This is a genomic window from Rhodanobacter sp. OR92, assembly GCF_000427545.1.
Classification (GTDB): Bacteria; Pseudomonadota; Gammaproteobacteria; order Xanthomonadales; family Rhodanobacteraceae; genus Rhodanobacter; species Rhodanobacter denitrificans.
Genome location: NZ_ATYF01000020.1, coordinates 1 through 42,615, shown reverse-complemented (window position 1 = coordinate 42,615; position 42,615 = coordinate 1). Strand labels below are relative to the sequence as shown.

At 69.7% G+C, this 42,615-nt stretch carries 31 protein-coding genes; 17 read left to right on the top strand and 14 right to left on the bottom strand.

Translation table 11 applies throughout. From position 1 onward, the window contains the following. Positions 1 to 481 precede the first annotated feature (481 nt). Positions 482 to 1,693, bottom strand: a complete 1,212-nt coding sequence (tyrS, locus tag RHOOR92_RS0111425; protein ID WP_015449127.1) for a tyrosine--tRNA ligase — start codon at positions 1,691 to 1,693, stop codon at positions 482 to 484. Between the two features lie 186 nt (positions 1,694 to 1,879). Here tyrS and RHOOR92_RS0111420 point away from each other — a divergent pair, with 186 nt between their 5' ends. Both RHOOR92_RS0111420 and RHOOR92_RS0111415 read left to right on the top strand, forming a co-directional pair. Further along, positions 1,880 to 3,325, top strand: coding sequence for a peptidoglycan DD-metalloendopeptidase family protein (locus RHOOR92_RS0111420; RefSeq protein ID WP_007514378.1), 1,446 nt, complete (start codon positions 1,880 to 1,882; stop codon positions 3,323 to 3,325). 13 nt (positions 3,326 to 3,338) lie between these two features. Continuing rightward, positions 3,339 to 4,469, top strand: coding sequence for an anhydro-N-acetylmuramic acid kinase (locus tag RHOOR92_RS0111415; RefSeq protein ID WP_007514380.1), 1,131 nt, complete (start codon positions 3,339 to 3,341; stop codon positions 4,467 to 4,469). On the opposite strand, the gene RHOOR92_RS0111410 is transcribed toward RHOOR92_RS0111415, so the two are convergent. The 3 genes from RHOOR92_RS0111410 to RHOOR92_RS0111400 all read right to left on the bottom strand — a co-directional run bounded on the left by RHOOR92_RS0111410 (position 4,439) and on the right by RHOOR92_RS0111400 (position 6,960). Next, the gene (locus RHOOR92_RS0111410) at positions 4,439 to 4,750 is read right to left on the bottom strand and encodes a hypothetical protein (RefSeq protein ID WP_007514382.1); all 312 of its coding nucleotides are present in this window, start codon (positions 4,748 to 4,750) and stop codon (positions 4,439 to 4,441) included. The genes RHOOR92_RS0111415 and RHOOR92_RS0111410 overlap by 31 nt on opposite strands. A gap of 136 nt (positions 4,751 to 4,886) precedes the next feature. After that, positions 4,887 to 6,125 carry an MFS transporter gene (locus RHOOR92_RS0111405; protein WP_007514384.1) on the bottom strand — a complete coding sequence of 413 codons (1,239 nt, stop codon included), beginning with the start codon at positions 6,123 to 6,125 and terminating at the stop codon, positions 4,887 to 4,889. A gap of 64 nt (positions 6,126 to 6,189) precedes the next feature. Continuing rightward, a complete protein-coding gene (locus tag RHOOR92_RS0111400) occupies positions 6,190 to 6,960 on the bottom strand; it encodes an exodeoxyribonuclease III (RefSeq protein WP_007514386.1) in 771 nt (256 codons plus the stop codon). Positions 6,961 to 7,116: 156 nt separating this feature from the next. On the opposite strand from RHOOR92_RS0111400, the gene pyrE reads away from it, so the two are divergent. Next, positions 7,117 to 7,764, top strand: a complete 648-nt coding sequence (pyrE, locus tag RHOOR92_RS0111395; RefSeq protein WP_007514389.1) for an orotate phosphoribosyltransferase — start codon at positions 7,117 to 7,119, stop codon at positions 7,762 to 7,764. Between the two features lie 117 nt (positions 7,765 to 7,881). After that, positions 7,882 to 8,523 carry a DUF4124 domain-containing protein gene (locus RHOOR92_RS0111390; RefSeq protein WP_015449134.1) on the top strand — a complete coding sequence of 214 codons (642 nt, stop codon included), beginning with the start codon at positions 7,882 to 7,884 and terminating at the stop codon, positions 8,521 to 8,523. Between the two features lie 71 nt (positions 8,524 to 8,594). On the opposite strand, the gene RHOOR92_RS19995 is transcribed toward RHOOR92_RS0111390, so the two are convergent. Genes RHOOR92_RS19995 through coaBC form a run of 3 tightly spaced genes read right to left on the bottom strand, consistent with a single transcriptional unit; the run spans position 8,595 to position 12,623 of the window. Further along, positions 8,595 to 10,907, bottom strand: coding sequence for a phosphomannomutase/phosphoglucomutase (locus RHOOR92_RS19995; protein ID WP_027490272.1), 2,313 nt, complete (start codon positions 10,905 to 10,907; stop codon positions 8,595 to 8,597). 58 nt (positions 10,908 to 10,965) lie between these two features. Then, positions 10,966 to 11,421 (bottom strand): dUTP diphosphatase, encoded by a 456-nt coding sequence (dut, locus tag RHOOR92_RS0111380; protein ID WP_015449136.1) that lies wholly within the window; start codon positions 11,419 to 11,421, stop codon positions 10,966 to 10,968. Next, positions 11,418 to 12,623: a bifunctional phosphopantothenoylcysteine decarboxylase/phosphopantothenate--cysteine ligase CoaBC gene (gene coaBC, locus RHOOR92_RS0111375; protein ID WP_015449137.1), complete on the bottom strand. Its 1,206-nt coding sequence runs from the start codon at positions 12,621 to 12,623 to the stop codon at positions 11,418 to 11,420. The genes dut and coaBC overlap by 4 nt, the downstream gene beginning before the upstream one ends. 96 nt (positions 12,624 to 12,719) lie before the next feature. Here coaBC and radC point away from each other — a divergent pair, with 96 nt between their 5' ends. The 4 genes from radC to RHOOR92_RS0111355 all read left to right on the top strand — a co-directional run bounded on the left by radC (position 12,720) and on the right by RHOOR92_RS0111355 (position 17,091). Continuing rightward, positions 12,720 to 13,391 carry a DNA repair protein RadC gene (gene radC / locus RHOOR92_RS0111370; protein WP_007514399.1) on the top strand — a complete coding sequence of 224 codons (672 nt, stop codon included), beginning with the start codon at positions 12,720 to 12,722 and terminating at the stop codon, positions 13,389 to 13,391. Between the two features lie 509 nt (positions 13,392 to 13,900). Beyond that, positions 13,901 to 15,589, top strand: coding sequence for an arginine--tRNA ligase (gene argS / locus RHOOR92_RS0111365; protein ID WP_027490271.1), 1,689 nt, complete (start codon positions 13,901 to 13,903; stop codon positions 15,587 to 15,589). Further along, positions 15,589 to 16,293: an SPOR domain-containing protein gene (locus tag RHOOR92_RS0111360; protein ID WP_027490270.1), complete on the top strand. Its 705-nt coding sequence runs from the start codon at positions 15,589 to 15,591 to the stop codon at positions 16,291 to 16,293. The genes argS and RHOOR92_RS0111360 overlap by 1 nt, the downstream gene beginning before the upstream one ends. A gap of 45 nt (positions 16,294 to 16,338) precedes the next feature. Continuing rightward, positions 16,339 to 17,091: an SDR family NAD(P)-dependent oxidoreductase gene (locus RHOOR92_RS0111355; protein ID WP_007514406.1), complete on the top strand. Its 753-nt coding sequence runs from the start codon at positions 16,339 to 16,341 to the stop codon at positions 17,089 to 17,091. Between the two features lie 13 nt (positions 17,092 to 17,104). Here RHOOR92_RS0111355 and RHOOR92_RS0111350 read toward each other — a convergent pair whose 3' ends face one another. Beyond that, positions 17,105 to 17,905, bottom strand: coding sequence for a 3-hydroxybutyrate dehydrogenase (locus RHOOR92_RS0111350; RefSeq protein ID WP_027490269.1), 801 nt, complete (start codon positions 17,903 to 17,905; stop codon positions 17,105 to 17,107). A 106-nt stretch (positions 17,906 to 18,011) separates the two neighbouring features. Continuing rightward, positions 18,012 to 19,901 (bottom strand): arginine decarboxylase, encoded by a 1,890-nt coding sequence (gene speA, locus RHOOR92_RS0111345; RefSeq protein WP_027490268.1) that lies wholly within the window; start codon positions 19,899 to 19,901, stop codon positions 18,012 to 18,014. 286 nt (positions 19,902 to 20,187) lie between these two features. Between speA and speE the strand changes: the two genes are divergently transcribed. Further along, positions 20,188 to 21,057, top strand: a complete 870-nt coding sequence (speE, locus tag RHOOR92_RS0111340; RefSeq protein ID WP_007514412.1) for a polyamine aminopropyltransferase — start codon at positions 20,188 to 20,190, stop codon at positions 21,055 to 21,057. Between the two features lie 83 nt (positions 21,058 to 21,140). On the opposite strand, the gene RHOOR92_RS0111335 is transcribed toward speE, so the two are convergent. Beyond that, positions 21,141 to 21,335, bottom strand: coding sequence for a hypothetical protein (locus RHOOR92_RS0111335; RefSeq protein WP_007514414.1), 195 nt, complete (start codon positions 21,333 to 21,335; stop codon positions 21,141 to 21,143). Positions 21,336 to 21,495: 160 nt separating this feature from the next. Between RHOOR92_RS0111335 and RHOOR92_RS0111330 the strand changes: the two genes are divergently transcribed. The 4 genes from RHOOR92_RS0111330 (at position 21,496) to RHOOR92_RS0111315 (ending at position 25,789) form a co-directional block, all read left to right on the top strand. Further along, positions 21,496 to 22,533, top strand: a complete 1,038-nt coding sequence (locus tag RHOOR92_RS0111330; RefSeq protein WP_007514416.1) for a hypothetical protein — start codon at positions 21,496 to 21,498, stop codon at positions 22,531 to 22,533. A 127-nt stretch (positions 22,534 to 22,660) separates the two neighbouring features. Continuing rightward, positions 22,661 to 23,293 carry a ParA family protein gene (locus RHOOR92_RS0111325; protein ID WP_027485362.1) on the top strand — a complete coding sequence of 211 codons (633 nt, stop codon included), beginning with the start codon at positions 22,661 to 22,663 and terminating at the stop codon, positions 23,291 to 23,293. Positions 23,294 to 23,350: 57 nt separating this feature from the next. Beyond that, positions 23,351 to 23,824 carry a histidine phosphatase family protein gene (locus RHOOR92_RS0111320; protein ID WP_007514420.1) on the top strand — a complete coding sequence of 158 codons (474 nt, stop codon included), beginning with the start codon at positions 23,351 to 23,353 and terminating at the stop codon, positions 23,822 to 23,824. An 87-nt stretch (positions 23,825 to 23,911) separates the two neighbouring features. Then, entirely contained in the window at positions 23,912 to 25,789 is a 1,878-nt protein-coding gene (locus RHOOR92_RS0111315) for a phospholipase D family protein (protein WP_027485363.1), read from the top strand. Between the two features lie 210 nt (positions 25,790 to 25,999). On the opposite strand, the gene RHOOR92_RS0111310 is transcribed toward RHOOR92_RS0111315, so the two are convergent. Together RHOOR92_RS0111310 and RHOOR92_RS0111305 are read right to left on the bottom strand one after the other, a co-directional pair. Beyond that, positions 26,000 to 26,551, bottom strand: coding sequence for an energy transducer TonB (locus RHOOR92_RS0111310; protein WP_027485364.1), 552 nt, complete (start codon positions 26,549 to 26,551; stop codon positions 26,000 to 26,002). A gap of 52 nt (positions 26,552 to 26,603) precedes the next feature. After that, the gene (locus RHOOR92_RS0111305; protein WP_027485365.1) at positions 26,604 to 27,887 is read right to left on the bottom strand and encodes an acetyl-CoA C-acetyltransferase; all 1,284 of its coding nucleotides are present in this window, start codon (positions 27,885 to 27,887) and stop codon (positions 26,604 to 26,606) included. Between the two features lie 116 nt (positions 27,888 to 28,003). Here RHOOR92_RS0111305 and RHOOR92_RS0111300 point away from each other — a divergent pair, with 116 nt between their 5' ends. Together RHOOR92_RS0111300 and RHOOR92_RS0111295 are read left to right on the top strand one after the other, a co-directional pair. Next, positions 28,004 to 29,146: a hypothetical protein gene (locus RHOOR92_RS0111300; RefSeq protein ID WP_027485366.1), complete on the top strand. Its 1,143-nt coding sequence runs from the start codon at positions 28,004 to 28,006 to the stop codon at positions 29,144 to 29,146. 98 nt (positions 29,147 to 29,244) lie between these two features. Continuing rightward, a complete protein-coding gene (locus RHOOR92_RS0111295; protein WP_015449148.1) occupies positions 29,245 to 31,719 on the top strand; it encodes a GGDEF and EAL domain-containing protein in 2,475 nt (824 codons plus the stop codon). Here the strand turns inward: RHOOR92_RS0111295 and RHOOR92_RS18720 are convergent. Then, positions 31,712 to 32,194: a GNAT family N-acetyltransferase gene (locus RHOOR92_RS18720; RefSeq protein ID WP_037115351.1), complete on the bottom strand. Its 483-nt coding sequence runs from the start codon at positions 32,192 to 32,194 to the stop codon at positions 31,712 to 31,714. The two genes, RHOOR92_RS0111295 and RHOOR92_RS18720, sit on opposite strands and share 8 nt — an antisense overlap. Positions 32,195 to 32,362: 168 nt before the next feature. On the opposite strand from RHOOR92_RS18720, the gene RHOOR92_RS0111285 reads away from it, so the two are divergent. After that, the gene (locus RHOOR92_RS0111285; protein WP_027490267.1) at positions 32,363 to 41,005 is read left to right on the top strand and encodes a glucoamylase family protein; all 8,643 of its coding nucleotides are present in this window, start codon (positions 32,363 to 32,365) and stop codon (positions 41,003 to 41,005) included. A 173-nt stretch (positions 41,006 to 41,178) separates the two neighbouring features. On the opposite strand, the gene RHOOR92_RS0111280 is transcribed toward RHOOR92_RS0111285, so the two are convergent. Next, the gene (locus RHOOR92_RS0111280) at positions 41,179 to 42,174 is read right to left on the bottom strand and encodes an integron integrase (protein WP_051281188.1); all 996 of its coding nucleotides are present in this window, start codon (positions 42,172 to 42,174) and stop codon (positions 41,179 to 41,181) included. Between the two features lie 182 nt (positions 42,175 to 42,356). On the opposite strand from RHOOR92_RS0111280, the gene RHOOR92_RS18715 reads away from it, so the two are divergent. Further along, a complete protein-coding gene (locus RHOOR92_RS18715) occupies positions 42,357 to 42,566 on the top strand; it encodes a hypothetical protein (RefSeq protein ID WP_155950227.1) in 210 nt (69 codons plus the stop codon). Positions 42,567 to 42,615 lie beyond the last annotated feature (49 nt).

Below are 42,615 nucleotides of genomic sequence, written 5' to 3'. Positions count from 1 at the left end.
AAACTCTTCACTTAAGTTTTCGATCAACCGAAGTCGATCTATCTTTCTGAAGCGTATGTTCCCAACCAATCAAAACTCATTACTGACTTTTTACTTGGTGGGACGCTTGCATTGCTTGGACAGGTCGCAACCCTCCAGCACAAGACGTCCACACAATTCACCTGCGCACACTGTCAAAGATCTTCACCTTGCCGACCACCGTTTCGGTGATCGCCCCGTGACCTTTCGTCCCGGGTGAGCCGCCCATTCTACATCGCTTTTTACGACCGTCAACACCTACGAGAAAGCTACTTCGAGGTCTCCGGCAGTCCGTCTTGCGACGTTGGGCGACTGCGGGCCGCGAATAATACGGGCTGTGTTTTATTTGGCAAGTGTTTCTTGAGAAAAATTTCATGGAATCTTCGCAAGCCACCGCAGCAGCGCGAAATTTTCTTTCCCGGACACACTCGCTGCACGCCCCCGCTGGCGGGAACGCAGCGGATCAGGCGGGCACGAGCCTCACGCGGACAAAGTTGCGTTTGCCGACCTGCAGTACGCCCTCGAAACCGGCGTGGAAGACGCGCTGCGCGTCCTCCGCCACGTCGGCATCGATGCGCACGGCACGCTCCTTCAACTTGCGATTCGCCTCGGAGTTGCTCGCAGTGAGCCCGGCAGCGGTCAGCAGGGCGGCCAGGCGCATCCCCTCGGCCGGCACCGCGACATCGGACTGCGGCAGCAGCGAAGTATCGCCCTCGCCGCGCACGACCGCATGCCAGCCGGCGATGGCTTGCTCGGCAGCGGCTGCGTCGTGAAAGCGCGTGGCCAGCTCGCGCGCGAGACGCAGCTTGGCGTCGCGCGGGTTGAGGGCGCCGCTGGCGATGTCTTGCCTCATGCGTGCCAGCTCGTCCAGCGACACGTCGAAGCTGAGCAGTTCGAACCAGCGCCACATCAGCTCGTCGCCGATCTTCATGGTCTTGGTGACGATGTCGATCGCCGGCTCGCTGATGCCGATGTAGTTGCCCAGCGACTTGGACATCTTGTTGACGCCGTCCAGGCCTTCGAGCAAGGGCATGGTCAGCACGATCTGCGGCGGCTGGCCATGGTGCTCCTGCAGCGCGCGCCCCATCAGCAGGTTGAACTTCTGGTCGGTGCCGCCCAGCTCCACGTCCGCCTTCAACGCCACCGAATCGTAGCCCTGCACCAGCGGATAGAGGAATTCGTGGATCGCGATCGGCTGCTGCGCCGCGTAACGCTTGGTGAAGTCATCACGCTCGAGCATGCGCGCCACGGTGTGCTGTGCGGCCAGCCTGATCATGTCGGCCGCGCTCATCTTGCCAAACCACTCCGAATTGAAGCGCAGTTCGGTCTTCTCGCGATCGAGCACCTTGTAGACCTGCTCGGCATAGGTCTCGGCGTTGGCCAGCACGTCGTCGCGGCTGAGCGGCTTGCGGGTGACGTTCTTGCCGGTGGGGTCCCCGATCATGCCGGTGAAGTCGCCGATCAGGAAAATCACCTGGTGACCTAGGTCCTGGAATTGGCGCATCTTGTTCAGCAGCACCGTATGGCCCAGGTGCAGATCCGGTGCGGTCGGATCGAAGCCGGCCTTGATCCGCAACGGGCGACCCTGCTTCAGGCGCTCGGCCAGGTCTTCCCGCTTGATGATTTCGTCAGCGCCACGCGCCATCGTGGCCAACGCCCGTTCAAGCTCGCTCATTCAAGGTTTCTCAGTCGATGTCAGTGGAAGTAGGCCGTGGTCCGCTGTGTGACCGTGCCGTCAACGTTAATTGTGTGTTAACAACAAATGCGTTGCAAACCCTTGATGCGAAAGGCGTTGACGCCCTTTGCACATGACAGTTATGGTACGCGCAGTTTGTTACTTTGTAGCGCGGGCGTGCACAGCATGGCAGAAGAAAAGCAGGGGGCGCGGCAAACCCGCAAGCAGGCGATCTGTCGCAAGGCACAGCGTCGGCACTCCCATTTCTACGCGCGCTGCGCTCACTGGTCATTCAATCGCTCCGGCGAAGTCGAGCCGATCCGCTGGCACCGCGAGCGCCTGGTGCTCGCCGGCACGGCGCTGCTGATCACCCTGCTGTCCGGTTTCATCATGCCCGCCTGGGCCAGCGCGATGCGGCCGGCACCCACGCCGGAAGTGCATTCACTGCTGCCGCTGGCACTGCCGAAGATCGCGCCGGTCAGCGCCACCGCCGCGACCGTGGACGACTGGCAGGTGGTGCGAGTGCAGCCTGGCCAGACGCTGTCGGACATCTTCACCGCCCGCGGTCTCGGCATGGCCGACCTGCAGAAGGTGATGGACGCCGCCGGGGGCGCCAAGACCGCCCTGCACAGCATTCGCCCGGGCCAGGAGTTCGACTTCCTGCTCGGCAGCGACGGCAGCCTCAAGGGCTTCCGCTTCGACCAGGACCAGGCCAGCCGCGCCACTGTCCGCCTCGACGGCGCGCAGCCCACCGTCGCCATCCAGCAGCGCGATATGGACCTGCGCGAACAGGTGGCGCATGGCGTGATCCGCAGCAGCCTGTACGCCGCCGGCGACCAGGCCGGCATGGATGCGGCAATGGTCGGCAAGCTGGCCGACCTGTTCAAGTACGACATCGACTTCGTGCAGGATCTGCGTGTCGGCGACAGCTTCACGGTGATCTACGACGACATCTACCGCGACGGCGTGCGTTACGGCCAGGGCAACATCATCGCGGCCGAGTTCATCAACCAGGGCCAGCGCTACACCGCCTACCGCTTCAAGAAAGCCGATGGCAGCTACGGCTGGTACAGCGAGGACGGACGGCCGATCCAGAAGTCGTTCCTGCGCATCCCGGTCGACTTCACCCGCATTTCCTCGCAATTCACTGCGGCGCGCATGCACCCGATCCTCGGCCGCATGCGCGCGCACAAGGGCGTCGACTACGCCGCCCCCAGCGGCACCCCGATCCACGCCGCGGGCGACGGCGTGATCAAGTACCACGGCTGGGAGCGCGGCTACGGCAACTTCGTGGTGATCCAGCACGACAGGAGCATCAGCACCGCCTACGGTCACATGTCGCGTTTCGTGAAGGGCCAGCATGTGGGCGAGCGCGTGCGCCAAGGCGAAGTGATCGGCTACGTCGGCATGACCGGCCTGGCTACCGGCCCGCATCTGCATTACGAGTTCCGCGTCAACGGCGTGCAGCGCAATCCGCAGACGGTGACGCTGCCGAAGCCCGAACCGCTGCCGGCCGTGCAGATGGCACGTTTCAAGGCCGAGGTGGTGAAGCCGCAGCTGGCGCGGCTGACCGAGCTGGACGCGCGCATCAAGCTGGCGCGCGCCAACGCCCCCGCCAATCACGACAGTTGAGCACCCGCCGCGCGTGGACGACGCCTCGGCGCTCTATATCGGGCTGATCTCCGGCACCAGCGCCGACGGCATCGACGCCGTACTGGCCGGCTTCAAGCGTGGCGTACCGCAGCTGCACGCCAGTCACTCGCATCCCTGGCCGGAGGATCTGCGCAAGCGGATGCTCGCCCTGGCCCAAGGCGAAGCCACGCTCGACCTGGATGCATTTGGACGGCTGGACGTCCAGATTGGCCACTGCTTCGCCGACGCCGCGCTGCAACTGCTCGAACGCAGCAGCACGCCCGCGACGCGCGTCCGCGCGATCGGCTCGCACGGCCAGACGCTGCGCCACCGGCCCGCCGGCGCCTACCCGTTCACCCTGCAGCTGGGCGACCCCAGCGTGATCGCCGAACGCTGCGGCATCGACGTGGTGGCGGACTTCCGCCGCACCGACGTCGCCGCCGGCGGGCAGGGTGCGCCGCTGCTGCCGGCGCTGCACGCGATGCTGCTGGCGCGGCCGGGACACACCCGGGTGGTGCTCAACCTGGGCGGCATCGCCAACATCACCGTGCTCGGCGTCGACGGCCGCGTGCTCGGTTTCGATACCGGTCCGGCCAACGGCCTGCTCGACGCCTGGTGCTTGCGCCAGCGCGGCGAGCCGTTCGACCGCGATGGTGCCTATGCCGCCGCCGGCCGCCTCGACCCCAACCTGCTCGACACCCTGCTGGCCGATCCCTATTTCGCGCTGCCGCCGCCGAAGAGTACCGGCCGCGAATATTTCCACCTGGACTGGCTGAGCGCACATGCACCACTCGCCGCGCTGGACCCCGCCGACGTACAGGCGACCCTGCTGGAACTCACCGCACGCAGTGTTGCCCTGGCGATCGCGCAGCACGCGCCGGATGCGAACGAAGTGCTGGCCTGCGGCGGCGGCGTGCACAACACCGCGCTGATGCGGAGGCTGAGCGTGCTGCTGGCGCCACGCGTGCTGCAGGGCACCTCGCGTTACGGCATCGACCCGGACTTCCTCGAAGCCACCGCGTTCGCTTGGCTGGCACGGCAGCGTCTGCTCGGCCTGCCCGGCAACCTGCCGGCGGTCACCGGCGCGCGTGGCCCGCGGGTGCTGGGCGCGATCTATTCCGCGCCGACCGTGCGCCCGGCATAGCCGATGCTTTCCGGAGCCAGCTGGGTCGGCCGGGTCTGCGCCAGCGCACGCAGCGCCTCCTGGAACACCCCCTGTTCCGCGGCTTCCCACTGACCTTCGAGCACGGTCAGCGCCTCCGGGTCGCGCAAACTTTCGCTGAATTGCTGCGCGGCCGAAATGCCCAAGCCGCTGCGCAGGGCGTACAGCATGATTTCATTGATCGAGCACTGGCGATCCCTGGCCAGCGACCGGATGCGTTCGACGAGCAGGCTGTCGACATGTTGCAGGACCATGTCCGGCATAAGCGTCACTCCATGTTACACGTGCCCTGTGCCGTGGATGCTTGCATAACCGCCGCCACCGTACACGTCGCGATGACGATTTCGTGGCCGACTTGGCAGTTCCGCTGTGAACGCAACCACGCCTGCCGATAACAGCCTAGGTGGCGCCTTCTGCCGCCGCGCGTGCACGCTCCTCGCCGCGGAAGCAGCGCCACAGGCCGGCGAACAACAGCATCGACGGCAACACCGCCAGCACCGTGATGACGAAGTAGCCGCCGTAGCCGGTGGCGCTGGCGATGCCGCCGGCAAAAAAACCGAGCAGCTTGCCTGGCAGGTTGACCAGCGAGCTCAGCAGCGCGTACTGGGTCGCGGTGTGCTGGCGGTTGACCAGCGAGGACAGGAACGCCACGGTCGGCGGCCCCAGCATGCCGAGCGTGAGGTTCTCGCCGGAGATCACCAGGGTCAGCACCAGCAGGTTGCCGGGATGGGCGATCAGCAGCAGGTACAGCAGGTTGCTGCAGCCGCACAGCACGATGGTGACGCCGAGCGGGCGCCATGCGCCCCAGCGCGCCACCGCCGCGCCACCGAGGAACACGCCGACGATGCCGATCCAGATCCCGTAGATCTTGGTGATCGTGCCGATCTCGGTCTTGGAGAAGCCCATGTCGCGGTAGAACGGGCTCATGATGCCGCCGATCGTGGCCTGCTCCGGCATCTTGAACAGCAGCAGGAACAGCAGCGTCACCCCGGCCAGTGCCCAGCCGTAGCGGCGGAAGAAATCGGCGAACGGATCGAGCACGCTCTCGCGCATCGCATCGCGCCAGCCCGCGGCACGTATCCGCAGCACCTCCGGCTCGCGCGCGACCAGCGTGGTCGCCAGCGGCACCGCCATCGCCAGCGCCATCAGTGCGTAGACCAGCCGCCACGGCAGGTGGTCGGCCAGGATCAGCGCCACCGCGCCGGCCAGCAGCAGGCCGATGCGGTAGCCGAGCGAGTAGGTGGCGACCAGCGCGCCCTGCGCCTCGATCGGCGCGATCTCGATGCGGTAGGCGTCCACCGCGATGTCCTGGGTGGCGCCGAAGAACGCCACCGCCAGCGTGGCGGCGACGAACGGCACCAGCTGTACCGGGGTCAGCGCGGCCATCGCCAGCAGCCCGAGCACCACGCCCAGCTGCGCGAACAGCAGCCAGCCGCGGCGCTGGCCAAGGCGGGCGAAGCCGGGGAGCCGCCAATGGTCGAGCAGCGGCGCCCACACGAACTTGAACGCGTAGGTCATGCCGGCGCTGGCGATCATGGTGATGTCCGCCAGCTTGATGCCGTTTTCCTTCAGCCAGTACGCCAGCGTGCCGGCCACCAGCAGGAACGGCAGGCCGGAGGAGAAGCCGAACAGGAACATCGTCCACGCCGCCGGCTGGGCGAATGCCCGCCATACCGACGGCTTGGCCGGCCGGCCCGCCGGCTCAGTCGGCATAGTCGACGGTGTACGGCGCGTGGTCGGAGAAGCGTTCGTCGCGATAGATCGAGCAGGCCTTCAGGCGTTCGCGCAGGGCCGGCGAGACCACCTGGTAGTCGATCCGCCACCCGACATTGTTTTCGCGGGCGCGGCCGCGGTTGGACCACCAAGTGTACTCGACCGTGTCCGGCTTGATCGCGCGAAAGCTGTCCACCCAGCCGCGCTCGTGGAACAGCAGGTCCAGCCAGGCGCGCTCGTCCGGCAGACAGCCGGAATTCTTCTGGTTCGAGCTCCAGTTCTTGATGTCGTTCTTCGTGTGCACGATGTTCCAGTCGCCGCAGATCACGTAGTCGCGGCCGCTCTTCAGCCACTTGTCGAAGATCGGCGTGATCCACTCCATCGCCTTGAACTTGAACTGCTGGCGCTCGTCACCGGAGGAACCGGACGGGAAGTACAGCGAGACCACGCTGAGCTTGCCGAAACGGGCCTCGATGTAGCGGCCCTCGTCGTCGAACTCGTCCCAGCCCAGTTCGGTCAGCACCTGGTCGGGCTCGCGCCTGGCATAGATCGCCACGCCGCTGTAGCCCTTCTTGCTGCTGGCGTCGCGGTAGAAGCAGTGATGGCCGTCGGGACGGAACATCGGGTCGGCGAGCTGGTCTTCCTGCGCCTTGGTTTCCTGCAGGCAGACCACGTCGGCTCGCTGCCGGCGCAACCAGTCGAACACGCCCTTGGTCGCGGCCGAACGGATGCCGTTGGCATTGAGACTGATGATGCGCATGCGAACTCCTCGGGCGGCGGGTCATCATAGCAACCCTGCCGGCCCGCTCCGTCGTCCACGCCCCGGCCAGGCCCATGGCAGGGCTGTACCATGGGTGCGTGCCGACCCGCGGCGCCCGCTCCGCGGCCCCGACTTCCACCGTTTGCGAGACGATCCGTGCACGACTACCAGCGCGACTTCATCGAACTGACCCTGCAGCGCGAGGTGCTGCGCTTCGGCGAGTTCACCCTGAAATCCGGCCGTCAGAGCCCGTACTTCTTCAACATGGGGCGGATCGACTCCGGCGCCGCACTGGCCCGGCTCGGCCGGGCCTACGCCGCCGCCATGGTGAACGCCGGCATCGCCGTCGACATGCTGTTCGGCCCTGCCTACAAGGGCATCGCGCTGGCCGCCGCCACCGCCATCGCGCTGGCCGACGGCCACGGCCGCGACCTGCCGTGGGCATACAACCGCAAGGAGACGAAGGATCATGGCGAGGGCGGCGTGCTGGTCGGCGCCCCGCTCCGGGGTCGGGTGCTGATCGTCGATGACGTGATGACCGCCGGCACCGCGGTACGCGAATCGCTGGAGCTGATCCGTGCCCACGGCGCCACGCCGGCCGGGGTGCTGATCGCGCTGGACCGGCAGGAGCGCGGCCAGGGCGAACGCTCCGCCGCACAGGAAGTGACCGCCGACTACGGCATCCCGGTGATCGCGATCACCGGCCTCGACGACGTGCTGGCGTATGCCGGCGAGCAGCCGCGTCTGGCCGCCGAACACGCCCGCCTGCTGACCTACCGCGAGCGCTACGGGGTCCGGCGCTGAGTTCAGCGTCCGGTCGATAGACTCAGGCGAACCCGGTCACACTGGCGACGACTGCCGCCGCCACCGAGCTAGGCAGCGCGGCGGCGCTGGCTATACTGGGCAACGAGAGAGGTATCCATGCGCAAATCATTGCTCGTCATCGCTGCTGTCGTGCTGGCCGCGAGCCTGTCGGCGTACGCCCAGAACACCGGCAACATCCGCTACAAATGGTACGACGCTCAAGGCTTGGTGCACTTCAGCGACAGCCTGACCGCCGAAGCGATGAAGTACGGTTACGACCTGGTCAACGACCGCGGCCTGGTGGTGCAGCGCGTGCCGCGCCAGCTGACCGCTGCCGAACGCGTCGCCGCCAACAAGCTGGCGGCCGAACAGGCGGCCCAGAAGCGCGCCGCCCAGGAGCGTGCAAACGCCGATGCGCAGATGCTGGCAGCCTACCCGGACGAGGAGTCCTACCGGATTTCGCTGCAGCAGACGCTGGACACCATCGACCAGCAGATCCATACCTCCCAGATCAACCTGCGCAGCCAGGAGAAGGCGCTGACCGACCTGCTCGGCCGGGCGGCCGACCTCGAGAACGCCAAGAACCCGGTGCCGAAGTTTCTGGCCGACAGCATCGCGCAGCAGCGCAACGTGGTGGCCACGCTGCGCGACACGCTGAGCCGCCAGCAGACCCTGCGCAGCGATACCGAGCGGCAGCAGGTCGGCCAACTGGCGCACTACCGCGAGGTCAGGACGGCGCAGGGGCAGGCGGCGGAGTAGGGCGGCGCCGGTGGCGCCCACCCTGCGCGCGGCTTGCCGCGTGGGGTGCCACCGTCAGCCGATCACCGCGGCTAGAAGGGCAGCTTCAAGCCCGGATTGACGGCCAGCAACTGCCGGCGGAACAGCTGCTGGATCCGCTTCAACGCCACCGGGTCGTCCGCCTCGAAGCGCAACACCAGCACTGGCGTGGTGTTCGACGCGCGCACCAGCCCCCAGCCGTCCGGCCAATCCGCGCGTACGCCGTCGATGGTGATCAGGCTGGCGTCCTCGAAGCTGGCTTGCTGACGCAGCTGGTCCATGAAGCGATAGTGCTCGCCCTCGGCCAGTTCCACTTTCAGCTCCGGCGTGGAGACGCTCTTCGGCAGGGTGGCGAAGATCTGCTCGGCGCTGCGCCCCTGCAGGTCGCCGGCGAGGATCTCCAGCAGCCGCGCGGCGGCGTAGATGCCGTCGTCGAAGCCGTACCAGCGCTCCTTGAAGAAGAAGTGCCCGCTCATCTCGCCGGCCAGCTCGGCCTGGGTCTCGCGCATCTTCGCCTTGATCAGCGAGTGCCCGGTGCGCCACATCAGCGGGCTGCCGCCGGCGTCCAGGATCTGCCCCTTCAGGTGGCTGGTGCACTTCACGTCGTAGATCACCGTAGCGCCGGGCTGGCGCGACAGCACGTCGCGCGCGAACAGCATCAGCAGGCGGTCCGGGTAGACGATTTCACCGCTACGGGTGACCACGCCGAGGCGGTCGCCATCGCCGTCGAAGGCCAGGCCCAGGTCGGCGCCGGTCTGCCGCACGGCGAGGATCAGGTCCTCCAGGTTGTGCGGGTCGGACGGGTCCGGGTGATGGTTCGGGAAGCTGCCATCGACGTCGCAGTACAGCGGCACCACCTCGCAGCCGACACCTTCCAGCACCTGTGGCGCGATCGCGCCGGGAATGCCGTTGCCGCAGTCGACCACCACCTTCAGGCGGCGCTCGGCGAGCACGTCCGCGATGATCTTCTCGATGTAGTCCGGGGCCACGTCGACCTGGCGCAGGCCACCGCCGCCGCCGCTGGCCAGCGCACCGCCGGCGATGCGCTGGTACAGGTCCTGGATCGCGCCTTCGGCCAGCGTCTGCCCGCCGACCACGATCTTGAAGCCGTTGTAGTCCGGCGGGTTGTGGCTGCCGGTGACCGCCACGCCGCAGCCGGTGTTGAAGCGATAGGTGGCGTAGTACACCACCGGCGTCGGCACCGCACCGATGTCGATCACGTCGACGCCGGCTTCGCGCAGCCCATCGGCCAGCGCCGCAGCCAGCTCCGGCCCGGACAGCCGGCCGTCGCGACCGACCACGATCTCGCGCAGGCCCTTTTCGACCATCAGCGTGCCGATCGACTGGCCGAGCGCACGCGCCACCTCCTTGTTCAGCGTCTTGCCGACCACGCCGCGCACGTCGTAGGCGCGGAAGATGCTCGGGTCCACGCCGGCCACCGGCGCGGCCGCGGGCCGCTCCGGCGGCTCCGGCGGCTTGGCCCGGGCCGGAGCGGTCTGCCGCGCGGGCAGCGGCACCTCCGGTTCCTCGACCTCCGGCAGCGCTTTCCAGCGCTGGCGCAGGCGCAGCAGATAGCCGCCGCCGCCGAGGCCGAGCAGGGCCAGCAGGCCGCTGAGCAGCCACCAGCGCGGCAGCACGATGAAGGCGCCGGGCAGGCCGGCACCGACACTGAACACGCTGCCGGCGACCGGCTTGCCGGTGGCTTCGGCTTCGGCCGAACGGGTGCCGTGCGAGAGCAATTGCACGTAGCCGCGATCGTCGCCCTGGCGCAGGTCGAGCCGGCCGCCGGCCGGCGAGATCGCGTCGAAGCGCTGCCGCAGCGGCGCGAACGGCAATTCGACCCAGGCCCACGCCTGGGCCCGCTGCGGCGGCCCCAGCGGGATCACCAGGCTCAGCCGGCGATCGCCGTTGCCGTAAGAGACGCTCTGCGCCAGCGGCAACCCCTCCGCGCTCTGCGCAGCCATCAACTGGGCCGCCTTGGCGTAGCCGAACTCCCGGTAATTGGCCTTGAGCACCTCGGTGAGTTCGCCGCTGTACAACTCCAGCTTCTTCGCCTGCGGCAACTGCCGGCGCAGCGCCGCGGCAGATTGCGCCGGGTCGCTCATCAAGGTCGCCGGATCGACGCTGGCCAGCACCTTTTCGACCGCGCCGCGCTGGCTGGCGATTTCTGCGGCCAGCGCGCGGACGGCCTCATCCTGGGCCAGGTGCACGCGGCGGACCGCATTGCCCTCGTCGGCAATCAGCCAGGTCTGCCAGGCGCAGAACAGTCCCAGCAGCAGCAGCGCGGTGCCGCCAGCCAGCGGCAGCAAGTCCCGCCAGTCGACGCGCAGGTTGCGCAGCCGTTCGTTCGCGATGTTCAACGCCATACCCGCCCCCACGGCAGTCACTGCGTGCCGGCCCGGGTGCCCGGGTCGACCTTGCTGGTCATTCGATACCGGTCGAGCCGAACCCGCCACCGCCGCGCTCGCTCGGCGCGAAATCGGCCACCACGTTCCATCGTGCCTGCGCCACCGGCACCAGCAGCAGCTGGGCGATGCGGTCGCCCACCGCGATGGTGTACGGCTGGCTGCCGCGGTTCCAGCACGAAATCATCAGCGGACCCTGGTAGTCGGCGTCGATCACCCCGACCAGGTTGCCCATCACCAGGCCATGCTTGTGGCCCAGCCCGGAGCGCGGCACCACCAGCGCACACCAGCCCGGATCGCCGATGTGGATCGCCATTCCGCTGGGCACCAGTGCGCTTTCGCCCGGCGCCAGGGTCAGCGGCTGCGCCAGCGCGGCGCGCAGGTCCATGCCGGCGCTGCCCGGCGTGGCGGCCTGTGGCAGCGGAATGCTGTCACCCAGGCGCGGGTCGAGGATCTTCAGCTCGACGTCAATCATCCGCGCGCCGTCCGATAGCGTTCGGCCACGCGGGCGACCAGCTGTCGCGCCAGTTCGGCTTTCGACGTACGCGGTAGTTCGGCCGCGCCGTCGGCCCAATACAGCGTCAGCGCATTGTCGGCCGACTCGAAACCGAGGCCGCCGCCCACCTGGTTTGCCGCAATCATGTCCAGCCCCTTGTGCCGCAGCTTGCCCTGCGCATAGCTCGCCACATCATGCGTCTCCGCGGCGAATCCGACCAGGAACGGGTGCGCGGTTTGCGCCGACAGGCTGGCCAGGATGTCGGGATTTTCGGCCAGATGCAGCACCAGCTCGCTGCCGTCGCGCTTCTTCAGCTTCTGCGCGGACACCTCCTGCGGGCGATAGTCGCCGACCGCCGCCGCGCCGATGTAGATGTCCGCCTGCGCCGCGGCGGCCAGCACCGCCGCATGCATCTGCGCCGCGCTGCGCACGTCGATGCGCCTGGCCACGCCGGCCGGCGTGGCCAGGCCCACCGGCCCGGCGACCAGGGTCACTTCGGCGCCGGCCTGCGCGGCGGCTTCGGCCACCGCGAAGCCCATTTTCCCCGAGCTGCGGTTGCCGATGAAGCGCACCGGGTCGATGTCCTCGTAGGTCGGGCCGGCGCTGACCAGCACGCGTCGCCCGGCCAGCAACGGTTCGCCGAACGAGGCCGCCAGCGCGTCGCGCAGCTCGTGCGGTTCCAGCATGCGGCCACTGCCGACGTCGCCGCAGGCCTGTTCGCCGGCGGCCGGGCCGAGGAAGCGCGCGCCGTGCCGGTGCAGCGTGGCGATGTTCGCCTGTACCGCCGGGTGAGCCCACATCTGCTGGTTCATCGCCGGCGCCAGATACAGCGGCGCGGCACTGGCCAGGCACAGCGTGCTCAGCAGATCGTCGGCCAGGCCGTGCGCCAGCCGCGCCAGCAGGTCGGCGCTGGCCGGCGCCACCAGGATGCGTTCCGCCCAGCGCGCCAGTTCGATATGTCCCATCGCCGCCTCGGCCTGCGCGTCCCACAGGCTGACCCGCACCGGCTGGCCGGACAGCGCCTGGAACGTGGTCGGGCTGACGAAACGGGTGGCACCCTCGGTCATCACCACGCGCACTTCGGCGTCCAGATCGCGCAGGCGGCGAACCAGTTCGCAGGACTTGTAGGCGGCGATGCCGCCGGACACTCCCAGCAGGATGCGGCGTTGGGCAAGACTCATGTAAGGCGGGCCTGACAACCGGGCAGAGGCCTAGCTTACCGGATTCACTCGCACGCACCGCTGCCCGGCAAGGGCACCGTGCGGCAAGTTGAGGGCATGAGCATCCGCGACTGGCCCGAGGGCGAACGCCCCCGTGAAAAACTGCTGGCGCGCGGCAGCGCCGCGCTGTCCGACGCCGAACTGCTGGCGGTACTGCTGGGCAGCGGCAGCCGCGGCAAGGACGCGCTGGCGCTGGGTCGCGAGCTGATCGCCGGCGCCGGCAGCCTGGGCGCGCTGCTCGGCCGCAGCGAGCCGCACGTCCACGTCGGCGGGCTCGGCCCGGCCAAGCGCGCGCGGATCGCCGCCGCGCTGGAACTGGCCCGGCGCAGCCTGGCCGAGCAACTGCGCGAGCAGCCCAGCCTGGGCAACCCGCGCGACAGCGGCGACTACCTGCGCGCACGCCTGCGCCACCTGCCGTACGAGGTGTTCGGTTGTCTCTACCTGGACAACCGCCACCGCGTGCTGGCGTTCGAGGAGCTGTTCCGCGGCACCGTCGACGGCGCCAGCGTGCACCCGCGCGAAGTGGTGCGGGCCTGCCTCAGGCACAACGCCTGCGCGGTGATCTTCGCCCACAACCACCCCTCCGGCGTGGCCGAACCCAGCGCCGCGGACCGGGCAATCACCCACGAGTTGCGCGACGCGCTGCAGCTGGTCGGCGTGCGTGTGCTCGACCACCTGGTGATCGGCAGCGGCGAGCCGGTGTCGATGGCGGCGCGCGGCCTGATCTGAGCGCCGACTCGCGGGCAAAAAAAGCGGCGTGGCACAAGCCACGCCGCGAGGCCGATTGGGGAGGTGGGGAGAGCGGCATCCCCGGGCGCCATGTCATGGAGGGGAGTTCATGTTCTGGCCCGTTCAGTATCGCAGTGCCGCATGACAAAACCGTGACGCGAACCTCGGCGGGAGATGCCGCGCAAGCGGCCGGCACTTATACACAAAACGGTGATACCGGCACTTGCCGTGCCTATCCGGCGCCGGCTCGAGCTTTGCTTTGCAACTCATTGATCTTGAAATTTAATTTCTTGCGATGGATAGATGTTTGGCGGGCTGCAGGCCGGGCCAGCCCGCCCGCTCCCGCTTTCCCCACAGACTTATCCACAGATTGGCTCGCCGCGGTGCGTCAAAATTCCGGCGCATGCCGAGCTGTCATCGCCCCGTGCGGCAGGCACTCCATACCGCGCGTTTCGGCGTCAAGGCGGTCTGTTAGGATTACCGGTTCCATCACGAAACTGATCCCACACGTGAAAGAACAGCTGCGCGAACTGGTGCTGCAGGCAATCCAGACCCTGCAAGAGGCCGCCTCTCTGCCTGCCGATCTCGGCCAGCCCGGCTTCGTGATCGAGCGGGCGCGCAGCCGCGAGCATGGCGATTTCGCCAGCAACGTGGCAATGCTGCTGGCCAAGCCGGCGCGCGCCAGGCCGCGCGAGCTGGCCGAGAAGCTGGTCGCCGCCTTGCCGGCCAACACGCTGGTGGACAAAGTCGAGATCGCCGGCCCCGGCTTCATCAACTTCTTCCTCGGCGCCGGCGCCTATCACGCCGAAGTGCGCCGGATCCTGGCCGACGGCGACGCCTACGGGCGCAGCACCAGCGGCAACGGCAGGACCGTTGGCGTGGAATTCGTCTCGGCCAACCCGACCGGCCCGCTGCACGTGGGTCATGGCCGCGCCGCGGCGATCGGCGACTGCCTGAGCCGGCTGCTCGACGCCACCGGCTGGAACGTCAAGCGCGAGTTCTACTACAACGACGCCGGCGTGCAGATCGCCAACCTGGCGATCTCGGTGCAGGCACGGGCCCGCGGCATCACCCCGGACGACAGCAGCTGGCCGGAGAACGGCTACCGCGGCGACTACATCGCCGACGTGGCGCGCACCTATCTCGATCGCGAGTCGGTCGTCGCCGACGGCGAAACGGTGACCGCGGCCGGCGACGTCGACGACCTCGAGGCGATCCGCCGCTTCGCCGTGGCCAGCCTGCGCCGCGAGCAGGACCTGGACCTGCAGGCGTTCGGCGTGGGCTTCGATACCTATTTCCTCGAATCGTCGCTGTACACCGATGGCAAGGTCGAGGAGACCGTGCGCGAGCTGGTCGCGCACGGCCACACCTACGAGGAAGGCGGCGCGCTGTGGCTGCGCACCACCGAGTTCGGTGACGACAAGGACCGCGTGATGCGCAAGTCCGACGGCACCTACACCTACTTCCTGCCCGACGTGGCCTACCACCTGAGCAAGTGGCAGCGCGGCTACCAGCGCGCGATCACCGAGCTGGGTTCGGACCACCACGGCTCGCTGGCGCGGGTAAAGGCCGGCCTGCAGGCGCTCGATTGCGGCGTCCCGAAGGGTTGGCCGGAATACGTGCTGCACCAGATGGTGACGGTGATGAAGGGCGGCGAGGAGGTGAAGATCTCCAAGCGCGCCGGCAGCTACGTCACCCTGCGCGACCTGATCGACGAAGTCGGCAAGGACGCCACGCGCTATTTCCTGATCTCGCGCAAGTCCGACTCACAGCTGGTGTTCGACATCGACCTGGCGCGCTCGCAGTCGAACGACAACCCGGTCTACTACATCCAGTACGCGCATGCCCGCGTCTGCAGCGTGCTGCGCCAGGCGCCGGAGAAGGGCTTCACGGTCGACCTCGCCGACGGGCTCGCCCACCTGGCGCGGCTGGACACCGAACACGAACAGATCCTGCTCACCGAGCTGTCGAAGTACCCTGAACTGGTCGAGGCCGCGGCGGCGAACCTGGAGCCGCACCTGGTCGCGGCTTGGCTGCGTGAACTGGCCAACGCGTTCCACACCTATTACAACTCGTACCAGTTCCTGGTCGAGGACGCCGAGCTGCGCAACGCGCGCCTGGCGCTGGTGGTGGCGACCCGCCAGGTATTGAAGAATGGGCTGGATTTGTTGGGCCTCGGCGCCCCGGAGAAGATGTAATGGCAGCACGCAAGGGCAGGGGCCGGCAGGCCGTGCGCAACGGCAGCAACGGCTTCCCGGGCTGGGGCTACGCGATCGTCGGCCTGGTCGCCGGCGCGATCCTGATGGCCGTGATGATGCGCGGCAGCCTGCTGACCGGCCTGCGCAAGGCCGACGGCCCGCAGGCAAACCCGCAGGCCACGGCCGAGCGCGGCAGCGCGCCGGGCGTGCTCGAATCGACCGGCGACAGCGCACCGAAAAAGCCGCAGTTCGACTTCTACTCGGTGCTGTCGGAAAAAGAAGTGCGCATTCCCGACGCCGAGATCAGCGCACAGGCGCGCGTCGAGCAGCAGCAGAAACAGCAGGCGGCGCAGCTGCAAGCGCAGCAGGCAGCCCAGGCGCCCGCCGTGGCGCCGGCCAACGCACCGGCCGCGGTCAGCCAGGACATCACCGCCGCCCCGGCCAGCGCGGTACCGCAACCGGCCGTCGGCAGCGGCTACCTGCTGCAGGTCGGCGCCTTCCCGAACGCCGCCGACGCGGAAACGCTGAAGGCGAAACTGGCATTGCAGGGCTTCGTGGCGAACGTGCAGTCGGTCAGCATCGGCGGGCAGACCTACAACCGCGTGCGGCTGGGGCCGTTCCGCTCGGCCACCGAGCTGGAATCGACCAAGCAGCGCCTGGCCGGTGCCGGCATCAACGCGATCGCGCTGAAGGAAGGCCGCTAGGCCACCCGACTCTTCCCCCGACTTTTCCCATCACGTGTGCCGCTCATGACGACCAAGACTGCCTGGATCACCGGCGCCAGCTCCGGCTTCGGCGCCGCCGCCGTGGAACGCTTCGTGGCCGGCGGCTGGCGGGTGATCGCCAGCGGTCGCCGCATGGAACGGCTGCAGCCGCTGGTGGCGCGGCACGGCGCCGGGCGCGTGCATGCGGCGGCGTTCGACGTGCGCGACGAGGCGGCGATGCGCGCGGCACACGCGGCGCTGCCACCCGCGTTCGCCGACATCGACCTGCTGGTCAACAACGCCGGCCTGGCGCTGGGCACCGCGCCGGCGCAGCAGGCGAGCCTCGAACAGTGGAAGCAGATGATCGACACCAACGTCACCGCGCTGGTGTCGCTGACCCACCTGCTGCTGCCGCAACTGATTGCGCGCCGCGGCGCGATCGTCAACATCAGCTCGATCGCGGGCAGCTACGCCTATCGCGGCGGCAACGTGTACGGCGGCACCAAGGCCTTCGTCACCCAGTTCTCGCAGAACCTGCGCACCGACCTGCATGGCACCGGCGTGCGTGTCACTTCCATCGAGCCGGGCATGGCCGAGACCGAGTTCACCCTGGTGCGCACCGGCGGCGACCAGGCCGCCTCCGATCAGCTCTACGCCGGCGCCCAGCCGATCACCGCGACCGACATCGCCGACACGATCTGGTGGATCGCCAACCTGCCGCCGCACCTCAACATCAACCGCATCGAGGTGATGCCGGTCAGCCAGTCGGCGGCCGGGCTGCAGGTGCACCGCAACTAGCGCGACATCATGCCTACTGCATGAACCAGCCGTGGCTGACCACGATCGACTGCCCGGTCAGCGCCGCGGACGGGAAGGTGGCCAGGTACAGCGCGGTCTGCGCGATGTCCTCGACGGTAGTGAAGGTGGCATCGACGGTGTCCTTCAGCATCACGTTCCTGATCACCTCGTCCTCGCTGATGCCCAGCTCCTTCGCCTGCTCGGGGATCTGCTTCTCGACCAGCGGCGTGCGCACGAAGCCCGGGCAGATCACGTGCGAGCGCACGTGGTGCGGCGCGCCTTCCTTGGCCAGCGTGCGGGCCAGGCCGAGCAGGCCGTGCTTGGCGGCGACGTAGGCGGACTTCAGCTTCGACGCCTCGTGCGAGTGCACCGAGCCCATGTAGATCACGATGCCGCCGCGGCTCTTGCCGGTACCGTCATCTTTGTACATGTGCTGCAGCGCGGCCCTGGTGGTGAGGAAGCCGCCGTCGAGATGGATCGCCAGCATCTTCTTCCAGTCGGCGTAGCTGAACTGATCGATCGGGTTGATGATCTGCACGCCGGCGTTGGAGACCAGGATGTCCAGCGCGCCGAACGCGGCGACCACCTGGTCGGTGCCCTCGTTCACCGCCGCCTCGCTGGTCACGTCCATCGCCAGGCCGAGCGCCTTGCCGCCGGCGGCATTGATCTGCGCGGCCACGGCATCGGCGGCCTGCTGGTTGATGTCGGCGATCGCCACGCTGGCACCGTGCATCGCGTACAGCTCGGCGATTGCCTTGCCGAGGCCGCTGGCCGCGCCGGTGATCAGGGCGACCTTGCCTTCAAGACTGTTCATGCTTTGCTCCTTCAGGATGGCGGGGAGGCGCGGCCTCACCGCCGCGCCCATTCCGCAAATTGTAGGTGCTGCCGCGCAAGGCGCCATTGGACCTTGGAGCAGAAGCTCAGTCGGCGTCTTCGGCCAGATAGGTGTACGCGGTGAGCCCGCCGTCGAGCGCGTCGTACAACTGCGCGGCCTCGGCGCCACCGAGGCCGGCGGCGGCGATGCGCTCGCGATAACTGGCGCGCAGCGCCTCCAGGTCGTAGCCGACGTAGTCGAGCATCAGGTCGGTGGTGTCGCCGCGGCGCACGTGGGCGAAGGTGTAGCCGTCGCCATCCACGCGCACGTTGACCGCGTCGGTGTCGCCGAACAGGTTGTGGATGTCGCCCAGGGTCTCCTGGTAGGCGCCGACCATGAAGATGCCGAGGCGGTAGCTTTCGCCCGCCCTCAGCGCGTGCAGCGGCAGGCTGACGTCGACGCCCTCGGCGTCGACGTAGTGGTCGATGCGGCCGTCCGAATCGCAGGTGAGGTCGACGATGACGCCGCGGCGCGTGGGCTGTTCACCGAGCCGCGCGATCGGCGCGATCGGGAAGATCTGGCCGATCGCCCACACGTCGGGGATCGACTCGAACACCGAGAAGTTGACGAAGTACTTGTCGACCAGCTTCTCGTCCAGTTCGTCCAGCGCCTGCCGGTGCGAGCGCTCGGCCGGCAGCAGGCGCGCGCGCACGGCGTTGGCGATCGCGTAGTACATCTCGTCCAGCCGCGCGCGGTCGGCCAGCGCCAGCTGGCCCAGCGCGTACAGCGCCTGGCCTTCGCTCAGGTGATGCTGCGCCTCGTGGAACAGCTCCAGCGCGGGGCGCCGGTCCAGTTCCTCCCAGGTCTCGCGCAGCCGGCGCAGCACCGCCGGCTCGTCCGCGCACGGCGGCGGGATCGCGCCGGCCGGCACTTCCTCGACCTCGGTCACGTTGACCACCATCACCGCGTGGTGCGCGGTCATCGCGCGGCCGGCCTCGGTGAGGATGTGCGGCGCGGCCAGGCCCTCGGCCTCGACCGCCTCGGCCAGCGACTGCACGATGGTGGCGGCGTACTGTTCGATCGAGTAGTTGATCGAGTTGTGGCTGCGCGAGCGCGAGCCCTCGTAGTCCACGCCGAGGCCGCCGCCGACGTCGACGATCTCCAGCGGCACGCCCATCCGGGAGAGCTCGACGAAGTAGCGGGTGGCCTCGCGCATGCCGTTGGCGATGTCGCGCACGTTGGAGATCTGCGAACCCATGTGGAAGTGCTGCAGCTTCAGCGTGTGCTTGAGGCCGGCCGCGTCGAGTCGCTCGATCAGGGTCAGCACCTGTTGCGGCGACAGCCCGAACTTGCCCTTGTCGCCGCCGGTGTTCTGCCACTTTCCAGCACCGATCGAGGCCAGCCGCACGCGCACGCCGAGCAGCGGCTCCACGCCCAGCGCCTTCGCCTCGGCGAACACGTGGTCCAGCTCGGACAGCTTCTCGATCACGATGTGCACGCGCAGGCCGAGCTTCTTGCCGATCAGCGCCAGGCGGATGTACTCGCGATCCTTGTAGCCGTTGCAGATCACGATGGAACCGGGCCGCGCCATCGCCAGCACCGCCATCAGCTCGGGCTTGGAACCGGCTTCCAGGCCGAAGCCGCAGGTGCCGGCGGCGACCAGTTCGCCGGCCACGCCGCGCTGCTGGTTGACCTTGATCGGGTAGATCGCGGTGTAGCCGCCGGCGTAGCGCCACTCGTCGATCGCCTTGGCGAACGCGCCCTGCAGCCGCGCCAGGCGGTCGGCCAGGATGTCGGGGAAACGCACCAGCAGCGGCAGCCGCAGGCCGTCGGCACGGGCACGTTCGACGATCGCCGGCAGCGACAGGCTGGGGCCGCGGGCGCCGCGCGGGCGCATCACGATGTCGCCGGCGTCGTCCACGTCGACGTAGCCGTCGCTCCAGTGGGGTACGGCGTAGGTGTGACGGGCAGCGTCGGTGTTCCAAGGGTTCGCCATGCAGAGATCTCCTCGATGGAAAAGGATGATGTCGTCGCAGCGGCGAGCCTTGACGTCTTGCCCGATGACAGCAGCACGAGCCCGAACGACCGGAAGCCTCGCACGCCGCGGGGCCGATCGGGCTGGTCGGCCGCCGGCGAAGGGTCCCGGCAGGCCAACCGTCATTGTAATGGGCCGCTGTGACGATATGCGCAAGACGTGGCCGGTCCCGCCGGGACGTTCACGGCGGTTGTCGCTACAATGGACAGTCTTGCTTTTTCCCTCCGGCACGTCAGGAACGTCCACCATGTCGCAGCAACCCACCTCGAATGAAACCAGCTGGTTCACCGAAGCCCACCAGGCCTCCGGTTCCTCCATCGGTTTCCGCACCGAGCAACTGCTGCATGCGGAGAAGACCCCGTTCCAGACCATCGAGATCCACCAGACCACCGACTGGGGCAAGCTGATGGTGATCGACGGCTGCGTGATGCTGACCAGCCGCGACAACTTCCTCTACCACGAGATGATGACCCACCCGGCGCTGTTCACCCATGCGCGCGCCAAGCGCGTGGTGATCATCGGCGGCGGCGACTGCGGCACGCTGCGCGAGGTGCTCAAGCACGAGGAAGTCGAACACGCGGTGCAGGTGGAGATCGACGAGCGCGTGACCCGCCTGGCCGAGCAGTACTTCCCGGAGCTGTGCGAGGCGAACGGCGACCCGCGCGCCGAACTGCTGTTCATCGACGGCATCAAGTACATGGCCGAGGCCGAGCCCGACTCGCTGGACCTGATTATCGTCGACTCGACCGACCCGGTCGGCCCGGCCGAGGGCCTGTTCAACGCCGCGTTCTATGCCAGCTGCTACAAGGCGCTGCGCCACGGCGGCCTGCTGGTGCAGCAGAGCGAATCGCCGCTGGCCCACCTGGAACTGATCAAGTCGATGCGCTCGGCGATGCGCACCTCGGGCTTCAGCGCGGTGAAGACGCTGCCGTTCCCGCAGCCGTGCTACCCGACCGGCTGGTGGAGCTGCACCATGGCGCGCAAGGGCGGCGACCTGAGCGGCTTCCGCGAGCGCGGCGCCAGCGCCAAGAACTTCCCGACCCGCTACTACAACGCCGAGATCCACAAGGCCGCGCTGGCGCAGCCGGAGTTCATGCGCGAGGCGCTGGGGGACTGAGGCGGGAACGGCCGACGGGATTCGGCAAAGCCAGCGGCTGCGACACCGCCGCTCTTTCGAACCCGAATCCCCCATCCCGTCGCTCAAAACATCTTCGAGCGCACCTTCGGCAGCAGCACCAGCAGCAGCGTGGCAAGCGGGCCGGCCAGCAGCGACAGAAGGAACCACAGCAGGCCGCTGCGGTTCTTGCCTTGCGCCAGGGCGGCATTGATCAGGGCCAGCGTGCCCCAGCCGACAAACCAGGGTGCGCCGCCGGCGAACGTCGACAGATGATCCACTACGCGTCTCCCGAACGATGATCGTGGGGGCGCGGCCCTGCGCCGGGGACACCCATCCTAGCAAGCCACGCCGTGACGGCACCGCTTCGCCGCCTTCCCGATCAGCCGCGCTTAATCCGCAAACGGTATGCTGCGCGCTTTGGATTGCGGAGCCCGGCCCATGATGCGTGGATGGCATTGCCTCGCCCTGGCCTGCGCGTTGTCGCTGGCGGTCGCGCCGGCGGTCGCTGGCAAGTCCCCCGCGGGCAACAGCCGCAGCACGCCGGGTCGGGCCGCGCAAGCCCGCGACAAGGCCCAGCTCGCGTTCCAGCGTGACCTGGTCAGCGTGCTGGCCCCCGGTGGTGACCCGCTGCGACTGCTCGGCGCGGCCCTGCTGGCGCGACCGCTGTTCAACCAGCCGCCGGAGAACAGCTTCCACCGCCTGATCGAGCGGGCCGCGCAGGTCGACGGTGCCGGCGCAGCGGTCGACTGGATGCGCCTGGCCGATTGCGATGCCGCCGCCGGCACCTGCCCGAACGGCGAGGCGCTGCAGCGCCTGCTGGTGCGGGCACCGGACAACGCTGCGGTGTGGCTGCTCAAGCTCGGCGCCGACGCGCGCGGCATGAAACAGGACGCCGCCCGCGACGACCTGGGCCAAGCCGCCGCGGCAAAGCGCTACGACGATTACGCCGGCGCCAGCCTGCAGGCCCTGGCCAACGCGGCCGGCGCGCTGCCGCCGCCGCCGGACACGCTGGACCCGGCCCACGCCGGCGGTGCCGTCGGCATGCAGACCGTGCTGGTGTTCGGCCTGGCCGGCACCCAGCCGCAGCCGAGCCTGCAACTGGTCGCCAAGCTGTGCGAGAACGCCGGCGAGGACGCCTCGATCAAGACCGACTGCCTGGCCCTGGGCAAGACTCTGGAATGGGGCTCCAGCCCGCTGGCCCGCTCGCTCGGCCTGCACCTGCGCGAAGTGTTGGCCGACGATCCGGCGCAGCGGCAGGAAGCGAAGGACGCCCGTCGCAACCTGGTCTGGCAGGTGCAGAGCTTCGCCCGCCTGCTGGCCCGGGCACAGGACGACGCAGCGCTGGCCCAGCGCCTGCTCACGCTGGCGCGCCACGGCGGCACCGAGATGAGCCTGCAGCTGGCCGCCCTGCGCGACAACGGCCTCCCGGTCGAGGCACCCGCCGACTGGCAGCCGGGAACAGCGAATCGGGAATAGGGAATCGCAAGAGCGGGCCCTGCCGCTCGATCCGGCGCATCCCGTTGGCCATTCCCGATTCCCGGCTATTCCCCATTGGCGCCCCGCCCGCTAGGCTTGGGCCACCTTCCGTGGCAGGGGTGATCCGATGCTTACGACGCTGGTGGCGAGCAGCAAGGGTGGTTGCGGCAAGAGCACGCTGGTGACGCAACTGGCATCGCACTGGGCCCAGGCCGGGCAGCACACCGCGATCATCGACGCCGACCGGCAGCACTCCAGCTTCCACTGGGCCGAGCTCAGACCCGACAACGTCCCCGGCGTGCTCGCCTTCGACAGCGGCCGGCGCAACCTGCAACGCGTGCCGGCGGACACCCAGCAGTTGCTGATCGACACCCCCGCCGGCTCCGGCGAGCGCGAGCTGGAACCCTACCTCGAGGTGGCCGACGTGCTGCTGGTACCGGTGCTGCCGTCCTCGTTCGACCTCGACGCCACGCTGCGCTTCCTCGGCGAGTTGCAGGCGATCAGGCGCATCCGCAGCGGCAAGCTGCCGGTGGCGCTGGTGGCCAACCGGCTCAAGCCGTGGACCCACGCCAGCCAGGATGCGATCACCCAACTGGCCGGGCAATCGCCGTTCCCGATCGCCGCGCAACTGCGCGACAGCCAGGCCTACGTGCTGCTCGCCGGCCTCGGCAAGGGCATCTTCGACTACCAGTCCGAACAGGTCCGCAGCCACCAGCAGGACTGGAAGGCCCTGCTGCGCTGGATCAAGCGTCAGCACTGAAGCGCGCCCTTCCCGATGTTCACCGCGCGCCTTGCGCCACCACCCCCGGAGTCTTCCATGCACGAACTGATCCTGTTGCGACACGCCGAAGCGGTGCCGATGGAAACCACCGGCGACGACCCGCAGCGTCCGCTCAGCGTGCGCGGTGAGCGGGAAGCGCAGGCCGCCGGGCTGTGGCTGGCCGCGCACGGCCTGCGCCCCGACCGGGTGCTGTGCTCGCCGAGCCGACGCACCGACGAGACCACCCGCCTGGCGCTGGCCGCGATCGACAACGCGCCGGTGCCGCAGCAGGCCGACGAGATCTACGACGCCTCGCCCGGCGAACTGCTGGCCCTGCTCGACCAGCACGCCGATGCCGGCACCGTGCTGCTGGTCGGCCACAACCCCGGCATGGAGCGGCTGGTGGCGCTGCTGGTCGAGGGCCGCTCCGACGAATTCCGCGGCATGCCGCCCGGTGCGCTGGCGGTGCTGCACCTGGACGGCGCGCTGGAACCGGGCAACGCCCGGCTGGACGCGTTCTGGTCGCCCTGACCCGCGCGGCGACCGTGCGTTGCCGCGGCCCGGCGGCGGCCGCCGCTTCCTCACGACCACGGCACGCGCCAACCGTATGATTTGCCCATGTCCGTCTTGCGCCGATTCGCCCTACCGCTGCTGCTTGCGCTGCTGTCGCTGCAGGGCTGCACCGTATCGCGCGCGCAGATCCGCCGTGCCGACGCCATCGTCGCCGCCAGCGCCGACCGCAGCAGCAGCTGTGCGCAGGCCGACCATTGTGCGCTGCCGTCGCCGCTGCTGGCCGCCGCCACCGAGGCGCTCGCCGCCTCCACCCCGGAGCGGCCGGTGCACGTGGTCACCCTGCTCGACGACTCCGTGCCGGCGATGGCCGCGCGGATCAACCTGGTGCGCGCGGCGCGGCACTCGATCGACGTGCAGACCTACATCTGGGACCAGGACGATGCCGGCCAGCTGATGCTGGACGAGCTGGTGCAGGCGGCGCGGCGCGGCGTGCGCGTGCGCATCCTGGCCGACCAGCTGTTCTCCTTCGGCGACCTCGACCTGCTCGACCGGCTGACGCGGGTCAGCCCGAACCTCGAAGTGCGGCTGTACAACCCGACCTTCCACAAGGCACGCACGCAGCCGCTGGAATTCGCCGCCGGCGTGCTGTGCTGCTTCATGCAGTTCAACCAGCGCATGCACAACAAGCTGCTGCTGGTGGACGACCGCATCGGCATCACCGGCGGGCGCAACTACCAGAACCGCTACTTCAACTGGGACGACAGCTTCAACTACGTCGACCGCGACGCGATGGTCGGCGGCCCCGCCGCGCTGCAGATGGCGGCCAGCTTCGAGCGGTTCTGGAACCACCCGCGCGCGCTGCCGCTGACCCATCTGCGCGACGTCAACCGGCGCATCCTGTCCGACCACACGCCGCCAACCTGGCCGGCCCCGCACTACCGCCGTCCGGCGCGCGTGGCGCGCGTGCAGCAGGCCGCCGAGGACCCGGCCTGGCTGCAGACCTGGCTGGTCGACGCCTCGCGGCGGGTGGGTCGGGTGGAGTACTTCAGCGACCTGCCGGCGAAGACCGACAAGCCGGACAAGCGCCGCGCGCTCGATTTCACCCACCACATCATGCGCATGATCGGCGAGGCGAAACGCGAGGTACTGCTGCAGACGCCGTACCTGGTGATGAGCAAGCGCGCGCAGCACATCTTCCGCACGCTGCACCGGCGCGCCGACCCGCCGCTAGTGATCGTCTCCACCAATTCGCTGGCCTCGACCGACGCGTTCGCGGTGTACGCGATGTCGTACAAACATCGCAAGCGCTACCTGAAGAAGTTCGGCTTCGAGATCCACGAGCTGAAGCCGCACGCGCCCAGCGCCGCGGTGGACAACGAACTGGCCAACCTCGACCTGGACACGACCGCGCTGCCGCCGCCGGAAGCCGCCGGCCCGGCCCACGTTCCCGCGGCGCGCTTCCGCCTGCTCGGCAGCCGCGGCAGCAGCAATCGCCCGGCACCGCTGCACAGCACCGGCCTGCGCTTCGGCCTGCATGCGAAGTCGATCGTGGTCGACGACGTCTTCGCGATGGTCGGCTCGCACAATTTCGATCCGCGCTCGGACCACTACAACACCGAGTCGGGCGTGATCGTCTACGACCACGACTTCGCCGACCAGCTGCGCCACAGCATCCTGCGCAGCACGCAGCCGGAAAACGCGTGGGTGATCGCGCCGCGGCGGTCGAAGGTACCGGTGCTGACCGACATCAACCGGGTGATCGGCACGGTCTCCGAGCAGTTGCCGCTGTTCGACCTGTGGCCGTTCCGCTACGCCACCAGCTTCGACCTCAAGCCCGGCTGCCAGCCGCTGCGCGCCACCGACCCGAACTTCTACGCCTGCTACGAACCGGTCGGCGACTTCCCCGACGTGGCGCTCTCGCCGAAGCTGATCATCACGCGGATGGTTACCGCGTTCGGGGTGGGCGCCAAGGGCATCCTGTGAGCGCCATTCACCACCGTGAGCGCTGCTCCACGAGAACCACTTTCGCCACCTGTTGCCTCGTGTGAAGCTCTTGCTTCTGATGTTCTTCGCCCTGAATGCAGCAAGCACGACAGCATCGCGCTCAAAGTGGGCTCCTGCAGGTTGCAGAAAGCGCACGCCTTTTGCGCAGGCTTGATAAAACGCGAAGCACCAACGCGCCCGGACAAAACCCTACGGCAACTGCGCGACGCGATCGCCCCGCGAGGTGAAGCGCATCGGCAGCTCGCCGCTGAGGCCGTCGGAGTGGTCCGGCGGTACCGCGAAGCGCCAGCCGCGCACGCTGCGCAGGGCGTGCTGGTCGAGCACCGGGTCGCCGCTGGATTCGCTCAGGCTGGCGGTGGTGACCCGGCCGTTGCCGTCGATGTCGACGTGCAGCAGCACGCGGCCGTCGAGATGGCCGCGCAACTCGTCCCACGATTGCGAGGTGTCGGCGGGGGTGGCCAGCGGCACCAGCTCCGGCGCGGGTGCAGCGATGGCGGCCTGTGCTTCGTCAGCGACCACCGCCGACGGCAGCATGCGCCTTGCCGGCGCGACGCGCGGCGAGCGGCGCGGGCGGTGCGGCGACGGGCGGGCGCGCAGCGCGGTCGGCGTGTCGACCTGCGCGGTGTAGCGCGTCGGTGGGCCGGACCAGACGCTGGTCTGCGCGCTGAGCCAGCCGGTGCCGGCGACGCCGACGGCCAGTGCGAGCAGGCTGAGGGAGGCGGTGGTGCGCAGGCGGAACATGGCGGCCTTTATGCACCCGCCCGGACGAATCGAGGCTGAAGCGGCCGCCCGGTCACCGCTCGAGGATCGCGGTGACGCCCATGCCGCCGGCGGTGCAGATCGAGATCAGCCCGCGGCCGGCGCCCTTCTGCTCCAGCAGCTTCGCCAGCGTGGCGATGATGCGCGCGCCGGTGGCGGCAAACGGGTGGCCGACGGCAAGGCTGGAGCCGTGCACGTTGAGCTTCGCCGGATCGATCGCGCCGAGCGGCGCGTCGAGGCCGAGCCGGTTCCTGCAGTAGTCGGCCGACTCCCACGCGCGCAGCGTGCACAGCACCTGTGCCGCGAACGCCTCGTGGATCTCGTAGTAGTCGAAGTCCTGCAGGCGCAGGCCGTGGCGCGCCAGCATGCGCGGCACCGCGATGGTCGGCGCCATCAGCAGGCCTTCGCCGTGCACGAAATCCACCGCGGCGACTTCGGCATCGCGCAGCCAGGCCTGGATTTTCAGCCCGCGCTGCGCGGCCCACGCCTCGCTGCCCAGCAGCACCGCGGCGGCGCCGTCGGACAGGCCGGTGGAATTGCCGGCGGTGAGCGTGCCGTGGCCGGAGCTCTTGTCGAACGCCGGCTTCAGCGAAGCCAGCTTGTCCATGGTCGAGTCCGGGCGCAGGAAACCGTCGCGCTTCAGGCCGCGGAACGGCACCAGCAGGCCCTCGAAGAAACCCGCGTCGTAGGCGGCGGCCAGCTTGCGGTGGCTGTCCAGCGCCAGCTGGTCCTGCGCCTCGCGGCTGACCTGCCACTCCTTCGCCATCTGCTCGCAGTGGTCGCCCATCGACTTGCCGGTGCGCGGCTCGGCCACGCCGGGGAACGAGGGCTTCAGCTCGCCGAGCGAGAAGCCGCGCAGCGCCGTCTTCAGCTTGTCCAGCGGCGTCTTCGCGCGGTTCATCGCCAGCAGGCGCTTGCGCAGGCGGGTGCCGTAGACGATCGGCACGTCGGAGGTGGTGTCCGAACCGCCGGCGATGCCGGCCTCGATCTGCCCGGCGGCGATCTTGTTGGCGATGATGATGGCGTTGTCCAGCGAGGTGCCGCAGGCGCGCGCGGTGGTGATGCCCGGCGTGGTCGGCGCCAGCCCGGAACTGAGCAGCGCCTCGCGCGCCAGGTTCCAGTCGGACGCGTGCTTGATCACCGCGCCCATCGCCACTTCGCCCAGTTCCACCCCGTGCAGGCCGAAGCGCTCGACCAGCGCGCCGAGCACCTTCACCGACATGCCGAAGTTGCCGACGTCGGCGTAGGCCGTGTTGTTGCGGCAGAACGGGATGCGCACACCGCCGATCACCCCGACGCGCTTCTGCGTGTTTTCCATGCTCGGAACAGTCCACCACTCAAGTCGGTCAAGGCTAACCCGCCATGCCGCGCGGCGAAAGCCCAAAACGCTGAATGGTAGAATCCCGTCTCCTCCCGTCTTCCGGACCCTCGCTCGTGGAAACGCAAACGCTGTTCGCCCTGCCGGTGGTGCTGGCCCTGGAACCGGTCGCGGGCGAGCCGCCGGCGCGGCTTACGTTCACCCGCGACGAGGCTGCCGCGCTGGCGGCGCTGATCGCCGCCGACCTGCACGCGCTGGTGCCGCAGGTCGACGCCGCGCGGCTGGCGCTGGCCGGCGCGCTGTTCGACCAGGTCGAGTTGCTGCGACCGGGCTTCCCGGTCTGGGCCGCGCTGGACGAGCTGGCGCGACGCGTGCCGCGCAGCCAGCTGGAGAACGTGGTGGCGTTCGGCAGCCATCAAGGGCAGATGCCGGCGCAACCGCTGGAACCCTCACCGACCTATGCTGAAGGCCCGATGCGGCTGCTGCCGATGAGTCTGCTGGCGCCGGCGGGGCAGGCCGAGGAGCTGTCCGAGCAGCTGGAGATCCAGCTGGTCGGGCGCGGTGAGGCCGGCGCGCTGACCGCCGACTGGCTGATGCGCACGCTCGGCATCCGGCTGGAGCACGTGCGCTACCTCAGCCGCAACGACCTGCTGGCGCTGACTTGCGTGCAGTACGAGCACGTCAACCTGGCGCCGCTGTGGGCGCTGCTGGAGACGGCACTGCTGACCCCGTACCGCGAGGAGGCGACGATGAGCGCGCGCGGGCTGGCCGTGCGCTACGCCGACGGCAAGGTGCTGGCGCAGTCGCCGTCGCAGTGGCTGGCCGTGCAGACCGGCGATGCCGGGCAGCGCGCGCACGATTTTGCCGGCATCGTGTTCGAGCTGCGCCAGTACGCCGCACTGCTCGACGCGCACCAGCTGCCGCTGCAGCTGCAGCCCGACGCGGCACAGCCGGCGGCGGCCGCCGACGGCTACCTGCTGGAAACCTTGGCCGCGGTCGAACCCGGCTACGATCCGCCGACGCTGTTCGCGCACGAGGCCCCCGGCCTCGGCGTGGTGGCGATCACCGTGGCCCAGCGCGGCGACGGCGGCCATGCGCGCGCGCTGGCGCACGGCTACCCGCTGCAGCCGCAGGCGCTGGGCTCGCTGCTGGCGCGACTGACCGACCAGTACGGCATCGTCGCCGAACTGCACGCATCGGGCCGGATCGTGCTGGACGCCGCCGGCCGGCTCGGCGCCCCGGCCGCCGCCCTGCATTGATCGTCGCCGGGTGGTTCGCCCGGCCCGCTGGGCAGCGGCGAAAACTCGGCGCATGATGAAGCGGCGCCGACAGGGGGCGCCATGCTGACGGAATGACCATGCGGCCGCACAAGCCTGCCGAGGTATCGCCTTCGCTTCCGGATGCATCCGACTGGCCGGCACGGGTGGCGCACGGCACGCCTGCGCTGCTCGCCTACCTCGACCTCGAGCAGCGCTTCCGCTTCGTCAACGACACCCATCGCCGCTGGCTCGGCCTCGACCCGCAGCAGCTGCTCGGCCAGCGCCTGGTCGACGTGGTCGGCCGGCGCAACCACGCGCTGGCCGAGGCGGCGCTGGCGCGCGCCTACGCCGGGCAGATGGCCAGCTACGAGGGCGAGCTGCACGACGGCCACCGGCCGCGCTACGCGCACGGCAACTTCCAGCCCGACTTCGACGCCGACGGCCGCGTCCGCGGCATCTTCACCGCGCTGGTCGACATCACCGAGCGGCGCACGCTGGAGCTCAAGCTGCACGAGAGCGAGCAGCGCTTCTTCGCCGCGTTCCAGCACGCCGCGATCGGCATGGCGCTGACCCGCCCGGACGGCCGGTTCGTGCGCGTCAATGCGGCGGTCTGCCAGATGCTCGGCTACCGCGAGGAGGAGCTGCTGCAGCTGGACATCGCCGCGGTCACCCATCCGGACGACCTGGCGGCCGACGCGGAACTGATGGCGCAGCTGCTGGCCGGCCAGCGCGAGTCCTATCAGCTGGAGAAGCGCAACTTCCACAAGGACGGTCGCGTGGTGCACATCCAGCTCAGCGTGTCGCTGGTGCGCGACGAGCAGGGCGCGCCGCTGTACTTCGTCTCGCAGGTGCAGAACATCAGCCAGCGCAAGGCGTTCGAGGATGCGCTGCACCGCGAGCGCGAGCTGGCCGAGGTGACCCTGCGCTCGATCGGCGACGCGGTGATCACCACCGACCCGCAGCTGCGCATCACCTCGCTCAACCCGATTGCCGAGGCGATGACGGGCTGGACCGGCATCGAGGCGGCGGGCCGGCCGATCGAGGAGATCTTCCAGCTGTTCGACGCACGCAGCGGCGACGCCGTGGCCAATCCGCTGCGCGCGGCGATCGGCCACAACAGCATCGTCGACCTGGCCGGCCGCACCCTGCTGCGCCACCGCCACGGCTTCGACACGCCGGTGGAGGATTCCTCCGCGCCGATCCACGACCACGCCGGCAACGTGATCGGCGGCGTGCTGGTGTTCCACGACGTCAGCGAGACCCGCGCGCTGGCGCTGAAGATGATCCACCTGACCCAGCACGACACGCTGACCGGCCTGCCCAACCGCAGCCAGCTGCACGAGCACATCGGCCAGGCGATCGCCACCGCGAACCGGCGCCAGCAGCGCGCCGCGCTGCTCTACGTCGACATCGACAACTTCAAGCAGGTCAACCAACTGCACGGCCACGCCGCCGGCGACCGGGTGCTGCGCGCGTTCGCCGCCCAGCTGCAGCACTGCCTGTCCGGCGACGACCTGCTGAGCCGCTACGGCGGCGACGAGTTCGTGGCGGTGCTGCCGCACCTGGAAAGCGCGGGCGAGGCGGCCAGCCTGTGCCAGCGGCTGATCAACCACGGCGAGCAGACCCGCGTCGACGGCCTGCCCGAACTCGGCCTGCGGCTCAGCATCGGCATCAGCGTGTACCCGGACGATGCGGTCGAGCCGGACGGCCTGCTGCAGCATGCGGAGACCGCGCTGGTCGCGGTGAAGGCGCAGGGCCTGCACGGCTACCGCTTCTTCACCGCGTCGATGAACGAACGCGCGCAGGCGCGGCGGCGGATCGAGGCCGCGCTGCGCCAGGCGCAGCCGCGGCACGAACTGGAGCTGCACTACCAGCCCAAGGTGGACGCGCACAGCGGCCGCATCGTCGGCGCCGAGGCGCTGCTGCGCTGGCAGGCGGACGGGCACGAGGCGTACGCGCCGGACCAGTTCATCCCGGTCGCCGAGGACACCGGGCTGATCCTGCCGATCGGCGCCTGGGCGCTGCGCCGCGCCTGCCGGCAGGCGCGGCGGTGGCAGGACCTCGGCCACGCCATTCCGGTCTCGGTGAACGTGTCGCCGCTGCAGTTCCAGCATGCCGAGTTCTACAACTGGCTGGACGAGGTGCTGGAGGAGAGCGGCCTCGCGACCGGCCTGCTCGAACTGGAACTGACCGAGCGCATGGTGATGTCCGGCGGCGACGCCACCACCGGGCTGCTGCAGCGGATCAAGCGACGCGGCGTGCGGCTGTCGCTGGACGACTTCGGCACCGGCTACTGCAGTCTGTCCTACCTGAAGCATTTCCCGATCGACGCACTGAAGATCGACCGCGTGTTCGTACGCGACATCACCAGCGACCGCGACACCGCCACCATCACCAGCGCGATCATCGCGATGGCGCGCAGCCTCAACAAGGACGTGATCGCCGAAGGCGTGGAAACGTACGAGCAGGGCGCCTTCCTGCGCCACGCCGGCTGCTCGCAGCTGCAGGGTTTCCTGTACGGCGCCGCGATGCCGGCGGCGGCATTCGAGCAGCGGCTGGCCGAACCTACCTGAGCGTCCGCTCCTGCGCGGCCGGCGCCGCCGGCAGCGCCTCGTACATGAAGTAGTGGCAACGCTGCATGCCAAGCCCTTCGTAGGTCGCCTGCGCGCGCCGGTTTTCGGTTTCCACGTACAGGCGCAGGCCGACCGCGCCGGCCGCCGCGGCGCGTTGCGCCACATCGGCGTACAACGCGCGGAACGCACCGGCGCGGCGCGCGGCGGGCACCACATAGACGCTCTGGATCCACCAGAAATCGCCGCCGCGCCAGTCGCTCCATTCGTAGGTGACCAGCAGGCAGCCGACCGCCGCGCCGTCATGCTCGGCCACCAGGTAGAAGCCGCGCCGCGGCTGCTCGAACACGCCGCGCACGCCGCGCTCCAGCGTCGCCGGATCGAGCCGCTTGTGCTCGGTTTCCCAAGCCATCGCCGCATTCCAGGCGGCCAGGTCGGAAACGTCGGCGAGAGTGGCGGCGCGGATCTGCAATGGCACGGCGTGGCTCCGGTAGCGGCGGGCGCCCATCGTAGCGCGCGCCATCTTCACATGCCGCCGCGTAAGGTCGGGCCGAGCCGGCGGTCGCAGCCCTCGCACGGGTTCCCGTCGGCGCTCCGCCCGCATGGACGCCTCGTGGCCGATCCCGCGAGGCCCAAGGAAATCGTCTTGAACATTGGCAACCTGCTCGACCTGCTCAAGCTGCGCCGCCTGCAAGCGTTCCGCCGGCGGCGCGCAGCGGCGCGCACCCGGCCGGAGCAGGAGCCGGCGCTGCGCGCGGAACTGTTCAGCGCCGAACAGATGGAACGCCACGGCCGCGCACTGGCCGGGCTGCATCGGCTCAGCGCCCGCACCAGCATGGATTCGCTGCTGGCGCGGCTGGACGACAACGAGGCGGTGCTGACCCACACCTGCGAACGGCTGACCGACGCCACCCGCAAGCGGCGGCGGATCACCCCGGCCGCCGAGTGGCTGCTGGACAACTTCTACCTGGTCGAGGAGCAGGTGCGGATCGCCCGCCGGCACCTGCCGAAGGGCTACAGCCGCGAATTGCCGCGGCTGGCCAGCGGGCCGTCGGCCGGGCTGCCGCGGGTGTACGACATCGCGCTGGAGATCATCTCGCACGGCGACGGCCGGGTCGACACGCACATCCTGCAGCACTTCGTCGACGCCTACCAGGAAGTGAGCCCGCTGAAGCTGGGCGAACTGTGGGCGATCCCGATCATGCTGCGACTGGCGCTGATCGAGAACCTGCGCCGGGTCGCCGCGCGGGTGATGGCCGACTGGCGCGACCGCGGCAAGGCCGCGCGCTGGGCCGACGCGATGACCGCCATCGCCGGGCGCGAGCCGAACTCGGTGGTGCTGGTGGTGGCCGACATGGCGCGCTCGGACCCGCCGATGAACGGCCCGTTCGTGGCCGAGATGGCGCGCCGGCTGCAGGGCCAGAGCCCGGCGCTGGCGCTGCCGCTGAGCTGGATCGAACAGCGCCTGGCCGCGTCGGGGCAGAACATCGAGCGCCTGGTGCAGCTCGAGGCGCAGCAGCAGGCCGCCAACCAGGTCTCGATCAGCAACAGCATCGGCAGCCTGCGCACGCTGTCGGCGATCGACTGGCGCGACTTCGTCGAGCGCTGCAGCCTGGTCGAGCAATGCCTGCGCGAGGACCCGGCCGGCGTCTACGCGGCGATGGATTTCGCCACCCGCGACCGCTACCGCCACGTGGTCGAGGCGATGGCGCGGCGGCACCGGCTGACCGAGCTGCAGGTGGCGGAGGCGGCGATCGCGCTGAGCCAGGCCGCGGCCCCCACCGACAGCAGCGTGCCGCTGCCGCAGCACGTCGGCTACTACCTGATCGACCGCGGCCGGCTGCAGCTGGAACGGCAGCTGGGCATCCGCCCGCCGCTGCGCGAAACGCTGCGCCGCGGCTTCGACCGCGCGCCGCTGCCGATCTACCTGGGCCTGCTGGCGCTAGTCACGTTCGCCTTCGCGCAGCCGCTGGTCACCGCCGCCGCGCACGATCGCTGGCCGAGCTGGGCGCTGGTCGCGCTGGCGGTTCCCGCCGCGATCCTGGCCAGCCAGCTGGGACTGAGCCTGCTCAACTGGATCGCCACGCTGTCGATCGCGCCGCGGCAGCTGCCGCGCATGGATTACTCGCACGGCATTCCGGCCGCCGCGCGCACGCTGGTGGCGATCCCCAGCCTGATCGCCAGCGCGCGGGACGTCGACGAACTGGCCGAAGCGCTGGAGGTGCGCTTTCTCGGCAATCGCGACGAGCACCTGCATTTCGCCCTGCTCACCGACTTCACCGACGCGGACCACGAGAGCCTGCCCGGCGACGAGGCACTGTTGCGGCGGGCACAGCGGCGCATCGAGGCACTCAACGACCGCTACGCCAGCGCCAAGGCCGACCGCTTCTTCCTGTTCCATCGACCGCGCCGCTGGAATCCGGGCGAGCAGTGCTGGATGGGCCACGAGCGCAAGCGCGGCAAGCTGGCCGACCTCAACGCGCTGCTGCGCGGCAACGCGCACGATCGCTTCATGCGGGTGGTGGGCGACGTCGCCGCGCTCGGACCGGTGCAGTACGTGATCACCCTGGACACCGACACCGAGCTGCCGCGCGACGCGGCGCAGGCCTTCGTCGGCACCATCGACCACCCGCTCAACCGCGCCGTGTACGACCCCGAACGGCGCCGCGTGGTCAGCGGCTACGCGATCCTGCAGCCGCGCGTGGGGATCAGCCTGCCCAGCACCGCGCGCTCGCGCTACGCCCAGCTATACGGCAGCGACGCCGGCATCGACCCGTACACGCGGATGGTCTCGGACGTCTACCAGGACGTGTTCGGCGAAGGCTCGTTCGTCGGCAAGGGCATCTACGCGATCGACCCGTTCGAGCGCACGCTGGACGGGCGCTTCCCGGACAACCGCATCCTCAGCCACGACCTGGTCGAAGGCTGCCACGCGCGCTCGGGCCTGCTCAGCGACGTGCAGCTGTTCGAGACTTACCCGGCCCGCTACGGCGCCGACGTGAAGCGCCGCCACCGCTGGATCCGCGGCGACTGGCAGCTGCTGCCGTGGCTGCTGCCGTGGGCGCCGACCGCGCACGCCGGCTGGCGCCGCAACGCGCTGACCGCGCTGTCGCGCTGGAAGATCCTCGACAACCTGCGCCGCAGCCTGGTGCCGCCGGCGCTGCTGGCGCTGCTGGTGAGCGGCTGGCTGCTGATGTCGCCGGTGCTCTCGTGGACCGTGGCGGTGCTGTCGATGGTGCTGCTGCCGCCGCTGCTGGCGGCGCTGTTGGAACTGGTGCAGAAGCCGCGCGAGGTACAGCTCGACCAGCACCTGCGCGCCGCCTTCCGCGCCAGCCTGCAGCACTTCGCGCGGATGGCGCTGGGGCTGGCATGGCTGCCGCACGAGGCGCTGTACCACCTCGACGCGATCGTGTGCACGCTGTGGCGGGTGACCGTCAGCCAGCGCCACCTGCTGCAGTGGCAGCCCTCCGGCGAGGTCGAACGGCACGGCGGCCATGCGCCGGCCGTGCTGTGGCGGCTGATGTGGATCGGCCCGGTGCTGGCGCTGGCGCTGGGCGTGGCGCTGGCGCTCGAACGCCCGCTGGCGCTGTGGCTGGCGACGCCGCTGCTGCTGCTGTGGCTGGGCTCGCCTGCCCTCGCGTGGTGGATCAGCCAGCCGCGCACGCCGGTCGCGTTCGCGCCGAACGCGGCGCAGCAGCGCTTCCTGCGCACGCTGGCGCGGCAGACCTGGGCGTTCTTCGACGTCCACGTCGGCGCCACCGGGCACTGGCTGCCGCCGGACAACCTGCAGGAGCGGCCCGACCCGACAGTCGCCCACCGCACCTCGCCGACCAACATCGGCCTGGCGCTGCTGGCGAACCTGGCCGCGCACGACTTCGGCTTCCTCGGTACCGGCCGCCTGCTCGAACGCACCCGGCTGACCCTGGCCACCATGCAGGGGCTGCCGCGCCACCGCGGCCACTTCTACAACTGGTACGACACGCAGAGCCTGCAGCCGCTGGCGCCGCTGTACGTCTCGGCGGTGGACAGCGGCAACCTTGCCGGCCACCTGCTGACCCTGCGCCCCGGGCTGGAGGAACTGGCCGACCAGCCGGTGTTCCGCCCCGACCTGCTGCACGGCCTGCACGACACGCTGGCGCTGCTGCGCGACACCCTGGATCCCGACCTCGCGCACGCGCTAGACCCGCTCGACCGGCATCTGCAGGAGGGCGCGGCCGCGCCGCCGGCAAGCACCGGCGCAGCCAGCGCGCTGCTGCGCCAGCTGCGCGGCCACGCGCAGGCGCTGCTGCCGCGACTGGACGCCGAACCCGGCAGCGAGGCGCAGTTCTGGCTCGACGCGCTGCTCGCGCAGTGCGACGAGCTGTGCGACGAGGCCGCCGCGTTCGGCCTCGACCCGCCGGCGGACGACGAGACCAGCTTCGAGGGCATCCCCACGCTGCGCCAGCTGGCGCGGATCGAACCGCTGGCCTGGCCCGCCGTGGCCGACGCCGAAGGCGTGCGCGAACGCGCGCGCGCGCGCCTCGCCGCGATCGAGCAGCTGGCGCAGCAGGCCGGCGAGCTGGCGCTGGTGGACTACCGCTTCCTGTACGACGGCGCGCGCGACCTGCTGGCGATCGGCTACAACGTCGACCAGCGCCGGCTCGACGCCGGCTACTACGACCTGCTGGCGTCGGAGGCGCGGCTGGCCAGCTTCGTCGGCATCGCGCAGGGCCAGCTGCCGCAGGACAACTGGTTCGCACTGGGCCGCCTGCTCACCACCGTCGGCGGCGAGCCGGTACTGCTGTCGTGGACCGGCTCGATGTTCGAGTACCTGATGCCGATGCTGGTGATGCCGAGTTACGAAGGCACCTTGCTCGACCAGACCTGCCGCGCCGCGGTGGCGCGGCAGGTCGAATACGGCAACCAGCTCGGCGTGCCATGGGGCGTGTCCGAATCCGGCTACAACATGCTGGACGCGCACTTCACCTACCAGTACCGCGCATTCGGCGTGCCCGGGCTGGGCCTGAAGCGCGGGCTGGGCGACGACGTGGTGGTGGCGCCGTATGCCAGCGCACTGGCGCTAATGGTGGTGCCGGCCGCGGCCACCAAGAACCTGCAGCGGCTGGCCGAGGCCGGCGCACGCGGCCGCTACGGCCTGTACGAGGCGATCGACTACACCCCGGCGCGACTGCCGCTGGGCCAGGACTCGGCGCTGGTGCGGCAGTTCATGGCGCACCACCAGGGCATGAGCCTGCTGGCACTGGGCCATGCGCTGCTGGATCGGCCGATGCAGCGGCGCTTCGAATCCGACCCGCAGTTCCAGGCCACCAGCCTGCTGTTGCAGGAACGCGTGCCGAAGACCGCGGCGGAATACCTGCACGCCTCCGGCTTCCCCGAATCGGACGGCGCATCGCGACCGGCCGAGGCGCGGCTGCGCGTGTTCGCCGATCCCGACCGCCCGCGCCCGGCCGTGCAGTTGCTCTCCAACGGCCATTACCACGTGATGCTGAGCAGCGCCGGCGGCGGCTACAGCCGGTGTGGCGAACTGGCGCTGACGCGCTGGCACGAGGACATCACCTGCGACGCCTGGGGCATGTTCTGCTACCTGCGCGACGTGGCCAGCGGCGAGTACTGGTCCACCGCCTACCAGCCCACGCGGAGGAAGACCGAACAGTTCGAGGCGATCTTCTCCGACGCACGCGCCGAATTCCGCGTGCGCGAACGCGAGTTCGACGCGCACACCGAGATCGTGGTGTCGCCGGAAGACGACATCGAGCTGCGCCGCACGCGCATCACCAACCGCAGCCGCACGCGGCGCACGATCGAGCTGACCAGCTACGCCGAGGTGGTGCTGGCGCCGCCGGCCGCCGACGCGGCGCACCCGGCCTTCAGCAAGCTGTTCGTGCAGACCGAGCTGGTGCCCTCGCTGCAGGCGATCGTGTGCACGCGGCGGCCGCGCTCGGCCGGCGAGCAGGTGCCGTGGCTGTTCCACCTGCTGGCGGTACACGACGCCGACATCGACGCGATCTCCTACGAGACCGACCGCGCCCGCTTCATCGGCCGCGGCCGCAGCACGGCCGAGCCGCAGGCGCTCGACCGCGAGCAGGCGAGGCTGTCCGACAGCGCCGGCCCGGTGCTCGACCCGATCGTGGCGATCCGCTGCCGCCTCACGCTGGAGCCGGAGCAATCGGCCACCATCGACTTCGTCACCGGCTACGCCGCGCAACGCGACGGCTGCCTGCAGCTGATCGGCAAGTACCGCGACCGCCACCTCGCCGACCGCGTGTTCGACCTGGCCTGGACGCACAGCCAGGTGCTGCTGCGCCAGCTCAACGCCAGCCTCGCCGACGCGCAGCTGTACGAACACATGGCCACCGGCATCCTGTACCCGAACGCCGGCCTGCGCGCCGAGCCGGCGGTGCTGCGCGGCAACCGGCGCGGGCAGAGCGGGCTGTGGGGGCAGTCGGTGTCCGGCGACCTGCCGATCGTGCTGCTGCAGATCGCCAGCCCGGCACGGATCGAGCTGGTGCGCCAGCTGGTGCAGGCGCACGCGTACTGGCGGCAGAAGGGACTGGCGGTGGACCTGGTGATCTGGAACGAGGACCGCGTCGGCTACCGGCAGGAACTGCACGACCTGATCATGGGCCTGATCGCCTCCGGCAGCGAGGCCAGCCTGCTCGACCGTCCCGGCGGCATCTTCGTGCGCCCGGGGCAGCAACTGTCCGGCGAGGACCGATTGGTGATGCTGGCCAGCGCGCGGATCATCCTGGGCGACGGCCGCGGCAGCCTGGCCGAGCAGATCGGCCGGCGCCAGGTGGAGACCCACGCGCCGCGCTTCGAGCCGAGCCGGCCCCGGCGCATCGCCAGCGCCACGCTCGCCGGCGGCGCCGGCGCGGCGCCGGCGCTGCAGCTGGCCAACCCGCACGGCGGCTTCAGCCACGACGGCCGCGAGTACGTGATCACCCTGGCCGCCGGCGACAGCACGCCGGCGCCGTGGGCGAACGTGCTGGCCAACCCGCGCTTCGGCACGGTGATCTCCGAGAGCGGCAGCGCCTACAGCTGGGGCGAGAACGCACACGAATTCCGGCTCAGCCCGTGGCACGACGACCCGGTCGGCGACGGCAGCGGCGAGGCGCTGTACCTGCGCGACGAGGACACCGGACAGCTGTGGTCGCCCACGCCACTGCCGTGCCGCGGCAGCGGCAGCTACGTCACCCGCCACGGCTTCGGCTACAGCGTGTTCGAGCACCACGAGGACGGCATCCACTCCGAGCTGTGGGTCTACGTGGCGCTGGACGCGTCGGTGAAGTTCTCGGTGCTGAAGCTGCGCAACGACTCCGGCCAGCCGCGTCGGCTCAGCGTCACCGGCTACGTCGAATGGCTGCTCGGCGACCTGCGCGCGAAGACCGCGATGCACGTGGTCACCGAGTCGGACCCGGCCAGCGGCGCGCTGTTCGCGCGCAACGCCTACAACAGCGAGTTCCCGAACCGCGTAGCGTTCTTCGACGTGGACGACCCCGCGCGCGGCATCGGCGGCGACCGCAGCGAATTCCTCGGCCGCAACGGCAGCCTGCGCGCGCCGGCCGGGCTGGGCCGCGCACACCTGTCCGGCCGGCTCGGTGCCGGGTTGGACCCGTGTGCGGCGCTGCAGTCGATGGTGAGCCTGGGCGACGGCGAGCAGCGCCAGCTGATCTTCCGCCTCGGCCTGGGTCGCGACGCCGCCGAGGCCAGTGCGCTGGTGCAGCGCTTCCGCGGCAGCGGCAGCGCCGCCGACGCACTGGACCAGGTGCGCGCACACTGGGCGCGCGTACTCGGCGCGGTGCAGGTGCACACGCCGGAGCCCGCGCTCGACGTGCTCGCCAACGGCTGGCTGCTGTACCAGACCATCGCCTGCCGGCTGTGGGCGCGCAGCGGCTACTACCAGAGCGGCGGCGCGTTCGGCTTCCGCGACCAGCTGCAGGACTCGATGGCGACCGTGCACGCCGCGCCGGAACTGTCGCGCGCGCAGCTGCTGTTGTGCGCCGCGCACCAGTTCGCCGAAGGCGACGTGCAGCACTGGTGGCACCCGCCGCGGGACCGCGGCGTGCGCACCACCTGTTCCGACGACTACCTGTGGCTGCCGCTGGCCATCGCGCGCTACGTGCTGGCCAGCGCCGACCGCGGCGTGCTGGACGAATGCGTCGGCTACATCGAGGGCCGTCCGCTGCACGAGGGCGAGGAGTCGCACTACGACCTGCCGCAGCCCTCGGCCCTGCGCGAGACGCTGTACCAGCATGGCGTGCGCGCCATCGAGCGCAGCCTTGCCCTGCGCGGCGCGCACGGCCTGCCGCTGATCGGCGGCGGCGACTGGAACGACGGCATGAACCGGGTCGGCGAACACGGCCGCGGCGAAAGCGTGTGGCTGGGCTTCTTCTCCTGCGAAGTGCTGCAGCGCTTCGCCGAGGTGGCCCGGCTGCACGACGACGAGCCGTTCGCGCAACACTGCGAAGGCGAAGTGGCCAGGTTGCGCACCGCGCTGGAACAGCACGGTTGGGATGGCGCCTGGTATCGCCGCGCCTACTTTGACGACGGCACGCCGCTCGGCTCCGCCAGCAACGACGAATGCCGCATCGACTCGATCGCGCAGAGCTGGTCGGTGCTGTCCGGCATCGGCGCGCCCGGGCGCCAGCGGCAGGCGATGGACTCGCTGGACGCCCGCCTGGTGCGCCGCGACGCCGGCCTGGTGCAGCTGCTGGCGCCGCCGTTCGACCAATCCGCGCTCGACCCCGGCTACATCAAGGGCTACCTGCCCGGCGTGCGCGAGAACGGCGGCCAGTACACGCATGCCGCGATCTGGGCCACGATGGCGTTCGCCGAACTCGGCGACAGCGCGCGCGCGTGGGAACTGCTGCGCATGATCAACCCGGTCAACCACGGCCTCGACGCGGCTTCCGTGGACGTCTACAAGGTCGAACCCTACGTGGTCAGCGCCGACGTCTACGCGGTGGCCCCGCACGTCGGCCGCGGCGGCTGGAGCTGGTACACCGGCTCCGCCGGCTGGATGTACCGGCTGATCGTGGAATCGCTGCTGGGCCTGCGCCTGGAAGCCGGCACGCTGCGCTTCGCGCCGGTGCTGCCGCCGGAGTGGGAGGGCTTCTCGGTCGACTACCGCCACCGCGACACGCTCTACCGCATCCGCCTGCACCAGAGCGACGCCGGCACGCCGAGCACGCTGTGGCTGGACGGCGAGATGCAGCCCGACGGCGGCATCCCGCTCGCCGAGGACGGCGCGGAGCACAGCGTGGAGCTGAACTGGCCGCGCCGCCCATGAAGCCGGCCGCGGCGGCGCATGCCTGCGCCCAGCGGTCCCATGGGCTCGGCACGCCGTGGCCGCCGCGGTTCAGAACGTGGGTGCAGATCTTGCCGCACACGGATGTGCCAATGCCGCGGGTGCATGGATGCGCAAGAGCGGCCGTGGTCGCCACGTCCTTGTAACCGGGCAGCTCATCGATCCAGCGGACTCAACACCCCGTGGCCACCGCGGTTCAAAACGTGCGTATAGATCTGCGTGGTTGCGACGTCCTTGTGGCCGAGCAGTTCCTGGATCGTGCGGATGTCCTGCCCGGCCTCCAGCAGGTGGGTGGCGAAGGAGTGGCGCAGGGTATGGCAGGTGGCCGGCTTGACGATGCCGGCCTTGAGCCGCGCGTTGCGTACGGCGCGCTGGAGGCCGGCCTCGTCCACGTGATGGCGCCGCCGCTCGCCATCGCGCGGATCGCGCGACAGCTGGTCCGACGGAAACACATACTGCCAGCCCAGCTCGCGCGGCGCCGACGGATACTTGCGCGCCAGCGCATGCGGCAGCCACACCGCGCCCAGGCCCGCCGCCAGATCCTGCTGGTGGACCAGGCGCACCCGCTCCAGCTGCGCCTGCAGTGCTTCACGCAGGCGCCGCGGCAACGGCACATGCCGATCCTTGCCACCCTTGCCGTCGCGCACGCAAATCTGGTTGAGCTCGAAATCCACGTCCTTCACGCGTAACCGCACGCATTCCATCAGCCGCATGCCCGAGCCGTACAACAGCGAGGCCATCAGGCCGAAGCGGCCATCCAGCATCGCCAGCAGCCGGTTCACCTCGTCCCGCGAGAGCACCACCGGCACCCGCTGCGGCCGCTTCGCCCGCACCACCGTCTCCATCCACGGCAACTCGACCGACAACACCTCCTTGTACAGAAACAACAGCGCCGACAGCGCCTGGTTCTGCGTGCCAGCCGCCACCTTGCCCTCGACGGCCAACGTACTCAGAAAGCCCTCGACCTCCGCCACCCCCATGTCGCGCGGATGCCGCTTGCCATGGGCCAGGATGAACCGCCGAATCCAGCCCACATACGCCCGCTCCGTCCGCAAGCTGTAATGCCTCAAGCGCAACCGCGCACGCACCTGATCCAGCAACCGCGGCGTTTTTGCCCCCGTTACACCCTCACTTTCGCCCGGGTAACTCATACACCCTCAAAAGTCGCTGATAACAACGGCAGCATGCCCGCCCACCACGCACAGGGCATCCGTGCAAGGCCATGATCCGATGTAGGAATCCGCTGCTTGTGCGGTCAGGAGCGGCGCCGCATACTCGGCGCAACACCCCACTTTTGGGGTCTACTTAGCGTTAGGCCTTTCAAGGAATATCCGTGAATTCCGAGCAAGCTAATTCCATGACATCTGCGCCTCAGTCCGTTTCCGCCCGTCGCTACGCAGCGGTCTACGGCCTCATCGGTCTAGTCCTCGGCGCGCTGGCAGGCTACTTTGTCTTCCCTAGCGTTTTTTCAGCTGCCGTCATTGGCTTGGGGCTCGGCTGGATTATCGGTCGCTTTCGCTGGTTCGTCGGGCGTAAGGCCTAACCAGTCATTCGAGGCGGACGGCTTCGCCGCCGCTCAATTCCAGCGTTAG

Bases quoted from the DNA above. Each gene is read 5' to 3' on its own strand.
- RHOOR92_RS0111410 (WP_007514382.1), bottom strand. From the start codon at position 4,750: ATGCCGGACATGGTCCTGCAACATGTCGACAGCCTGCTCGTCGAACGC.
- RHOOR92_RS0111280 (WP_051281188.1), bottom strand. From the start codon at position 42,174: ATGAGTTACCCGGGCGAAAGTGAGGGTGTAACGGGGGCAAAAACGCCG.
- RHOOR92_RS0111360 (WP_027490270.1), top strand. From the start codon at position 15,589: ATGGCAGCACGCAAGGGCAGGGGCCGGCAGGCCGTGCGCAACGGCAGC.
- RHOOR92_RS0111390 (WP_015449134.1), top strand. From the start codon at position 7,882: ATGCGCAAATCATTGCTCGTCATCGCTGCTGTCGTGCTGGCCGCGAGC.
- speA (WP_027490268.1), bottom strand. From the start codon at position 19,901: ATGGCGAACCCTTGGAACACCGACGCTGCCCGTCACACCTACGCCGTA.
- RHOOR92_RS0111355 (WP_007514406.1), top strand. From the start codon at position 16,339: ATGACGACCAAGACTGCCTGGATCACCGGCGCCAGCTCCGGCTTCGGC.
- radC (WP_007514399.1), top strand. From the start codon at position 12,720: ATGAGCATCCGCGACTGGCCCGAGGGCGAACGCCCCCGTGAAAAACTG.
- RHOOR92_RS0111305 (WP_027485365.1), bottom strand. From the start codon at position 27,887: ATGGAAAACACGCAGAAGCGCGTCGGGGTGATCGGCGGTGTGCGCATC.
- RHOOR92_RS0111320 (WP_007514420.1), top strand. From the start codon at position 23,351: ATGCACGAACTGATCCTGTTGCGACACGCCGAAGCGGTGCCGATGGAA.
- dut (WP_015449136.1), bottom strand. From the start codon at position 11,421: ATGATTGACGTCGAGCTGAAGATCCTCGACCCGCGCCTGGGTGACAGC.
- RHOOR92_RS0111400 (WP_007514386.1), bottom strand. From the start codon at position 6,960: ATGCGCATCATCAGTCTCAATGCCAACGGCATCCGTTCGGCCGCGACC.
- coaBC (WP_015449137.1), bottom strand. From the start codon at position 12,623: ATGAGTCTTGCCCAACGCCGCATCCTGCTGGGAGTGTCCGGCGGCATC.
- RHOOR92_RS0111405 (WP_007514384.1), bottom strand. From the start codon at position 6,125: ATGTTCCTGTTCGGCTTCTCCTCCGGCCTGCCGTTCCTGCTGGTGGCC.
- RHOOR92_RS0111295 (WP_015449148.1), top strand. From the start codon at position 29,245: ATGCGGCCGCACAAGCCTGCCGAGGTATCGCCTTCGCTTCCGGATGCA.
- RHOOR92_RS19995 (WP_027490272.1), bottom strand. From the start codon at position 10,907: ATGGCGTTGAACATCGCGAACGAACGGCTGCGCAACCTGCGCGTCGAC.
- tyrS (WP_015449127.1), bottom strand. From the start codon at position 1,693: ATGAGCGAGCTTGAACGGGCGTTGGCCACGATGGCGCGTGGCGCTGAC.
- RHOOR92_RS0111325 (WP_027485362.1), top strand. From the start codon at position 22,661: ATGCTTACGACGCTGGTGGCGAGCAGCAAGGGTGGTTGCGGCAAGAGC.
- RHOOR92_RS0111420 (WP_007514378.1), top strand. From the start codon at position 1,880: ATGGCAGAAGAAAAGCAGGGGGCGCGGCAAACCCGCAAGCAGGCGATC.
- RHOOR92_RS0111350 (WP_027490269.1), bottom strand. From the start codon at position 17,905: ATGAACAGTCTTGAAGGCAAGGTCGCCCTGATCACCGGCGCGGCCAGC.
- RHOOR92_RS0111330 (WP_007514416.1), top strand. From the start codon at position 21,496: ATGATGCGTGGATGGCATTGCCTCGCCCTGGCCTGCGCGTTGTCGCTG.
- speE (WP_007514412.1), top strand. From the start codon at position 20,188: ATGTCGCAGCAACCCACCTCGAATGAAACCAGCTGGTTCACCGAAGCC.
- RHOOR92_RS0111310 (WP_027485364.1), bottom strand. From the start codon at position 26,551: ATGTTCCGCCTGCGCACCACCGCCTCCCTCAGCCTGCTCGCACTGGCC.
- RHOOR92_RS0111315 (WP_027485363.1), top strand. From the start codon at position 23,912: ATGTCCGTCTTGCGCCGATTCGCCCTACCGCTGCTGCTTGCGCTGCTG.